52 protein-coding genes and 1 tRNA gene (2 of these 53 running past the window's edge) are annotated in these 57,671 nt (G+C 41.3%); 12 read left to right on the forward strand and 41 right to left on the reverse strand.

The annotated features are described in order from the left end of the window. The 10 genes from pseC to AB6T38_RS05945 form a co-directional block, all read right to left on the reverse strand. Positions 1-612: the 5' portion of a UDP-4-amino-4,6-dideoxy-N-acetyl-beta-L-altrosamine transaminase gene (pseC, locus tag AB6T38_RS05900; RefSeq protein WP_372546424.1), read on the reverse strand. The gene continues 552 nt to the left of window position 1, outside the view; only the first 612 of its 1,164 coding nucleotides appear in the window; the start codon lies at positions 610-612; its stop codon lies off the left edge, out of view. Between the two features lie 9 nt (positions 613-621). Further along, on the reverse strand, positions 622-1,623 hold the full coding sequence (gene pseB, locus AB6T38_RS05905) for a UDP-N-acetylglucosamine 4,6-dehydratase (inverting) (protein ID WP_372546425.1): 1,002 nt from the start codon (positions 1,621-1,623) through the stop codon (positions 622-624). A gap of 375 nt (positions 1,624-1,998) precedes the next feature. Then, positions 1,999-2,307, reverse strand: a complete 309-nt coding sequence (locus tag AB6T38_RS05910; protein ID WP_372546426.1) for a hypothetical protein — start codon at positions 2,305-2,307, stop codon at positions 1,999-2,001. Then, entirely contained in the window at positions 2,304-2,735 is a 432-nt protein-coding gene (fliS, locus tag AB6T38_RS05915; RefSeq protein WP_372546427.1) for a flagellar export chaperone FliS, read from the reverse strand. The genes AB6T38_RS05910 and fliS overlap by 4 nt, the downstream gene beginning before the upstream one ends. A gap of 13 nt (positions 2,736-2,748) precedes the next feature. After that, a complete protein-coding gene (gene fliD, locus AB6T38_RS05920; protein ID WP_372546428.1) occupies positions 2,749-4,209 on the reverse strand; it encodes a flagellar filament capping protein FliD in 1,461 nt (486 codons plus the stop codon). A 23-nt stretch (positions 4,210-4,232) separates the two neighbouring features. Beyond that, positions 4,233-4,658 (reverse strand): flagellar protein FlaG, encoded by a 426-nt coding sequence (locus AB6T38_RS05925; RefSeq protein ID WP_372546429.1) that lies wholly within the window; start codon positions 4,656-4,658, stop codon positions 4,233-4,235. 90 nt (positions 4,659-4,748) lie between these two features. Then, complete coding sequence (locus tag AB6T38_RS05930) at positions 4,749-5,573, reverse strand: flagellin (RefSeq protein ID WP_372546430.1); 825 nt, start codon at positions 5,571-5,573, stop codon at positions 4,749-4,751. A gap of 869 nt (positions 5,574-6,442) precedes the next feature. Further along, positions 6,443-7,270, reverse strand: a complete 828-nt coding sequence (locus AB6T38_RS05935; RefSeq protein ID WP_372546431.1) for a flagellin — start codon at positions 7,268-7,270, stop codon at positions 6,443-6,445. A 495-nt stretch (positions 7,271-7,765) separates the two neighbouring features. Beyond that, complete coding sequence (locus AB6T38_RS05940; RefSeq protein WP_348490999.1) at positions 7,766-8,608, reverse strand: flagellin; 843 nt, start codon at positions 8,606-8,608, stop codon at positions 7,766-7,768. Between the two features lie 363 nt (positions 8,609-8,971). Beyond that, positions 8,972-9,796, reverse strand: a complete 825-nt coding sequence (locus AB6T38_RS05945) for a flagellin (protein WP_372546432.1) — start codon at positions 9,794-9,796, stop codon at positions 8,972-8,974. A gap of 258 nt (positions 9,797-10,054) precedes the next feature. On the opposite strand from AB6T38_RS05945, the gene AB6T38_RS05950 reads away from it, so the two are divergent. Continuing rightward, on the forward strand, positions 10,055-10,984 hold the full coding sequence (locus tag AB6T38_RS05950; protein ID WP_372546433.1) for a hypothetical protein: 930 nt from the start codon (positions 10,055-10,057) through the stop codon (positions 10,982-10,984). A 7-nt stretch (positions 10,985-10,991) separates the two neighbouring features. Here the strand turns inward: AB6T38_RS05950 and flgL are convergent, their stop codons facing one another. The 13 genes from flgL to AB6T38_RS06015 all read right to left on the reverse strand — a co-directional run bounded on the left by flgL (position 10,992) and on the right by AB6T38_RS06015 (position 23,831). Then, positions 10,992-12,218 carry a flagellar hook-associated protein FlgL gene (gene flgL, locus AB6T38_RS05955; protein ID WP_372546434.1) on the reverse strand — a complete coding sequence of 409 codons (1,227 nt, stop codon included), beginning with the start codon at positions 12,216-12,218 and terminating at the stop codon, positions 10,992-10,994. Positions 12,219-12,226: 8 nt separating this feature from the next. Further along, the gene (gene flgK / locus AB6T38_RS05960) at positions 12,227-14,323 is read right to left on the reverse strand and encodes a flagellar hook-associated protein FlgK (protein WP_372546435.1); all 2,097 of its coding nucleotides are present in this window, start codon (positions 14,321-14,323) and stop codon (positions 12,227-12,229) included. Between the two features lie 24 nt (positions 14,324-14,347). Further along, positions 14,348-15,385 (reverse strand): flagellar assembly peptidoglycan hydrolase FlgJ, encoded by a 1,038-nt coding sequence (flgJ, locus tag AB6T38_RS05965; protein ID WP_372546436.1) that lies wholly within the window; start codon positions 15,383-15,385, stop codon positions 14,348-14,350. Between the two features lie 25 nt (positions 15,386-15,410). Next, positions 15,411-16,493 carry a flagellar basal body P-ring protein FlgI gene (locus tag AB6T38_RS05970; protein WP_372546625.1) on the reverse strand — a complete coding sequence of 361 codons (1,083 nt, stop codon included), beginning with the start codon at positions 16,491-16,493 and terminating at the stop codon, positions 15,411-15,413. Positions 16,494-16,534: 41 nt separating this feature from the next. Further along, positions 16,535-17,224 carry a flagellar basal body L-ring protein FlgH gene (gene flgH / locus AB6T38_RS05975; protein ID WP_372546437.1) on the reverse strand — a complete coding sequence of 230 codons (690 nt, stop codon included), beginning with the start codon at positions 17,222-17,224 and terminating at the stop codon, positions 16,535-16,537. 11 nt (positions 17,225-17,235) lie between these two features. Further along, positions 17,236-18,024: a flagellar basal-body rod protein FlgG gene (flgG, locus tag AB6T38_RS05980; RefSeq protein WP_348490985.1), complete on the reverse strand. Its 789-nt coding sequence runs from the start codon at positions 18,022-18,024 to the stop codon at positions 17,236-17,238. A 28-nt stretch (positions 18,025-18,052) separates the two neighbouring features. Next, on the reverse strand, positions 18,053-18,796 hold the full coding sequence (locus AB6T38_RS05985; RefSeq protein ID WP_372546438.1) for a flagellar basal body rod protein FlgF: 744 nt from the start codon (positions 18,794-18,796) through the stop codon (positions 18,053-18,055). Positions 18,797-18,976: 180 nt separating this feature from the next. Continuing rightward, complete coding sequence (flgE, locus tag AB6T38_RS05990; RefSeq protein WP_372546439.1) at positions 18,977-20,359, reverse strand: flagellar hook protein FlgE; 1,383 nt, start codon at positions 20,357-20,359, stop codon at positions 18,977-18,979. 39 nt (positions 20,360-20,398) lie between these two features. Continuing rightward, positions 20,399-21,085, reverse strand: a complete 687-nt coding sequence (locus tag AB6T38_RS05995; RefSeq protein ID WP_372546440.1) for a flagellar hook assembly protein FlgD — start codon at positions 21,083-21,085, stop codon at positions 20,399-20,401. 26 nt (positions 21,086-21,111) lie between these two features. Then, positions 21,112-21,534, reverse strand: a complete 423-nt coding sequence (gene flgC / locus AB6T38_RS06000) for a flagellar basal body rod protein FlgC (protein WP_348490979.1) — start codon at positions 21,532-21,534, stop codon at positions 21,112-21,114. Next, positions 21,531-21,935, reverse strand: coding sequence for a flagellar basal body rod protein FlgB (flgB, locus tag AB6T38_RS06005; RefSeq protein ID WP_372546441.1), 405 nt, complete (start codon positions 21,933-21,935; stop codon positions 21,531-21,533). The genes flgC and flgB overlap by 4 nt, the downstream gene beginning before the upstream one ends. A gap of 104 nt (positions 21,936-22,039) precedes the next feature. After that, positions 22,040-22,876, reverse strand: coding sequence for a protein-glutamate O-methyltransferase CheR (locus tag AB6T38_RS06010; RefSeq protein ID WP_372546443.1), 837 nt, complete (start codon positions 22,874-22,876; stop codon positions 22,040-22,042). Between the two features lie 28 nt (positions 22,877-22,904). Next, entirely contained in the window at positions 22,905-23,831 is a 927-nt protein-coding gene (locus AB6T38_RS06015; protein WP_372546444.1) for a chemotaxis protein CheV, read from the reverse strand. Between the two features lie 170 nt (positions 23,832-24,001). On the opposite strand from AB6T38_RS06015, the gene flgA reads away from it, so the two are divergent. The 3 genes from flgA (at position 24,002) to AB6T38_RS06030 (ending at position 25,690) form a co-directional block, all read left to right on the forward strand. Further along, positions 24,002-24,733 (forward strand): flagellar basal body P-ring formation chaperone FlgA, encoded by a 732-nt coding sequence (gene flgA, locus AB6T38_RS06020; RefSeq protein ID WP_372546445.1) that lies wholly within the window; start codon positions 24,002-24,004, stop codon positions 24,731-24,733. 150 nt (positions 24,734-24,883) lie between these two features. Continuing rightward, entirely contained in the window at positions 24,884-25,216 is a 333-nt protein-coding gene (gene flgM / locus AB6T38_RS06025) for a flagellar biosynthesis anti-sigma factor FlgM (protein ID WP_372546446.1), read from the forward strand. A 48-nt stretch (positions 25,217-25,264) separates the two neighbouring features. Then, a complete protein-coding gene (locus AB6T38_RS06030; protein WP_372546447.1) occupies positions 25,265-25,690 on the forward strand; it encodes a flagella synthesis protein FlgN in 426 nt (141 codons plus the stop codon). Positions 25,691-25,798: 108 nt separating this feature from the next. Here AB6T38_RS06030 and AB6T38_RS06035 read toward each other — a convergent pair whose 3' ends face one another. Then, positions 25,799-26,263 (reverse strand): LPP20 family lipoprotein, encoded by a 465-nt coding sequence (locus AB6T38_RS06035; RefSeq protein WP_372546448.1) that lies wholly within the window; start codon positions 26,261-26,263, stop codon positions 25,799-25,801. Between the two features lie 391 nt (positions 26,264-26,654). Here AB6T38_RS06035 and AB6T38_RS06040 point away from each other — a divergent pair, with 391 nt between their 5' ends. Continuing rightward, the gene (locus tag AB6T38_RS06040; RefSeq protein ID WP_372546449.1) at positions 26,655-27,833 is read left to right on the forward strand and encodes a flagellar assembly protein T N-terminal domain-containing protein; all 1,179 of its coding nucleotides are present in this window, start codon (positions 26,655-26,657) and stop codon (positions 27,831-27,833) included. Between the two features lie 165 nt (positions 27,834-27,998). Then, a tRNA-Arg gene (locus AB6T38_RS06045) sits at positions 27,999-28,075 on the forward strand. Between the two features lie 71 nt (positions 28,076-28,146). Here AB6T38_RS06045 and AB6T38_RS06050 read toward each other — a convergent pair. From AB6T38_RS06050 to AB6T38_RS06060, 3 genes are all read right to left on the reverse strand, one after another. Then, positions 28,147-28,596, reverse strand: a complete 450-nt coding sequence (locus tag AB6T38_RS06050; protein ID WP_372546450.1) for a response regulator — start codon at positions 28,594-28,596, stop codon at positions 28,147-28,149. Positions 28,597-28,992: 396 nt separating this feature from the next. Then, complete coding sequence (locus AB6T38_RS06055) at positions 28,993-30,819, reverse strand: cation:proton antiporter (RefSeq protein ID WP_372546451.1); 1,827 nt, start codon at positions 30,817-30,819, stop codon at positions 28,993-28,995. A gap of 421 nt (positions 30,820-31,240) precedes the next feature. After that, positions 31,241-33,124 (reverse strand): M1 family metallopeptidase, encoded by a 1,884-nt coding sequence (locus tag AB6T38_RS06060; RefSeq protein WP_372546452.1) that lies wholly within the window; start codon positions 33,122-33,124, stop codon positions 31,241-31,243. Positions 33,125-33,240: 116 nt separating this feature from the next. Between AB6T38_RS06060 and smrA the strand changes: the two genes are divergently transcribed. Further along, the gene (gene smrA, locus AB6T38_RS06065; RefSeq protein WP_372546453.1) at positions 33,241-33,825 is read left to right on the forward strand and encodes a DNA endonuclease SmrA; all 585 of its coding nucleotides are present in this window, start codon (positions 33,241-33,243) and stop codon (positions 33,823-33,825) included. A 59-nt stretch (positions 33,826-33,884) separates the two neighbouring features. Here smrA and AB6T38_RS06070 read toward each other — a convergent pair whose 3' ends face one another. Further along, positions 33,885-34,019, reverse strand: coding sequence for a hypothetical protein (locus AB6T38_RS06070; RefSeq protein ID WP_372546454.1), 135 nt, complete (start codon positions 34,017-34,019; stop codon positions 33,885-33,887). Between the two features lie 260 nt (positions 34,020-34,279). Continuing rightward, a complete protein-coding gene (purL, locus tag AB6T38_RS06075) occupies positions 34,280-38,185 on the reverse strand; it encodes a phosphoribosylformylglycinamidine synthase (protein WP_372546455.1) in 3,906 nt (1,301 codons plus the stop codon). 220 nt (positions 38,186-38,405) lie between these two features. On the opposite strand from purL, the gene mltF reads away from it, so the two are divergent. Continuing rightward, the gene (gene mltF / locus AB6T38_RS06080) at positions 38,406-39,803 is read left to right on the forward strand and encodes a membrane-bound lytic murein transglycosylase MltF (protein ID WP_348490873.1); all 1,398 of its coding nucleotides are present in this window, start codon (positions 38,406-38,408) and stop codon (positions 39,801-39,803) included. A 190-nt stretch (positions 39,804-39,993) separates the two neighbouring features. After that, positions 39,994-40,146 carry a hypothetical protein gene (locus AB6T38_RS06085; RefSeq protein ID WP_348490871.1) on the forward strand — a complete coding sequence of 51 codons (153 nt, stop codon included), beginning with the start codon at positions 39,994-39,996 and terminating at the stop codon, positions 40,144-40,146. 181 nt (positions 40,147-40,327) lie between these two features. Here the strand turns inward: AB6T38_RS06085 and tadA are convergent, their stop codons facing one another. Then, entirely contained in the window at positions 40,328-40,858 is a 531-nt protein-coding gene (tadA, locus tag AB6T38_RS06090; RefSeq protein WP_372546456.1) for a tRNA adenosine(34) deaminase TadA, read from the reverse strand. Positions 40,859-41,059: 201 nt separating this feature from the next. Here tadA and AB6T38_RS06095 point away from each other — a divergent pair, with 201 nt between their 5' ends. Then, the gene (locus AB6T38_RS06095; RefSeq protein ID WP_372546457.1) at positions 41,060-41,296 is read left to right on the forward strand and encodes a hypothetical protein; all 237 of its coding nucleotides are present in this window, start codon (positions 41,060-41,062) and stop codon (positions 41,294-41,296) included. 679 nt (positions 41,297-41,975) lie between these two features. Here the strand turns inward: AB6T38_RS06095 and guaA are convergent. Both guaA and guaB read right to left on the reverse strand, forming a co-directional pair. Further along, on the reverse strand, positions 41,976-43,553 hold the full coding sequence (gene guaA / locus AB6T38_RS06100; RefSeq protein ID WP_372546458.1) for a glutamine-hydrolyzing GMP synthase: 1,578 nt from the start codon (positions 43,551-43,553) through the stop codon (positions 41,976-41,978). Positions 43,554-43,628: 75 nt separating this feature from the next. Continuing rightward, positions 43,629-45,098: an IMP dehydrogenase gene (gene guaB, locus AB6T38_RS06105; protein ID WP_372546459.1), complete on the reverse strand. Its 1,470-nt coding sequence runs from the start codon at positions 45,096-45,098 to the stop codon at positions 43,629-43,631. A 288-nt stretch (positions 45,099-45,386) separates the two neighbouring features. Here guaB and xseA point away from each other — a divergent pair, with 288 nt between their 5' ends. Then, positions 45,387-46,730: an exodeoxyribonuclease VII large subunit gene (gene xseA, locus AB6T38_RS06110; protein ID WP_372546460.1), complete on the forward strand. Its 1,344-nt coding sequence runs from the start codon at positions 45,387-45,389 to the stop codon at positions 46,728-46,730. 72 nt (positions 46,731-46,802) lie between these two features. Here xseA and der read toward each other — a convergent pair whose 3' ends face one another. From der to ndk, 9 genes are all read right to left on the reverse strand, one after another. Beyond that, complete coding sequence (gene der, locus AB6T38_RS06115) at positions 46,803-48,248, reverse strand: ribosome biogenesis GTPase Der (protein ID WP_372546461.1); 1,446 nt, start codon at positions 48,246-48,248, stop codon at positions 46,803-46,805. A gap of 169 nt (positions 48,249-48,417) precedes the next feature. Beyond that, positions 48,418-49,656: an outer membrane protein assembly factor BamB gene (gene bamB / locus AB6T38_RS06120; RefSeq protein WP_372546626.1), complete on the reverse strand. Its 1,239-nt coding sequence runs from the start codon at positions 49,654-49,656 to the stop codon at positions 48,418-48,420. Positions 49,657-49,663: 7 nt separating this feature from the next. After that, the gene (locus tag AB6T38_RS06125; protein WP_372546462.1) at positions 49,664-50,278 is read right to left on the reverse strand and encodes a YfgM family protein; all 615 of its coding nucleotides are present in this window, start codon (positions 50,276-50,278) and stop codon (positions 49,664-49,666) included. Positions 50,279-50,322: 44 nt separating this feature from the next. Further along, the gene (hisS, locus tag AB6T38_RS06130) at positions 50,323-51,603 is read right to left on the reverse strand and encodes a histidine--tRNA ligase (protein WP_372546463.1); all 1,281 of its coding nucleotides are present in this window, start codon (positions 51,601-51,603) and stop codon (positions 50,323-50,325) included. Between the two features lie 114 nt (positions 51,604-51,717). Continuing rightward, positions 51,718-52,836 (reverse strand): flavodoxin-dependent (E)-4-hydroxy-3-methylbut-2-enyl-diphosphate synthase, encoded by a 1,119-nt coding sequence (gene ispG / locus AB6T38_RS06135; RefSeq protein ID WP_348490852.1) that lies wholly within the window; start codon positions 52,834-52,836, stop codon positions 51,718-51,720. Positions 52,837-52,850: 14 nt separating this feature from the next. Then, entirely contained in the window at positions 52,851-53,786 is a 936-nt protein-coding gene (locus AB6T38_RS06140) for a RodZ domain-containing protein (protein WP_372546464.1), read from the reverse strand. Continuing rightward, on the reverse strand, positions 53,783-55,030 hold the full coding sequence (pilW, locus tag AB6T38_RS06145; protein ID WP_372546465.1) for a type IV pilus biogenesis/stability protein PilW: 1,248 nt from the start codon (positions 55,028-55,030) through the stop codon (positions 53,783-53,785). The genes AB6T38_RS06140 and pilW overlap by 4 nt, the downstream gene beginning before the upstream one ends. Before the next feature lie 67 nt (positions 55,031-55,097). After that, positions 55,098-56,234, reverse strand: coding sequence for a bifunctional tRNA (adenosine(37)-C2)-methyltransferase TrmG/ribosomal RNA large subunit methyltransferase RlmN (locus AB6T38_RS06150; RefSeq protein ID WP_372546466.1), 1,137 nt, complete (start codon positions 56,232-56,234; stop codon positions 55,098-55,100). Positions 56,235-56,339: 105 nt separating this feature from the next. After that, complete coding sequence (gene ndk, locus AB6T38_RS06155; protein WP_303470406.1) at positions 56,340-56,771, reverse strand: nucleoside-diphosphate kinase; 432 nt, start codon at positions 56,769-56,771, stop codon at positions 56,340-56,342. A 299-nt stretch (positions 56,772-57,070) separates the two neighbouring features. On the opposite strand from ndk, the gene AB6T38_RS06160 reads away from it, so the two are divergent. Then, a protein-coding gene (locus AB6T38_RS06160) for a choice-of-anchor I family protein (protein ID WP_372546467.1) crosses the window boundary here: on the forward strand, positions 57,071-57,671 show its start. The gene runs 1,277 nt beyond the window's last position; the window shows 601 of its 1,878 coding nt (coding positions 1-601); it begins with the start codon at positions 57,071-57,073; its stop codon lies beyond the right edge, outside the window.

Below are 57,671 nucleotides of genomic sequence, written 5' to 3' on the forward strand. Positions count from 1 at the left end.
CACAGCTCCGCCTTCGGCGCTTGTAATCGACTTTACCGGATGAAAACTCAGCACGGCTAAATCAGCGTATTCGCAACTCCCTATTTTATGATGTTGATAACGGCCCCCTAATCCATGGGCTGCATCTTCGATAATTCGTACATTATATTGCTGACAAAGGGCCGCAATTTCTTGCATTTGGCAGCTCAATCCAGAGAAGTGCACAACCACGATAACTTTGGGTAATAAATTCGCTTTATTAGCAATTGCGAGTTTACGCTCAAGGGCTGCAATACTGATATTTCGCGTATCACTGTCAATATCAACAAAATCAATGCTGGCTCCACAGTACAAAGCACAATTTGCACTGGCAACAAATGAAATAGGTGAAGTCCAAACACGATCACCCTGGCCTACGCCAAGTGTTAAACAAGCCACATGTAAACCAGAAGTGGCACTGTTGACTGCCGTGGCATATTTAGCGCCAGTATAAGTTGCTAAAGCCTTTTCAAATTGAGGAACAATACTGCCTTGGGTGAGAAAGTGATTTTGTAGCACGTCAACCACGGCAGCAACATCGTCGTCATCAACAGAGTGCTTACCGTAAGGAATATTATCAACTGGGTTGCTCACTAATGGGCCTTAATCTATGGTTAATTTATCTAAGGCTTCAAGTTCTTCAACAGTTAAGAAGTGCGGGTTAGTGCCCGAATGGTATTCGAACTTATCCGCGACTGCTTGCCCTTTTTCACCCAGCTTGTTAAGCCGATAATCAACGGTCTTATCAAAAAACTTGATTGCCGGAGTAATCACATAGTGATCGTCAAACTCTAAGGAATGATGAGCCATTTCTTCTGGCACCATGACCTCATGCAGCTTTTCGCCAGGGCGAATACCGATAATATCGTAATCTCGGCTACCGCTCATGGCTTCAACTAAATCTAAAATGCGAATTGATGGAATTTTAGGAACAAAGATTTCGCCACCTTGCATGCGTTGGAAGTTCGTTATAACAAACTGCACCCCTTCATCTAAAGTAATCCAAAAGCGTGTCATTTCATCATGGGTAACCGGTAATTTGGTTTTACCTTCAGCCAGTAAATTTCGATAAAAAGGAACCACTGAGCCTCTTGAGCCAACAACATTTCCGTAACGAACCACAGCAAACCTTGGGCCTGAGGCACCAGATATGTTATTTGCAGCCACAAACAATTTATCTGATGCTAACTTCGTTGCACCATACAAATTTACAGGATTTGCCGCTTTATCTGTAGATAAAGCAATGACGCGACGCACGTCAGCTTCAATGGCAGCATCAATAACATTTTGAGCGCCATAGATGTTTGTTTTAATACATTCGTTAGGATTGTATTCAGCGGCAGGAACCTGTTTTAACGCCGCAGCATGAATTACATAATCAACGTCCTTCATTGCCGAAATTAGACGATCTTTATCTCTAACATCACCAATAAAGTAACGCATACAAGACGCATCAAATTGCTGCTGCATCTCATACTGTTTCAATTCATCGCGAGAATAAATGATGACTTTTTTAGGTTTTTCATTTTTCAATAAATGTGAAACAAAACGTTTTCCAAAAGAACCTGTTCCACCGGTTATCAATATGCTTTTATTTTCAAACATTTATTTTATCTACCTAAAACTGTTATGAAGCGATAAAACGCAACTATTTTTTAGCTTATGACTGTATGTTGGCTTATCTAAGTTTCTAATTCCACGTCTATTTGGTTTTATGCTGACAAACTCGAATTTTTGTAAACACTTGCTTTAAATGTAACCAGAATTCGTTGATTATCAATCCACAACCACTAAAAACGTCAAAGTTTTGAAACTATACCTTTATTTATTAGTATCAAGCAATTTCCATTCCCGGGGACTGGCAATGATTTAATTAACAGTAACTTAGAGAATAATAAATGCTAAAGGAATTGGTTTGTAAGAAGGCCATAACGAAAAATTTAGGGAATATCATTTGTGACGAGGAGGACTAGGGATTGGTTATTTGTATTTATCGACTATTTTTTTGCCTCGAATTAGCCCTGTTAGCTGCTTTAAAGAATCTTTGAGCTGGGCCTCAATGATAGTTGAAAGTCTTTGATTAGCTTCCAATTCACTAGTAGAAAACAATTTTTCAGTATTTTTATCAAGTGATGAAATATGCTTTGTCACTATTTCATCACGTTGGATGATAAGTTGCCGCAGCAACTTATCATCGAGTTCGTCACTGCTTAATACTGTTTCGAGTTGCTTATTAACACTATCAAGATTGTCAGGAGTGTATTGATGACTAAGATTTAATTTATTCACACGACAGCAGTACGTTTTTGCCTTTGCGCTTCATAAGCTTCTTGTTTTGCATCTTCAGGAATACTCGCCCAAGCATTTTTAATTGGTAGCATTAGATTAATCACTTCATCCATTATGTTCAAGTCATTCTGAATATTCGCATCTGTGACACGTTGAATCATATAATCATATAAATTAAATAAATTTTGACTCACTTCACTACCAATATCTAAATCTAAGGTATCTCTTAGGTTCATTAAGATTGCTGAAACTCTAGACAAGTGATCTGACTTACCTTCAAAGTCTTTGCGCTCAATACACCCTTTACCGTAAGCCATGCGATCCAACGCACCTTGCATTAACATTAAGGTAATTTTATGGGGATCGGCGGATGCCACGTCTTGTTTCAAATTGCCTTTTTTATAGGCATTAATACCTTTAAGTGCCATAATTTACTGCTCCTTATACCTGACCAAGTGATGCCATTAATGCATTACCGGTTTGATTCAATTGGGTAACGGTTTGGTCTAGGTTTAAATATTTATCACGTAAAATCTCTTCGAAACTCAACATACGAAGTTCAAATTGTTCCCGCTCGTCAGAGAGTTGATCCTTTTCATCTTTTATAGAGTTCTCTCGAGTGGCTAACAATCCACTGAAGGTGGTATATTCTTTAGTATAATCATACAAACGGGCCGCAATTCCTTCATCCTCATCGGTGAACAACGCAGCTATATCGTCAAAATTATCTTCTAGGGCTTCTGCGAGTCGCTCTTCTCCACTACCCAAACCAAACTCATCATAATCGGAAATTTCTAACTCACCATCAGAGTTAAGTTCAACACCAATGGCAAATAACCCACCAAGGGCGGAAGAACTAACATTAGAGCCGATGATACTCGATAGCCCAGAGGTGATACTACGTGCCATAAAGTCTCCGGCTAATGCGCCATCATCTTCAAGCTCAGAGGTACCATATTTGGTAAGTGTCTCAATCTCTTTGGCCAACGCATTAAAGTTATCGACAAAGTCTCTGATTTTTTTATCTAAACCTTCGGTGTCATAACCGATTTTTAAAGTAGAGGTTTGAAATTCCCCTAACGAGTCTTTTGAAGAAACCGCAGATGCCTCAAAAGAAACACTCGATATGGTATTTTCAAATTCGTTGGTGGATGACTCAACAGCGATACCATCAATGGTGGCTTGAGCATTTTGTGCACTCACTATTGGGTCTAGATAAGAAATTGATTCTGTTGAATCTGTGGTTGATACACGGTTGAGGTCGGCCAAATCATCATTATTAACAATGATTAAATCGTTCCCCTCCCCCGTAGTGGTTGAGCTGAAAACAAGCTTAGCACCGCCATCGGCAGTACCAGTATCGATGATACTGGCATTTACACCAAAGTTATCATCGGAGCTGTTAATGGCATTCGCCAATTGTTGTAAGGTTTGACCTGCTGAAACATTAATATTGAAACTATCGCCAGTACTGTCAATCTTAAATGTTAAACTACCACTACCCGATGACAAAACAGAATCAGTACTTTCATTAAATCCGCCATCCACAGCATCAGCAGTTTCTAATCTGCTACCGCTAGCTAACTGAGTAACGGCAATCTGATATTCACCTTTCACTGCACTATTAGCTGCTTCAGCGGTAAAAGGCTCAATTGATTCGTCAGGATTAGTAATAGCTGGCTCACGCCCTTGGAGTTGGTTGTCATTACGCAACTCATCTACGGCGTCTAGAAAATCACTCATTTTAGATTTTAACTGGCCAATGCCAGAAATCTCAGCATCAAGTGATTCTTCTTTTTCGTCCAAGCGAGCCTGTTTTGGCTCTCTTTCAGCTGCAATTAATTGGGTGACTAAATCATCTAAAGCCAACCCTGAGCCTACACCTAATGATTGGATTGTCATGACGAACCTCTTTAATAAAAAATTTAAGCTTGCTTGTTAAACAATACTCCTACTGCGCTGCCTACGTCAGATTGGAGATCTTTGATTTTCTCAGACAAAGCAAGAACCTCTTCAGTAGGGATTTGTCTAATTACCTCCCCTGACTCTGAATCTGTTACTTTAACAACTTGCCTTTCACTCTTTTCATCAACAGAAAACGATAGTTGACGATTAGAAGTCTGTAGAAAATCACTGATTTCGCTAACCGCACTTTCAATGTTTACAGAATCTTCATTGATTGATACGTTGTTATCGGCCTCTCTCTGATTTTCTTGATCATTTTGCGCAGATGCTGCCACCGATTTTTGTTCATTTCTGAGCTGACTTTGTTCAGATTCGTTTACAGAAACCGGGGGTGTTAATTCTTGCTGTGCAAAATTCTGGCCATACTGTGAAAAATTAACATCCATCTTTCACCTCCACTTCAAAGCAATTTGCCACTAACCCTATAAGTATAGTGGCATTATCATTGATAGACTAACTTTTAAAAGCTAATCAAATTATCCTAACAAAGACAACGCCGATTGAGGTCGTTGATTTGCTTGGCTAAGCACAGACAAAGATGCCTGTTGAACAATTTGATTTCGAGTTAGTTCAGCTGTTTCAGTTGCAAAGTCGGTGTCACGAATACGTGAACGAGCACCAGCAATATTTTCTGAAATGTTACTCAGGTTACGAATAGTTGATTGGAAGCGGTTTTGCAATGCACCCAAATCAGCTCTGACCGCACCGACAGTAGAGATAGCATTGTCAATTGAAGTCAAGGCTCCAGATGCTCCAGCAATAGTAGCAACTGACAATGAACCTATGTTCAAACCTGATGAACCGTACCCACCAGAGCGAGACAAGTTAATTGAAATAGTTTGGCCACCGTTGGCACCTACTAGAAACGCTGCCGAAAATGATCCCTTAAGGATATCTACACCAGCGAATTGTGAATCGGTAGAAATACGCGAAATTTCCGTTTTCAACGCTGAGACTTCTTTTTGCAGCGCTAAACGGTCAGCAGATGTATTGATACCATTTTGCGATTGTACGGCTAAGGTACGGATACGCTGCAAAGAAGATGTTACCTCACCTAAAGCTCCTTCAGCCGTTTGTGCTAACGAAATAGCATCGTTGGCATTACGAACGGCTTGGTTAAGACCTTCTACTTGAGTTGTAAGACGATCTGAGATTTGTAAACCGGCCGCATCATCTGCTGCTCGGTTAATACGAAAGCCTGACGACAATCTTTCAAATGATGTGCTAAGTGACTGTCCTGAATCAAACAACTGACGCTGAGCATTCAAAGACGACACATTGGTGTTTACATATAAACCCATATTTACCTCCTGAGAACTACCTATTAACTGATAAGGTAATTCGCCTCAAATTTGACCTCCAAGAAATACTCCTTGAAAGCCACCTCTCTTTTATTGAGAATCGGCACCTCTACCTATTCTCAACTTAAAATTCTTTAAAAAGAATTTCCCTCAACTAATGTTATCGACCTCACCTTGAAGATCTTTAGTTTTTTTATTAATTTATTACTAAACATAAACCATTGATAAATAACAACTTTAAAATAAAGTAAAAAATGATGAATATTTATTTTAAAAAGATAAGTAAATAGCAGGAGATAAAAGAGGTGTATAGGCTGGTTTTATATAGGAAGCCGAGTGTATGTTATTGGTGTTACCCATTTAAATGGTTTGCACTAAATATAGTGCGTTGAGTCAGAGTCACCTCAAGGAGCAAAGTTAAATGCGATTTGGTGAACTAAGGTGACCGCCAACTAAGCTATATTACTCTGTTGTTATTTATACGTGTTTAATACTTTGAATATTTCAATTTTAGACTTCGGAGATTTTTGGCACAGCGATTGCTAAGTTATCAGGTATAAACGTGAGACAAATAAAAAAAGCCATTTTTTTGGCAATAAGAATAAAAAAAGGCCAGATCAAATGACCTGGCCAACTTGCTCACGTTAGGAGTACGAGCAAATACTGTTTCTGTCCGGCTGGCAGGGTTAGAGAATGAATACTGGCCTCTCAACCAAACTTCTACACTCTCAGTCCTGTTAGTCGGCTTTTTATTCAGGTGGTGCCGACACCACCGCCATCCTTGGCCTATCTAGACACATTTCCAATGTGCCTCTGGGTTGGCCTCTCATTTCCTACCCTCAGAAATTGAGTTCTCTGTTTTTTTAATATTACCCTAGTAACTGCAACGCTGCCTGGGGCCTTTGATTGGCTTGAGATAACACCGTCAAATTGGCTTGCTGTAAAATTTGAGAACGGGTAAGGCTTGCCGTTTCTGTGGCAAAATCTGTATCTCTAATACGGGATCTTGCCGCTGATACGTTCTCAGATATATTACTTAAATTACGAATTGTCGATTGAAAGCGATTTTGTATTGCCCCTAAATCAGCCCGTTTAGCATCAATAATGGAAATCGCTTGGCTTACTCTAGTTAACGCCGCTGAAGCCTGAGCTTCAGATGCCACCGAAATATTGTAACCAGCGAATAAGCCTGAAGTGCCGAACCCGCCGGGGCGAGAAATATTAACACTGATAGTTTGGCCAGCGTTAGCGCCAACTAGAAACTTAGCTGAATAAAAACCATCCAATAGATTTACCCCACCAAACTGACTATAGCTGGCAATACGGCTTATCTCGGTTTTTAATGCCGACACTTCTTTTTGTAAGGCTAAGCGATCCGCAGAATTATTGATGCCATTTTGCGATTGAACTGCCAAAACTCTAATCCGTTGCAACGCGACTGTGGTTTCGGCTAATGCCCCTTCAGCAGTTTGCGCTAAGGATATGCCATCATTTGCATTTCTGACGGCCATGTCCAAGCCTAAAATTTGCGTGGTTAGACGATTAGATATTTGCAAACCTGCCGCATCGTCCTTTGCGCTATTAATACGGAAACCTGACGACAAACGTTCAAAAGCGGTACTTAAATCGTTGTTAGTGGTAATTAATTGCCGCTTGGCATTAATTGAAGAAATATTTGTGTTCACAAATAAAGTCATTATCCACACTCCTAAACTTTAATTAACCTATTGTTTATTAGAAGTTTTACTTTAAAAAAGTGTCGATAACTCAGTACAATATAATTTTGGCACACAAAATGCTAAAATCATACTGTCAGTCATTACCATGGCTGACAGTTTTGCCAAGCAATTAAGGTTGACAAAACTGTATAAAAGCAAGAGCGAAAGCTCTGGTCGACGGGCGGGATTGATGGCCTATACCTCAATACCTCCTCACTACCTCCTGGCATCTTTTCTGCCCAGTCGACTGCCCATTAAAAAAGCCTAAGGCTATATAATGGAGTGAGAATTCGCCCGCGCCTTTATACAGCGTGAGTTATCTAGTTGTCTTAGTAAAACGTATCTTCTTCGGTCGGTTGCAGCCTGCCCCCACAATTTGCAATCCGACCGTTTTCTTCTTTCTAATCAATCTTCAATGTTGCAGCCTGCCCCTGTTGCTTGCTCAGCATCATATTTCATGATTTCTCTCTCTTATTATTGCAACAATTGCAAAGCAGCTTGTGGACGTTGATTCGCTTGTCCCAACACGGTAATACTGGCTTGTTGAATTATCTGCCAGCGGGTTAATTCAGCTGTTTCAGCCGCAAAGTCTGTATCGCGGATACGAGATCTCGCCGCAGAAACATTTTCTGAAATGTTACTTAAGTTTCTGATTGTAGATTGGAAACGGTTTTGTATTGCACCTAAATCAGCACGTTTAGCATCAATTATAGAAATTGCGCCTAATACTGCCGCCATGGCACGAGAAGCCTGTGCTTCAGTGGCAACTGAAATTAAATTTGCTTCAATGCTTTGAGAGCCAAACAGACCGGACGTACCGTATCCACCTGGTCTAGAAATATTGACGCTGATAGTTTGACCTGGGTTAGCACCGACTAAGAATGCTGAAGAGTAATCCCCACCAAGAATATTGACACCACCAAACTGCGATGTTGCGGCAATACGACTGATTTCTTGTTTTAACGCATCAACTTCTTTTTGTAGCGCTAACCGGTCGGCAGAACCATTAATACCATTTTGAGATTGCACTGCCAGTACACGAATACGTTGCAATGCGGAAGTAGTTTCAGCCAAAGCACCTTCTGCTGTTTGCGCAAGAGAGATACCATCGTTGGCATTTCTTACAGCCATATTTAGGCCGAGAATTTGTGTCGTAAGACGATTGGAAATTTGTAGTCCAGCGGCATCATCTTTCGCGTTGTTTATGCGAAAACCAGAGGACAAGCGTTCAAACGCAGTACTTAGATTATTGTTCGACGTGAATAGCTGACGACTAGCATTCAACGACGACACATTAGTGTTGACGTATAAAGACATTTTTTTCTCCTAACGATTTAAGCAATCCGCCAAACCTATTATTATTATTAGTGGTTTTTGCGGTGATTCTAAGTGCGCTATTATTAGTTTTATTACGTCACTTATTTGGGCGTGTACTTATTATTTTTTATTTTGTACATCACTCTTGAAATCTTTATCGAACAGGATCGAGAAATTCTTTAGACTATTTTCTAACTAAATATTAATTCCTATATTTTTCAAACGTTTAGGTTGAGAAAAAAGCCGACTAAATTAGCCGGCGAAGCGCTCTTACGTTAGGAGGGAAAGAGCGCACTCTCTACGTTTTGGGCCATTAAATACAGATTCACTACCTCCTGGCTTTAATTTCCCAATCGTATTCTATTAACCTAGAAGCTGAAGCGCTGATTGTGGACGCTGATTAGCCTGAGACAAAACAGTTAAACTGGCTTGCTGGATAATCTGGTTACGTGTCAATTCAGCGGTTTCAGTTGCGAAATCTGTATCACGAATACGTGAACGAGCGCCTGAAACGTTTTCAGAAATGTTACTTAAGTTTCTGATTGTAGATTGAAAACGGTTTTGCAGGGCACCTAAATCGGCACGTACAGCTCCAACAGTAGAAATTGCAGCGGTAATTTCTGTTAACGCGGCAGATGCAGTTGCAATGCTAGCAACTGAAGTACCAGCAATACCTAGCCCTGAAGCGCCAAAACCACTGGTTCTAGACAAATTAACAGAGATAGTTTGGCCACCATTAGCACCTACTAGGAATGCCGCTGAAAACGCGCCATTTAGGATGTCAACACCGGCAAACTGTGAAGTTTGCGCTATACGTGAAATTTCAGTTTTAAGAGCTGATACTTCTTTCTGAAGCGCTAAACGGTCAGCAGAGGTGTTGATACCATTTTGTGATTGAACAGCTAAAGTACGGATACGTTGAAGTGAGTTTGTTACTTCGCCTAACGCACCTTCAGCGGTTTGCGCTAAAGAAATCGCATCATTTGCATTTCGTACAGCTTGGTTAAGACCTTGAACCTGGGTGGTTAAACGGTCGGTGATTTGCAAACCAGCAGCATCATCCGCTGCACGGTTTATACGGAAACCAGAAGACAAACGCTCAAAAGACGTGCCTAAACGGTTAGATGAATCAAATAATTGACGTTGCGCATTCAAAGACGAAACGTTGGTGTTAACGTATAATCCCATGGGATATCTCCTACACTCTCAGTCCAGCGTTTCGCTGGCAACCGATAAAAATCGGTGGTTAAAAAACACATTCAAGAACATCAATCTTAGTCAAAACTAGATCGGTGTTACTGGCTCTCTCAGATAAGGTATCGACGGATTAAAAAATCCCTTTAACTAAATTTTGCCGTTTTTTATTAAAACGGCAAAAAATTTCCGCTTTGCAATATGTAATTATTTGAGATTCAATAGATTTTTCGACAAAAATAAATTTTAAAAATGATGATTAATTGGACTAATTCGATTTGGAAAACCTCGAAACACAGCGCATTTACTGATCTGTGTGCCTTTGCAGGCAAACTATTTGTTAGTTTTAGAGAGGCCTCTGATCATATGAGTAAGGATGGCGATATACGCATTGTCATTTGCGACTTAGATGGTAAAAAAATTAACGGCGTAAGTCTTAAAATGGCGAACTGTGATTTGCGAGATCCCAAATTAACCGTCATGCCCGATGGTAAATTGCTGATGAACGCCTACGCCCGCTGTTACGATAACAAAGGAAAATGGTTGCATAGCCGTTCACTATGTTGGTTTTCCCAAGATGGGTTAAGCTGGTCCTCGCATCATTGGTTTGCAGAAAAAAACTGGTGGGTTTGGCGTATTCGTTGGCAAGATGGACAAGCCTATGGGTTTGCCTACAAACGAGCTCAACAACAACTTAATCTGTATAAAGGTAATCCGTTACGCACTTTTGATTGTTTTAAAACTGACGCACTTAGTTTAGCCAGCCATGGCCTCGGTTATCCTAATGAAAGTGATTTGTGTTTTAGCCAAAACGGCAATGCATATGCTGTGGTTCGCAGAGATGCAGACACTTTTACTGCTCAATGGGGAGTTGCAAAACCACCTTACAGTGCTTGGCAATGGTATGATTTAAAACAGTACATTGGTGCGCCTGTGATTTTGCAATTCGATGCAAAGACGATTTTAATTTGTGGCAGAGCTTGGCTGGCTGGAAAATTCAAAACTGCACTTTGGAAAATTGACATAGAAACGAAAAAGTTAACACTACAGATTGTGTTACCTTCAGATGGCGATTGCAGCTATGCAGGGATGATAAAAAGTGAGCAAGGAATATATATTAGTTATTACTCTAGTCACATTGACAACCAAAGTCACATATATTTAGCCCATCTCGATCTCTAATATAAAATTAGATGTAATCGAACAGAGTTAGCCCAGTTACTCTTGAAAAAGTGGCTTGGGCAGCTTGCAAAGCAGTTTCTTGTTTACTTAATTCAGATATTGCTTCGGCATAATCCACATCTTCAATATTTGCTCGGGCAGTTTTATTGGCTATTTCAAGATCCAAATTTGATTCGTAAACCGACTCTGCGACATTCAAACGGCCACCCAAAGATGAGGTTGCATTGGCTAAAGATTGAGAGCCGTTATCTATACCAACCAATGCGTCGGCAATTGCCTCACTAAGTTCTTTATCACTTAAATCACCAGCATTAAGGGCCAAATAAAAGTTATTTAACGTTTCAGCTATATTGTTTTTTTCTGGCTTGTTTAGTTCAAAATCGAAGGTATCCCCTACACCCCCTTCAACGTTAAATTCAATACCGTTGAAAACGAAAGGTTCACCAGAGGTAAAATTGACCGTGTCAATGGTTTCTCCAGTACCTACATTATCAATCTGAACTTGGTTACCAGCAATAATAGTCGCTTGAAACTGATTATTAGCCGGGGTGACTGCATCGTAATTATTTTCATGAAACTTGTCGAAAGCAGCCTGTTCAGTAATAACGGATGAAATTGATTCTAGTCCGCTGTCTCCTGAAACCGTAAAATTGAGTCTGGCTAAAACATTTTCAAATACAGTCTTTCCAGAACTATTCGCTTGAATATTGAGTGCATCTGATACTTGGATTTCCTTCACACCATCATCACCAGAAAAAGTATATTTTTCGCCTGTTGCTGATGGATTATAGGTAAACGCTTCGGTTTGCGATTGATATCCAGCAAAAATATATTCGCCGTTGGAGTTTTGCGTATTCATCAAACTAAATACTTCGTCTCGAATGGCGCCTATCTCTATTCCGATGGCTTCTAAGTCAGACTCGTCGTAAACACCATTGCCTGATTGAATCATTAATTGACGCGCTTTATCCAGCGCATTGTTAATATTACTAAGAACAACCTCTTCTTGCTGCAATGAATTGGTCAGTAAATCATTATTACGCTTATATTGAGTAATTTTGTCGAGATCTTCTGTGAGCCTAACAACTTGTGCAGCCCCCACAGGATCATCCGAGGGGCGCAACAACTTTTTCCCCGACGAGAGTTGTTGTTGAACATCAGACAAGGTTCCCTGATTTTGCGTGATTGTATTAATACTGCGGTCATACAACTGATTTGTGGATATTCTTGCCATAGTACAATTTACCTTGTAGCACTATAAATGGTGTCAAATAATTCGCTTGCGGTAGTCAATATTCTAGCCGCCGCCGCATAGGTCTGTTGGAAGCGGATTAAATTTGCCGCTTCTTCATCTAAATTGACCCCAGAAACTGACTGAAACCAATCGCTGGACTGAGTCTGCATAGCTTGAGCAGCCTGCATGGATATATTTGCCGAGGCCGTCTTGGCACCAATATCACTAACAATATTGGCGTAGGACTCGTGGAATGTAATCAAATTTCCACCACCATTATTATTTTGCTGCATGATATCCATATCTTGTAAGCCGGCTAACTTTAGTCCATTACGGTTATCATCCACACCATCGGTATTATATGCAATCGTAAACTGGTCACCTGCAACAGGCGATCCTTGTAAACTAAAATCATAGCCAGGAAAATCGGCCAACCCTGGGAATGGCCAACCGCCATCACTTGCCGCTTGTTCCATTATATTATTGTAGTCGGTAACTCCAGAGACCACGACCAATGACACACCCGCTTCATCGAAAATTTCAAATTCGGATTCACTATTAAACACAAGACTCGCAGGGCTACCTGCAACAAAACCACCACTGCCATCAAAAGCGGACGCCATGGGATCGGTCAAAGTACTATCAACAAAGGTATTGGTAACTGAGGATGCCGTTAACTTTGCATCCCCTAAATTATCCAAATTACTCTCGACACGAAATGGTGAGGCTAAAGCAATATCTTCGGGGCGTGTCATGATAACTTCGATTGATTGTGCGGTACTTTTAGTGGGTTGAAATAAGTATCTATCCCCTACAGCGTAACTGTCGCCATTGGGGATCTCTATTTCAAGCCCCCCCAGTACTTCAGTAAATGTACCCGCTTGTGCTTCGATACCCGTATAGGTTTGCGATAATGTATTTCCATCAATATCAGTTACATATGAACCATCTGGATTGACTAAGGTGACGCTAATATCCACAGTGTCTGGACTGCCTGGCGTCGTCCCAGTGATTTCCACTAGATAATCAGCCGCAGTAATTTTGCTCGCGCCATCTTCAGTCATTCTAGCGTTCATTGTTAACGATAAATCAGAGTTGGCCGAATAATTTAACCCCTGAAATTCGGGGTTAGAAAAGATGTTACCACCAAGTTGTTCATCATAGTCCATTCCCAAACGATTCTGCTGATTGATAGCGCTGGTTAAGGCCATGGAAATTTGCCCTAGCTCCCGTTGACCTTCAGCTAAAATCTCATCCCGATAACGAAATAAGCCGCCCAATTGACCACCTAAGTTTTGCTCAGGAAGTTTGAGTGTCGTGGGTTTTCCAGTACTAGCTAAATACAAATTTCGATAGTCTGGATCAGGATCACCACTAAGTTGGAACAAATTAAACGAGCCATCTTCCAGCACTAAGGATTCACCAGAGGTGAGGTTTACCATCACAGAACCGTCACCGTTACCGTTATCTCGGGTTTCAATGGACATAATCTCGGCTAATTGCAAAATGGCGTTATCCCGCTGATTTTTGAGCACGCCAGGCTCATCAAATAAGTTGTTACCTTCGGCAATGCGGATATTTTTATTCAGGTCTGCGATAGTTTCGATTAATTGATTAGCAGTATCAATGGAAGATTCTAACTCTAAATTAAGCTCTTTTTCTTTGTTGTCCATAAATTGCGACAACGTACTGACTTGTCCCACAAGTGCATTGGCTTCACCTAACACTAACTGTCTGGCAGCCATATTGGTAGGCTCATCGGTGGCAGTCTGTAGCGAACTGAAAAAGCGACTCATACTACTTGAAACACTGTTTGCTTCACTAGCAAAAATATCATCTAGCACACTTGAACGTTGAAAATAAGTTTCAAACTCACTAGCCTGTGTGGTGTCTCGGCGCAGTTGGTTTTGCGCAAAGGTATCTAAAACCCGTTCGGTAGTGCCGCGACCAACGCCACCAACTAATTGGCTTTCAAACGAGGTTTGCTCTCTAACATAACCTTCCGAATTAACGTTAGCGATATTATTACTGGTGGTGGCAAGCAATTGATTACTGGCTCTGACCCCACTGGTCGCGATAGTGTATAAATCGGCAGCTCTGATCATATTTTTAACTCCCGCGAAAAACTGTTATTGCCCATTTTGTTTTCCAAATGCTAGTGTGGATAACGCTGACTTGAACGTATCACTATTTAATACCGACAATATTTTATTGGCATATTGAGGATCGGTAGCGTATCCAGCAGTTTGTAAGGCACTGAAATAGGCTTTAGGGTCATTCACGTTTTCTAATGCTTGTTGGTATCTTGGGTTGTCAGATACAAAAGAAACATAATCTTTTAAGCCATCGGCAAAAGAGTCATAAGTTCTAAATTGAGCCTTTTGCTGTTTAGCTACACCTTGGTCAAATTCAACGGTATTGATTGCCGTGGTTTCACCTTGCCAGCGATTATCGGCCTTAATCCCAAATAAATTGTGGGTGTTTTGACCATTGCCAGTATGGATCATATATTGCCCCCAACCAGTTTCTACAGCGGCCTGGGCCAATAAAGCTTTTGGATCTATGCCTATTTTTTCGGCAATTTTTTCTGCATGAGGCAACAAAGTTTGCATAAACTCAGACGGTGATGCGAAAGCACTTTGTTTGGTAGCATTTTGCTTAGGAGCGTCTTGCATTAGCTCCTTTTGCATGGATGAGCTTTGTTGCGATGTGATTTGGTTAGATTGTAAAGCGCTTTGGTCACTATTGACGGGGGCATATTCTTTGGCACTTTGACGAACCAAGTTAAACAAATTTGCGTTATCGCGAACGGCACTGGCCGGCATAAAACCGTTTTCACCTGGGCTAAGTTGCTGAACGATCAATTCAGCAATCCCTACTCCGCCTCGAGATGACAAATCCACGGCTAATTGTTGATCATGCATGTCACGATAAAACTTAACTTGCTGAGAATTGAACGGACTGTCTTTATCAGCCAAAGCATCTTGAGCTTTACGCATTGATTTGAGCATCATTTGTACAAATATCGCTTCAAATTGTTTAGCCGCTTCATCTAATGCTTGTTTATCACCACTTTGAGCAGCCTGACGCAAAGTATCGATGCCCTTAAAATCATGGACATTGCGCGACATTTCAAGTTGTTGATCAATGTGGTTGTTCATTTCCATAATAAATTCACAGATTCACAAGCATTTAAATAACAATAAGCTCGCCTTGTAAGGCGCCTGCTTGTTGTAAAGCTTCAAGTATCGCCATTAAGTCACCGGGGGCTGCCCCTACTTCATTAACTGCGCGAACTAACTCATCTAAACTCACTCCAGGGTCAAATTTAAACATACGGCTATCATCTAAACTGACGTCAACTATTGATTGATTAGTGACCGCCGTTTGTCCCTGCGCAAGTGCATTGGGTTGCGAAACCGTCTGATATTCAGAAATAGTAACAGTGAGCCCACCATGGGTAATCGCTGCGGGTAATAAACGCACATCTTTACCGATCACAATAGTGCCGGTTCGACTGTTAATAATAACTTTGGCTGGCGCATCAGCAGGCGTAAAGGTGAAGTTTTCTAAGGTGGCAACGAAACTCACTCGCTGGCCCACATCCCTTGGCGCTGAGACTCTCACCGATGCAGCATCAATGGGAGTTGCAATCATGTAGCCCATTTCAGGATCAGCACCTAAGCGCTGATTAATGGTGTCCGCCAAAGATTTGGCGGTGGAAAAATCAGGATAATTTAAATTCAGGGTTAAAAAATCATTTTGCATCAGACCACTGGGTACCGCTCTTTCAACTAGCGCGCCATTCACAATGCGTCCTACGGTAGGTGTATTGGAAACGATTTTAGAGCCATCTGCGCCTTCTGCGCCAAAACCACTCACCACTAAACTGCCTTGGGCTACTGCATAAACTTTTCCATCTAAGCCTTTCAGAAAGGTTTGTAATAAAGTGCCACCACGTAAACTGGCCGCTTCACCCACAGAGGAAACAGTGACATCAATAGTTTGTCCCGGCTTCATAAACGCAGGGAGTTCTGCGTGAACCGCCACAGCCGCCACGTTTTTGATTTTTGGTTTAACCGTTGAAGACAAGCTAATCCCAAAATTACTTAACATAGTCCGGAAGCTTTGTTCGGTAAATGGGCTTTGCTCACCCGTTCCAGGTAAACCGACAACTAAGCCATACCCCACTAATTGGTTACTCCGAACCCCTTGTATGGAAGCTAAATCTTTGATCCTTTGTGCTTGAGCAAAAGGACTCATCAAAGTCAGCATTACCACATAAATTAGTGATGATTTTAACCGTGAATTTTTCATTAAAATGGCCACCACTGTGAGGAAAAGAACTTATTTAACCAACCTTGTTTTTGCGCATTGGCAAAGGTGCCTGTGCCACTGTATTGAATTCGAGCATTGGCAATTTTGGTTGAAACGATTTCATTGGTGGGGCTAATATCCGCTGGGCGAACGACCCCCGTTAAGCGAATGTATTCGTCACCATTATTCAGGGTTAACCACTTCTCACCGCGAACGACTAAGTTTTGATTGGGCAAAACTTGTATGACAGTGACAGAAATATTACCACTTAAATTATTACTTTGGTTCGCCTGAGCATCGCCGGTGAAGTCATTACCAGCACCAACACCCAATTGGATACTTTGACCACCGATATTAACCGCTTCACCACCTAAGCCGATAATACTGTCAACACTCACATCGGTTTCTTTTGACGTTGTCGTACCTGCAGATTTAGTGGCACTGGTATTTTCTTGGAGATTCACCGTAATAATATCTCCGATACGTCGCGCCTTAACGTCAGAATAAATACTATTTGCCATATCGGCCTGAAAAATAGCCCCGTCTTCACTTAATTTCTGGCGTGGCATATCAGGAATGACTGGTGCGTAACTTGGATCATTAGGAGAAGGACCAGCAATAGGAGCACTTACGCAACCCGTAAGAATCAATGCTGTCATAGTAAAAAGAAAATAAGTTAACCTAGTCATAATTAAGCCTACTATAGTTGCTGAATCACTTGACCTAACATTTGGTCAACAGATGAAATTACTTTGGAATTCATTTCATACAATCTCTGACTTTCAATTAAGTTAACCAATTCTTCAGTCACGTTTACATTTGAAGTCTCTAACGCCCCTTGAACTACAGTGCCTATGCCTTCAAGCCCTGGCACGCCTTGGATCGGAGCTCCGCTTACAGCAGTTTCAACATACAAATTTTGGCCAATGGGTTGTAAACCCGTTGGATTAATAAAATTCGATAAACTGAGTTGCCCCAATACGGTTGGATCTGCTTGACCACGAATAGAAGCTGAAATTTCACCATCTTGAGAAATGGTTATTTGCTGAGCATCTTCTGGGATCGTAATGTTCGGTTGTAATAAGAAGCCTGCACCAGGCGTAACAATTTGTCCTTGATCATCTAAGGTAAACTGCCCGTTTCGGGTATATGCAATAGTGCCGTCAGGTTGTAGAATCTCGAAAAACCCTTGCCCCTGAATTGACATATCTAAGGCATTATCAGTGGTCAACATATTGCCCTGGGTATGAGATTTTTGGGTAGCAACAACTTTACTACCTGCTCCTAACATTAATCCCGATGGCAACTCAGTATCCGCAGAAGAGCGGCCCCCTGGTTGATTAATATTTTGATAGAGTAAATCTTCAAAGATCGCTCTATCCTTTTTAAAACCCACTGTACTGGCGTTAGCCAAGTTATTAGATATGACCGATACATCTGTTTGAGCTGCATCAAGTCCTGTTTTACTTATCCAAAGTGCTGGGTGCATAATTCACCTCCGCTATTAATGTTTAGATCTAAATTATTCTGAGTAATTGATTGCCGCGCATATCTAAGGTGTCGGCCTTTTTCATCATCTTCACTTGTAACTCGTAGTGACGCTGTAGGCTGATCATATTTACCATCTCGTCAATAGCATTTACGTTACTACCTTCTACCATTCCGGTTCGAAGTCGCACGTTTATATCTTCGTTGGCTTCTTGACCATTTTTGAGACGAAATAAACCATCTTCACCACGTTTCATATCCGCAACGTTGGGATTTACTAACTTTAACCTACCGACTTCTTCCAGTACTGTTTCAGGGGCTCCCTGTGGACGAACTGAAATGGTCCCATCGTTAGCAATATTGATATTGGAAAGTGGAATAGGCAAAAATATGCCACCAGCATCCCCTAACACTGAATTTCCACTGGCATCTTCAAGACCGCCATCTGGCCCCAATTGCAGACTACCTGCTCGGGTATAAGCTTCGTTGCCCTGGGCATCAATTACGCTAAGCCAACCATCACCTTGAATCGCTACGTCTAATTCGCGATCGGTTTGGATCATTGCGCCCCCCTCATAATTATTGAAGGGGGATTCTGTCATTGAAAATATCCGAGTCGGCAAACCTTCGCCGTATGCCGGCATCGCTCTCGCATTTTCCAACATGGCTTTAAAACCGTTGGTCTGCGCATTCGCTAAATTGTTGGCGCGCACGGCCGTGCCCAATAGGTCTTGGCTAGCTCCGCTGGCTGAAATATAGAGTAATTTATCCATGACAACTTATTGACTCTGGTTAACGTAACCTAAAGGATTGCAATAAAGATGCCATCGGAACGAAAAATAGGAATTAAACGAGATTGATTTCTAAGATGTAAATAGTTAGTGAATATCTAGTTGAAAATAAACAAAAAAATACCGCTCTTATTGGAGCGGTATTGTATAACTCAAACCAACTTATCGGATATTCAAGATAGTTTGGTTAAGTTGGTTATTTACCTCAAGGGCCCGTGAGTTAGCTTGGAAGTTACGTTGAGCAATAATCATATCAATCAACTCCGTGGTTAAATTCACGTTAGCTTGTTCAAGTGCTGAAGAATTCACATCTCCAAAGGTACCTGTAGTGGCTTCACCAGCAAGGGCTTCTCCAGATAAAATACTCTCTTTCCATTGGGTACTACTTTGTTGCGTTAATCCTTGTTCGTTAGCAAAACGAGCTAAGGCAACACGAACAACAGGTTCTGAGGTACCATTTGAGAAAGTAGCACGAACCAATCCATCTGGACCGATATCAATTCCGGTAAGTCGACCAACTGCAAGTCCATCTTGTTCTAATGAAGTTACTTCAAAAGAAGACGCAAACTGAGTCGGTTCATCTGCCGTTGCGCTACCAACTTCAAGTGCGAAGTTGGTTGTAATCGTCTGAGTTGCATCAGAACCGTTTATCAACGGCGGGTTACCTAACTGAACAGTCGTCACATCGCCGGTGGCAACAGGGGTACCATCACCATTTTGAATACCAATAAAATCACCGCCGCTACTAAACTGCATTCTAAACCCAGAAACCGCATCAGCTCCTAAGGAAACTGAACCTGCAATGTTATTAGGATCTGTACCAGCTACGTTTTCAGTGTCACCTGCGGTATCAATAGCAGTATCATCAACATAATTAACTACTACCCATTCATTGGTTGCTGCAGAGTCTTTCATAAAATAATACGTCATCACATGACTATCACCAAGAGAATCATAAACGGTAATAGATGTAGCTGCGTTATAGGTAAGTGGATCATCAGGATCAAAAAGTGTTATATCTTTAGCATCATCACCTGCTGGTAAATTAAAGCGAGGTGAAACTTCGGTGGTTTGTTGTGGTGAGCCTGAAGAGTCTGGAATTCTCACTGGAATAGTTGTACTCAACGCCACAGATGAAGAGGTACCGTCAGCGTTGACCGGGAAACCCATTAAGTTATCACCGTTGGAATTAACCACAAAGTTATCTTGATCAAGCTTGAATTGCCCTGCTCGAGTAAATGAAAAATCACGAGAGGTTATTTCAGGAGTAGTGGCAAAAAAACCATTTCCAGTAATCGCCAGGTCCAGTGCAGTATTGGTAAACTGAAGACTACCTTGAGAAAATTGCTGAGCAACATCTTGGGTTAAGACACCGTCGCCCACTTTTGTATTACCGGCTGCCAATAGCGACGAAGCATAAACGTCACCGAATTCGGCACGAGATTCTTTAAAACCGACAGTATTTACGTTTGCAATGTTATTTGCAGTGACATCTAGATCTTTCTGAGCAGCTGAAACACCGCTTAATGCTATGTTAAAAGACATCGTTTATTCTCTCCTAAACTAAAGGGCTAACATTTTTAATTAACCACCGATTTGAATGACATCACTCAAATTGACACTTGTTTCGCCATCCAAATTTAAAATGACACCTTGATTGTTACTTGCAAAGCTGACGCTATCCACATGTCTGTTGACTGCGGTGGGTAAAGTTATTGATTCCCCGTTTTGCGTACCTTGTGCATAAACTGCATAATTGCCAGCTGGCAAATCATTGCCGTTTGCATCTTTACCATCCCATGTAAACTCAATATTTCCAGCTGACTGCGTACCCGCATCTATAGTTTTAATCAACTCACCGGATGCAGACTCAATGGTAATTTGTAAATCTTGAGTAGTTTGATCGGTAATCACCACGCCCGTCACCCCGGTACTGGTATCACTCAAGTGCCCTACATTCCCTTGCAATAAAACATCTTGGCCTATAAGGCTTGATGCTTGCAGCGCTTGGTTTGAGGACATGCTAGAAGCAAACTCAGTAAATTTTGTATTCAATGAATCTATTCCTTCAGAAATACTGAAGCTAGTCATTTGCGACACCATCTGATCATTGTCCACAGGTTTAGTGGGATCTTGATTCGCCAACTGCTCGGTTAGTAGAGAGAAAAAGTCTTCCTGACTTAACCTTTCATTACTGCCATCATCAATTGGCACGGTTTCTTCTTGTACATACAGGTTAGCGTCTAATCCTGTTGTTTTTGATATTTCCACGTTAATTTCCTCACTAAATCAGTGATTTATTGACCCTGACCAAGTTGCAACACACGTCTAAATATACGTTTTGTAGTGTCTGCCAACTGAACATTGGTTTCATACGATTTTGATGCTGACATCATGTCTGCCATTTCCTCAACCACATTCACATTTGGCTTATAAATATAGCCATTGCTGTCTGCCATTGGATGGCCTGGGCTGTATTCAATCTGTAGTGGTTTTTGACTTTCAACTATGCCAAGTACTTGCACGCCTGAGCCTTGTGACTGTGCTTCTGTCGCTCGTTGCATCTCAGCTGCGAAAACTGGATGGCGAGCCTTGTAAGTAGCGTCATAACTACTGCTAACGCTATTTGCGTTGGCAATATTACTGGCAGTTGTATTTAACCGTACACTTTCTGCACTCATGCCAGTGCTAGCAATGTCCATAACCCTAAATAAACTCATCCGCCTTGCCCTCCAGCTAATGCTTTCTTCATACCTTTAATCTTGCCATTCAAAAATTGTATACTTGCTTGATATCGCATCCCGTTTTCCAAAAAAGCATTACGTTCAGCTTGTACTTCTACGGTATTACCGTCGCCGGTATCGGGCTGCAATGGAACTCGAAACTCAATACTTGCTTGAGATTGCATCGCCCCTTCAAAATGCTTTTCGTGAGTACGAGTCATATTTTGCTGACGATCTTGATTGGCCGATTGCATGGCCTTTTGAAAATCAACGCCACGCGCTTTGTAACCAGGAGTATTAGCGTTTGCTAAGTTACCTGAAATTACTTCCATGGAATCGGTTCTAACCTGCATTGCTCGGCTATGAAACCCGGTTAATTTATCAAGACTAATTGCCATACTGTTCTCAACTTAAAACTCGCTTGAGAAAAATTTTGCAAGGGCTATGCCAAGACAATTACCTAGAATCGTAAGTGACGGGAAAGAAAACGCAAGATGTTGTATTAAATGCTTTTTTTAATATAGAAGATACCTGGATTATTACGTTCCAAGCTAAACAATTGGTTTAAACCTGCTATGGATTCTGATGCTCCAAGAAATAAAGCTCCATCGTTTTGCAGGCAAGCGGCAATTTGTTGCAGTATTTTCCGCTTATTGTCTAACGAAAAATAAATCAGCACATTTCGACAGAAAACCACGTCAAAACGTCCCAAGGCAGAATAGCTGTTTAACAGGTTCTGAGGTCGGAAGTTCACCATAGAAACAATCTCTTTATTCAATTGCATATGGTTTTTGTCTGCTGCCTTAAAAAACCGATTTTTACGCTCTTCAGCTAACCCTCTACTAATTGAAATACTATCAAACTTACCTGTTTTAGCTCTTTCGAGCATTTGGGTTGATATGTCTGTAGCAACTATCTCCACTCCAAAAGGAAACGCCCTTGGGTGTTTCCTTTTGTATTCATGAATGCACATCGCTATGGAATAGGGCTCTTGCCCAGAAGAACAGGCTGCGCTCCAAATTCTTACTTTGCGGTTAGCATTAGCAAACTGGCTTAGCAATGTTTGGTTTAGAATTTCAAAGGGGTACTTGTCACGAAACCATAAGGTTTCGTTAGTAGTCATTGCATCAACCACCTTTTCACGCATTTTGCTGGAATGGCTTTTATAGATGATATTAAGGAGTTCAGAAATACTCGTTAGGTTTTCCTGACGAACTAATGGACCAAGACGACTATAAACCAGATAGTCTTTTTGCTCATTTAATACAATACCGCACTGACGCTCTAAAAAATGAGCAAACTCTGAAAGCTCATAAGGCGTTAATTGATCTAATTTCAAATATTAACTTCCGTCGTATAGTAACGCTTTATTTGTTAAACCACTTTTTTACAGCAGAAGCTAATTCATCGGGGTGGAATTTAGCGATAAAATCATCTGCCCCCACCTTTTGTACCATTGCTTGATTAAAAACACCGCTTAAGGATGTATGCAAAACGACTTTAAGTTTACTCAGTTCCGGAGTGTGTTTAATCTCTGCTGTTAGGGTATAGCCATCCATTTCAGGCATTTCTATATCAGACACTAATACCCCTACTTTATCGGTAACATCGCCGGTTTCAGCTGCAATTTCTTTTAGTCGATTAAGGGCTTCAAGTCCGTTTTTAGCCACTTCAATATTCAAACCCAATGCCGTAAGCGCTTTTTTAACTTGACTCCTCGCTACCGCTGAATCATCTGCAACAAAAATGATTTTATCATTTGCAGGAGAATCCGACATATTTAAACCGGCAGCTAAACCTTCACTCACTTCAGTTTTTAAAGGTGATATTTCATTAAGAATTTTTTCGACGTCAAGAATTTCAATAAGCTCATCATCAACTTCGGTTACAGCCGTCAAATAGCTGGCTTTTCCGGTGCCTTGGGGAGGAGGCATAATAGCGTCCCAATTGGTATTAATAATACGTTCAACGGAACCCACTAAAAAACCCTGCACAGAACGATTGTATTCGGCAATAATAATAAAGGCACTATTGATATTTTCTATTTTTTTACCACCGGTTGCCATGCTTAGATCAATCACGGATATTGTTTGACCTCGAACATGAGCCACACCTCTAATAAGTGGGTTTTGTCTGGGTATTGACGTTAATTGCGGGCATTGCAGTACCTCACGAACTTTGAACACATTAATGCCAAATCGTTGTCTACGGTTTAACCTGAATAATAATAACTCAAGCCGGTTTTGACCAACTATTTGCGTGCGTTGATTAACTGAGTCAAGAATTCCCGACATATACCACCCCAATAAAGTTTAAAATAGGCACAATTGTTGCGTTATCCCTATCAGAAAAAGCAAGTTTGACTAATAGTAGCGCCAAAACAGTTTTTTGTGACTGAATTTTGACGCTTATCTTTGTTTGCTTAATGAATTAATAAGCATAGACAAAACGGTGGCAACTGAACATGAAAATATCGACAAAACATACAACGACTAAATTACTTAGTGTTATTTTCATTGTTACTTTGGCTCTGGATAATGCATTTGCTACACAGTCTAGTGATATTGATACATCCAAACAACAACTAAGTAATGCGGTGGAAAATTACGTAAAAACTGAGTTGAAACAATATACACAAGTAAGTGATGATAATTTAACCATAAAAGCAATGCCCTTGGATAAGCGAATCGTCATCCCTCACTGCCCTGTGCCATTCACCATTTCTGCAAGTAAAGAAGCTTTGGCGCAAAGTAATATAACAGTTAGAGCTAGTTGTGAAGAAACCAACTGGTACCTTTATATGATGGTAAAAGCTACACGTGTTCAGCCTGTGGTCGTACTTACAACCTCGGTCAGCCCCGGTACGGTTTTAAATGAAGATGATGTCAGAGTTGTAATGTTAGATAAAAACCTTATACGCACCAGCACTTTTTCCCATATAAATACGGTTGTAGGGGCACGTATGAAGAAGCGTAGTCGTCCTGGTCAACCCGTGGTTCCCGGTCAACTGTGTTTTGTGTGCAAAGGAGATAGTATTCTGATTACTGCTAATACCGGTGGAGTCAGTATAAAAACCAAGGGAATTGCTCAACAAGATGGCAATTTGGGCGATACCATTGCAGTCAAGAACAGTAAATCGAAAAGAGTCGTACATGCACAGGTTATAAATACCCATCAAGTAGTTGTGCAGATATAATATATTTAGCGTAAACTGTCGATAATTACAGCGTAATAGCGACTGTTTGAACTTATCTGAAAAATATTTAGTTTATTTCCAAATTTCACTAAAGATCGTAAAGTTACGGCCGATAAGATAAGTGAGGAAAATTAGGTATTCGAGGTCATTATGGCAATTAACAATGTAAACAGTGGAAATCAAAAGCCACAACTTGAGAATCAGAGGTTGAATCAACAACAATCTCAGAATCAAGCGACTGCACAATCTGCAGCGCAACAATCAAAGTCTGTGGCAGTTCCAAGGCAGGATTCTGTATCCTTGACCCAATCTGCACAGCAGCTTAGCCAAGTGCAAAAAAAATCAACTGACACTCCGGTTAATCAGGAAAAGGTCGACAAATTGAAAAAAGCCATCCAGAATGGTGAGTATCGCGTTAATCCTGATGTTTTAGCGCAAAAAATTAGCAAACTCGAAGCTCAAGTATTTGGCATTAAAGATTAGAATTTAATGCCAGATTGGTTTAGCTTCTCACAATAAAAGTAAAGCTAAATGAATAACCTAATTACCCTCCTAGAAAAGCAAAAACAACAACTTGACTCACTGACAGTGTTACTTGAGTCTGAACTTCATTTGATCGGCACCAGAGATGCTGAATCGTTAACCTCAGTGATTAATGACAAATCTGCATTATTAGAAGCCATTGCCGTTACCGACAAAACCATCGAACAACAAGTTGAAAAACATCCTGATTGGGCAACTGAACAAGAGATTAAAGATTTGTTTGATAAAATTAATCAGTCTTTATCTCAATGCAAATTCAGAACAGAGATCAATCAAAAAGCGGTAGAACAAGGTCAGTTGCGTCTACAACATCTGCGCAGCTTATTATTAGAGTCCCGTGCAAAAGAAACAATGACATACGACAAAAGCGGCAAACCCAAAGGCGGCTCATCTGGCAAGAGTGTAACGGCTTAAATTCTTTCTTTGAATTAGCTAAGACGACAGCCCTTAATTTATCCAACCAAATGAAACTAACCTGATTGGGTTAGTTTATCCTTTGAATGAGCTCACAGAGGGTTAAGCTCAATAGTAGCGGACTTTTTTGACTTGCTTCGGTTTAGCCGTACTCAAATATAAATCATGCACTAAACTAAAATCGAGTTCCAATTCAGTGGCGTATGAGTCATTTCCAATGGGATAACTTTTAACGACTCGGGCACCGCGAATAACACCTTGGACACTGGCCATCAATTGTGTATCTGTAAGCACTAAATTAGCTAATGACTGCTCACCGTCAATTTTTTGTCCATACACTTGTTCGGTCAATTCGCGATACGCATCCAGTTTCGATGCTTTAACCGCCATTAGGACTTTAGCTGATCTATCACTTCCACGTTGAGCGTCTATTGGTGCGTACCCAATGGAACGGATCACAGGATACGTCTCTGGTTCGATGGTCTCCCACTCTACCTGCTTATCGATAAGGTTTTGACATCCTACGACTCCGAGCATGCACCCTACAACTACAATGGTATAAAGTAATTTCATATCTTTTCTCAGTAATTATTTAACTATACTTTTTAGCTAAATCGCTTCATGGCTAGTATTCAAACTCAATAAATACCGTTATCAAGTTCATTCTCAATTCTTTATTCTCTGCTCTCTGATATCTTTTGTAGCAATTTTTGTTCCTTTAGAACACAAATTTACAATCAAATAAAAAGAATAATAATTGAAGTCCAATATAGCCGAGATTCTGACTAGGCAGCTTAACAAAATAGGTACAAAAGATGCATAATTAAGGGTACATAAACGCGTAGTGAAGCATAAAGATACTGCAAATTGCCATGACTATTGAGAGTTCATAGTTTAGTAATGACTAAGCAAGGTATCACCTGCTAAGCGTTTTAATTTTAAGTTCTTATTGGATAATTTGTGAATGAAATCAGCACATCGTCAACTTTTCTCTGTTAAGTTAATCACATTCTTTTGTGTATTATCCTCAGTACTATTCTCTGGTTTATCCTCGGCTGCCTGGTTCGAGTCTAGCGGCCAAGCGGCAATAAGAAACGGCAATATAGAGTTGGCGCGGCAAAATGCGACCCAAGATGCAATTAAACAAGTTTTGTTATTTGCTGGGGCATCAGTTCACAGCGTACAAAAGATGGCAAACGGGGTTTTGCAAAATGATGACTTAACCATTCGCGCCAGCGGTGAAGTAAATAGTATTGAGCTCATAGATGAAGTGTTGAGGGACGGCTACCTTACTGTGTCTTTGCGGGCAGATATATTTGCCAATAAGAATGTATGTCAATCATCAGAATACCCTAAAAGCATTGTCACTACTTGGCATCCCATCAACAATAGAGAGCAAGCAACTACCGGCAATATTTTTGAGATTGGTACTATTTTACCAGAAATACTGCAACAAAATTTCGAAGACTTCGCGCAGCAGTCGAGCATTCAAACTATTCTACCTTTCTATTATGCTCAGCAGCCTATTACCTTGATAAATGATGCGATGACGTTGGCAAAGCAGTCAAACGCTCAATATGTATTAACCGCCACGGTTAAAGACATCAGTGTAACTAACCCTAAAACACCTAAGTGGCAGCTATGGAGTAACGATTTACCATCTAGAAACTTTAGTTACCAAGTCACCCTTTTAGACGGCTATACAGGCTCATTGATGTGGCAGAAATCCTATAACGCCGCCGCACCATGGGATTTTGATACTCACCAAAGTGTAGACATCAACAGCAACCAGTTGTGGCAAAGCCCGTTTGGAACAGCAGTATCAGCGGTTATGCAGGATATTGCCATCAATGTCGATGAAAAGCTCGCCTGTGCCCCTACCTACGGACGTATTATTCAAGTCAGTGGCGAACAACTCACTTTGGATGTTGGTAGCAATCAAGGCATCCTCAAAGGTGATGAGTTCACACTTTTTCAGTTACAACAGATACTTGATCCACAAGGAAAAACCTTTACTCAGTTCAACCTACACCCAACCCCAGTTAAAATTGTTAGTGTTTCCCCTGACTCAGCAGTTGCGGTCTCAAAAGACGGAAGTTTATTAGCGAATATTCAAGCCAATGATTTTGTTTCAAAACTCTAAGTTGTACTTGAGGTTGGATGTACGGCAATGAAAGGCTCGCGGTGAAATTAGAAAGGGTTATTTGATATTGCGTAAATCAATTTATCCTTAAAAACTGAAGCCTTCATACTTGTTTTTACACAGGCTCTTTTAGTATAGTCTTGGCCCCTTTAAAATTTCACAAATGTCTCCTTAGCTCAGCTGGATAGAGCGACCCCCTCCTAAGGGGTAGGCCAGAGGTTCGAATCCTCTAGGAGACGCCATAGAACTAGGACATTACAATTGTGGGCTTTAACCTTACTTGAAGGTTTTTATTGAAGCTTAAAAAGCGGGGTTAATCGACGATAATTTGCGCTTGGCAGAACCAGAAATTAATAAGGTCTTTCATTAGTACCACCAAATCGAAGTAGTTGTTTGGTTTGGTTAAATACGCATTGCTGCCTAGAAAATAACACTCTTTGATGTCGATTTCTGAATCCGAAGTAGTAAATATTATCACTGGAATATGTTTGAGTTTCGGGTCTCGTTTAATCTCTTCCAAAGCCTCTCTTCCTGATTTACGAGGCATATTTAAATCTAGCAGTATCAAACTTGGTAAAACTTCAGCGCTGTTAAGTAAAGAAATAAGCTCTTCGCCATCTTGAGCGAACTTAATTTTTTCCATTGCCAGTTTATTTTCAGTTAGGGCATCACGGATCAATTCTTGATCATCTAAGTCATCTTCAGCGACTAGAATATGATTAACCGCCCGAAGATTTTTAGTAACTAAACTCATATCATTCATGATTGAAACCCGGTTCCTTGACTAAGGTCTTTATAATAGTTTTTCACCGTGAATATACCACAAGCTAGTGTTGGTTAATAACGATAAAACCCACCAGCATATAGAGGATATAAAAGACTGGGTTGTTAATAATTACCGACGTGAATCTAGCGCACCCTGTCCTTTTTTAAGGCAGTTGCATTTGCTAAGACACATACGCCCCAACTAAGACACAAAACTTGAAGATAGCCTTGCGACTCAGTTGAAGTAACAACTATAGATAGTAGTCTTAGAGCCTGTTTAAGCGCGTTACCACAACCTTAAACAGGCAAATTTAAACCTCAATAACAACCTGCGGAGTCTCGGTTAGCCACTTAATTTAAACGTCATAATTGTTTAATGACCACTCCATCTAGGTTATTTATCTTCGTTAGATTTAGTGACTAATTCAGAATCCGTTTCCTTTGGAATGACTAAACTCATTATTCGCCACCCAGCTTTGGGATCAACAGACTTTTTGTTAGTCAGCATTCGCAGTTTATTATGACTATCAAATGCACATAGCACTAACACATTCCCTTCATATTCTTGTAAATAATCGTCCATTGAAAAACTCTCGGTTAATTGAGTGGTTTTAATTTTAGCCCCTTTTGCCACCCAACTTGCGAGCTTTCCATAGGTGATCCCATCATCGAATAATCCCAGTTTTTTTGCGTAGGATTCAGATATTTGATGGCTAGGTCTTTGCTGTTGTTCATTATTGCTCAAACCTAAAACTGTACCTTTACCCAACTCATCTTCAAAATGAAATGTCACCATGGGATTGAGTTGGCGATAAGGTGACATCACCAGCACTCGACCAAATAGGGATAAATCTAATGTTCGTGATGCATGTTCTGACATTGGATTGCCGAAGTAAGTGGGAATGTTTTCCATTCTAGCGGAGCGGATGGCATCCCAGTTAGTGTCAGCCACACAAACATTTATATCGTTGTCCATTAACTCTTTGGCAAACATCCGGCAAAACGCACCACCACCAAATATCAGATAACCATTTGGTTTAGGAGCACGAATTCCGAGCCATTGAGCTACATGAACTGCAGTAAGACTTTGCACCACTACGGTAGAAATAATCACTAAAAAGACCAGGGGTACCAATATTTCTATTTGTGCATAATCAAGGGCTTCTAACTTCAATGAAAATAATGCAGATACTGCAGCTGCGACTATGCCCCTTGGTGCTACCCAACTCAAAAACGCTTGTTCTCGCCAGTTAAGGCCTGTTTTTAGGGACGAAACCATAACCGAAATGGGTCTGACGATAAACATAATCGCCAATAAAACAATAATTGCTCCCCAGCCGACATGTAACAGTGAATCCAACTGAATTCGAGAGGCTAATAAAATGAATAAACCAGAGATCAATAATACACTTAAGGTTTCTTTAAACTCTAAAATGTCATCAACATCCACATCTCGCATATTTGCCAGCCACATGCCCATAATTGTGACAGTAAGCAAGCCTGACTCATGAGCTATCATATTCGAACCGGCAAATGCGCCTAACATTAAGGTTAACACTGCGGTGTTGCGCAAATAATGAGGAATAATATTTCGTCGCAGGGCGAGGCCGAGTAAATACCCCATAATTGCGCCAACGCCCAAGCCGATACTCACTGTGAGACTAAATGCCCACAAAGTGTGACTTAATGCATCTTGCGTAGAAATTATATATTCATAAACCAATACAGCTAACAATGCGCCTATAGGATCAATAATGATACCTTCCCATCTAAGAATGTTAGCCAATTTGTTGCTTGGCCGCACGGTGCGAAGCATGGGGACAATTACCGTTGGCCCGGTCACCGTCACAATGGCACCAAACAAAAAGGCCATTTCCCAAGACATATCTAACACAAGGTGAGTGATCACAGCGACTAAACACCAAGTCAAAATAGCCCCTGATGTACACAAATTACGAACCATGGAACCATGACCACGTAAATCTTCAAAGCGAAGTGTTAAAGCCCCTTCGAACAGAATAATTGCGACAGAAAGTGACACTACGGGAAATAACAAGTCACCAAATATTTGGTCAGCATTTATGATACCGGTCGCAGGACCAACAATAATACCCACGAGAAGAAGCGGTAAGATTGCAGGTAATTTTATGCGATAGGCAAAATATTGACAAAAGATGGATAATAATCCAACCAAAACTAATCCAGCAGTAATATCAATCAAATACATTCCTTAATTTGTTAGTTACAGTTTTCAATAGTTTTCGCTACTGCATGAAAAAGCAGTATTGAGTAATTGAATCATAAATGGAGACTAAACCCTGTTTTACATTATTCAACAGCTTTCACATAGGCAGTAATTCACTTTTATACAGGTTACTAAGCTTCGATACAATCAAACTTGTCGGCATTTTAGTTACGTCAACTCAGGTAAAAAAGTTTACACACATCCGTGAATTCTAATTACAAATTACCTTGCAAAACTTGACGGCTAAGTACATTGGAAAAACACCTCATTTAAAATAACCTTTTTAATCTGCTCTTTTAAACTATGAGCAAATTGCGGTACCTCCCCCCTTTAAAGGGATCAAAAAAGGGAGCTGGTTAAGCTCCCTTTCTAATTGAAAGTTTAATCGTAAACTCTGTTATTCCACAAACTTTTCGTTAACATGTACGGTAAGTGGATGATAACCAGGTTTCGCCTCGTCAAAAGCACGTTTTGCAAAAGCTTTACCTTCTGGTGTTTTCGCCAACTCTTTGTAAAGTGGTTTCACTAATTTATTACGACCTATTCCAACCAAGTAACTATAGAGTCTGTCGTAAGCAGGTTTATATTCATTTTTTACCGCGATTAATAACCAGCTATGAGCAATTTCATTGTTCTTACTGGCTGTGAGTTGAAACGCAGTGTCCAGCTCATCTAATTGTTTTTCACTTAGATCATCTGGCATATTGTTTAAGAAATACAACCATTGATGGACAGTCCAACCTTGGGTATCCACCTGCTCTGCTGTTACACTTCCTGCTAACCAAGCATTGCGAGCGTTATCAACCTTACTAAATGCATCTGATTCAGGTACAGGTGCGCCATCAGGAATTCCAGGTTCGAAAATCCATTGATGAACCCTTTCTTTGTCTAGTACATCTGCATAGGTCGTCAATAACGTTTTATCAAGGTAGCTAATAAATTGATCAGTTGTGATGCTTTTGAAGGCAAAATGGTTGAAATACTCAAGTAGAAATTGATCAAAGTTATCACGACCTATTTTTTGCTCTATCTCACGAAGAAATAATGCGCCCTTTTCATACGGGATATTTGAAAATACATCGTCGGGATTACGTCCACGCAAATCAATCGCCAAAATTTCATCGTTATCGGGTAACGAGGCAATATCAGCTTGTAAATCTTGGTATCCCAATACCGCTTCCATATTGTAGCGGTCAGTGCCGTAGATCATTTCCATAATGCGATAGGTTAAATAGGTAGTGAAACCTTCATTTAACCACAGGTCACGCCAAGTAGCGTTTGTCACTGTGTTACCAGACCAACTGTGAGCCAATTCATGGGCAATCAGTGAAACTAAACTCTTGTCTCCAGCAATAACCGTTGGAGTTATGAATGAAAGGCGCGGATTTTCCATTCCACCAAATGGAAATGATGGTGGTAAAATCAATAAGTCATAACGATCCCAACTGTACGGACCATAAGTCTTCTCTGTTGCTTCTAACATACTTTCAGTATCTTCAAACTCTTTGGCGGCCGCATCCAGAATAGATGGCTCAGCGTAAACTCCAGTACGTTCCCCCATAGCCTTAAAGTGCAGATCACCAATGGCCAACGCTATCAAATAAGAAGGAATGGGTTGAGGCATATTAAATTCATATACACCATCACGCTCAGTGTCTGGGTCATTGGCAGCACTCATCACCGCAAGTAGCTCTTTAGGGGTACGAATGGTTGCGGTATAAGTCACTCTCACCTGTGGTGAATCTTGCAGTGGAATAAAGCTACGAGCATGCACAGCTTGGGCTTGGGTGAACAAAAACGGATATTGTTTACCGGCTGTTTGTTCTGGTGTTAACCACTGCGCGCCAGAGGCATCTTCTGCAGTGTGATAACGAATAGTTACCTGATTGCCTTGTGCTGGCAAGCTAATATACAAAGCGGACCCTAAGTTTGCATCTTCTTCTTGCAGTTCAAAATCAACTGGCGTATTGCCTGCCGTCACCTCTAAAATGCTTAAACCGCGGGTATCCAAAATCAAGGTTTTCCCTTGCTCATCGATTTTTTGATAGGTCAGGGTTGCCGTACCAATTAGCTGATGTTTGTCAAAGTCAGCGGTTAGGTCTAAATCGATATGTGACACTTTCACAACGTCGGGATTAGCAAAAGAATGATAATCTTTAGCATTGTCTATTTGCGTTTGTTTTGGTGTTTGTTGTACTTTGGTTTCAGAAGGTTGTTCTGGGTTAGAACAGGCCAGCAATGTGGTTAGCCATAAAAACGCAAGATAGCGAATACTTATCATATATTTTCCTAGTGAAATTTTTCGCTAATTGTGACATAAAACGAGTTAGAACCGAAATCAAAGGCCGCAAATTATCTGCAGGTTAACTAAACGCATATTTTTCAAAAGGGGTTGAGATGTCTAGACAAAATAACGAAGAAATTTCGACGTTTATGGATGCTATGCAAGATGTCAAACCACTGCCTAAGCAAGATAAAGTCGTATCCTTAAAAGCAAAGCCAACCCTCGCTCAAAGCTTGAAACGCGAGGCATTGCAACGAGATTTAAATTTAGCCCAGAATTATTTAAGCACCGAGCACGTAGAGCCTCTGGATCCCTATGATCACCTTGTTTACAAAAAGCCTGGTGTGCAGGAAGGTGTATTCAAAAATTTACGTTTGGGAAAATATAAAATCGATTCGGTGCTGAATTTACAGCAGTACAAATTTGAACAAGCGCGACAAACATTGTTTGAGAGCATCATCCAATCTCAGCAAAAAGGAATTCGAACATTATTGATTAAACACGGAATAGGCTTGAACAGCCAACCGTTTCCAGCGTTTTTAAAAAGTTACGTGTATAAGTGGTTGCAACAAATGCCACAGGTTTTAGCATTCCATACCGCGCAAAAATACCATGGCGGTTCAGCATCCGTGTATGTGCTCCTGAAAAAGAGTGAAACAGACAAAGTTACTAATCGAGAATTACATCGTAAAAAATAACAAGATTGTCGCGCCAAAATTTTGTGCAAACGCCCTTACAAAAGGCTTTTGTATAAATTTTAGATTTGTGAATGTTTAATTTCAGCAGAAATAGTTTGTGAACTTGCGGGGGTGCTTACTACAGCTAAAACTACAAGGAAAAGTACGGTGGCAAAAACACCAGTTAAACCAAACCCTTTTGACGAACGATTCATTTTATTTCTCTTATTATTATTTTAATAATTGTAATTGTTGTCGGTAAGTTTATGTAAAGTCCATTTGGTAAAAAGATCATCTCTGATAACTATACCTAGAATAGACTTTAGTCTAAACCCGTTTTTTCTAATTGACAAGGGTTTATTTAATTAAATCAAGGATCTAACGAACCATCATCATAAACAAAAAAAGCGCCCAAAAAATTAGGCGCTTTTATTTTCAACTTTTTAAGATTATTTATCAGCCAGCTTTTGGGTAATTAACCCGCAAACACCCGTGCATTTCTAAACATTCTCATCCAAGGACCATCTTCCTGCCAGTCATCTGCTTGCCAAGAGTTTGCCACCGCTCTAAATACCCGCTCAGGATGCGGCATCATAATAGTGGCGCGACCATCGCTGGAGGTAAGCCCTGAAATGCCGTCTGGTGAACCATTCGGGTTAGCTGGATACTGCTGAGTAACATTGCCCCAGTTATCCACATATTTCAGTGCAACATGCTGATTATTTTGAACTTGTCTAAGATGACCAGTATGTTTGAACTCCGCCCTTCCCTCACCATGGGATACCGCTATGGGTAAACGTGATCCTTGCATGCCAGCAAAGAAAATAGATTTACTTTCTTGCACTTCTAACATGGAAACCCGTGCTTCAAAACGTTCCGATTGGTTAGTCACAAAGTGTGGCCATAAATCGGCACCTGGTATCAGTGACTTTAAGTTTGAAAGCATTTGGCAACCGTTACAAACCCCTAAACTAAAGGTGTCGTCACGATGGAAAAATTGTTCAAATTGATCACGGGCATAGTTATTAAACAGAATGGACTTAGCCCAGCCCTCACCTGCACCTAACACATCACCGTAGGAGAAACCGCCACAGGCAACTAATCCGGCAAACTGATCTAACGCGAGGTTCTGACCGATAATATCACTCATATGCACATCGATGGCATTAAAGCCGGCTCGATTAAACGCTGCAGCCATTTCGTTTTGTGAATTAACTCCTTGCTCACGTAAAATCGCGATTTGTGGCTTAAGCCCTTTGGAAATATATGGAGCAGCAACATCTTCATTAATGTCGTAACTCAATTCACAATGCAAACCTGGATCTTGTGGATTACCTTTGGCTGCCCATTCTTGGTCAACACATTCAGGGTTATCCCGTAAACGCTGCATTTTATCTGTGGTTTCAGCCCAAATTAAACGATAGTAGCCGCGCTCTTGAGAAATGACCTTCTGTTGTTGATGACTAATTTCAATTCTATCTGATTGGTTGAGCGTGCCGATCTGATGGGTCACCTCTGTAAGTCCATGCTGACTAAGCACTTGGTTCACTTTCTCCAAGTCGGCTTTCGTCACCTGAACCACTGCACCTAGTTCTTCGTTGAACAATACAGACTGTGCATTGCCGTTCAGGCTATCTAATTCAACATCGATACCTGTGTGTCCAGCAAAAGCCATTTCAACTAATGTGGTGAATAAACCACCATCAGACCTGTCGTGATAAGCCAATAGTAAATTCTGATGAACTAAAGATTGTATAGCCTCAAAAAAACCTTTGAGTAACGTAGGCTTTGAAACATCTGGGGCTTGACTACCCAACTGGCTGTATACCTGAGCTAAACAAGAACCGCCAATGCGATTACGTCCTTCACCCAAATCTAGACATAATAAAACCGATTCACCTTTGTCGCTGCGTAACTGCGGCGTCAAGGTATTACGAATATCTTTGACCGCACCAAATGCGGTAATAATTAACGATAACGGTGAGGTTACCGATTTATCTTGCTGTCCTTCGGCTTGCTCTTCTTGCCATTGGGATTTCATCGACATGGAATCTTTACCGACGGGTATGGTCAAGCCGAGTACTGGACAAAGCTCTTCACCTACAGCTTTAACCGCTTCGTACAAACCGGCATCTTCACCTGGGTGTCCTGCTGCTGCCATCCAGTTAGCCGACAATTTGATACGATTTAATGAACCTATATCTGCCGCGGCAATATTGGTTAAGGACTCGCCAACAGCCATGCGCGCCGAAGCGCCGTGATTCAATAAAGCAATAGGAGTGCGTTCACCCACAGCCATAGCTTCACCTTGGTAACTATCGAAGGATGATGCGGTAACAGCAACATCGGCCACTGGTATTTGCCACGGACCTACCATTTGGTCGCGATTAACTAAACCGGTAACACTACGATCACCAATGGTGATCAAAAAGGTTTTTTCTGCCACTGTAGGTAAACGTAAAAGACGTTCTGCCGCTTCGTTAATGTCGACAGAGTCAGCCTTAAAATCATCGCCAACTGAGGTTTTAGATGCCACGTCGCGATGCATTTTGGGTGGTTTACCTAACAACACATCAAGGGGTAGATCTATAGGTAGGTCGTTAAAGTGTTCGTCGTGTAATGCTAAATGTGGTTCTTCAGTGGCTTCACCAACAACTGCAAAAGGCGCTCTTTCACGGCGACAAATAGATTCAAATAGGGGCAACTTATCTGGCGCTACAGATAACACATAACGTTCTTGAGATTCGTTACACCAAATTTCATGGGGGGCCATGCCTGGCTCGTCATTAGGCACATTTCTAAGCTCAAATTTACCACCACGGCCGCCATCATTAACAAGTTCAGGGAAGGCATTTGATAATCCACCCGCGCCCACATCATGAATAAACTGAATGGGATTGTCGTCACCCAACTGCCAACAGCGATCTATCACTTCCTGACAACGTCTTTCCATTTCTGGATTACCCCGTTGCACAGAAGCAAAATCTAAATCTTCATTAGACTCACCGGATGTCATTGACGACGCAGCGCCGCCGCCTAATCCGATGTTCATTGCTGGTCCACCTAAAGCAATTAACTTAGCACCTACGGTAATCTCACCCTTTTGGGTATGAGATTGACGAATATTTCCAAGTCCACCAGCCAACATAATAGGTTTATGGTAACCACGAACTTCCATGCCATTAAAGCTATTCACCTGTTGCTCATAGGTACGGAAATAGCCGAGAATATTAGGGCGACCAAATTCGTTATTAAATGCCGCTCCACCTAATGGACCTTGTTGCATAATTTCTAGCGCATTAACAATTCGCTCTGGTTTACCGTAGGCGGTTTCCCAAGGCAACGCATAGCCTGGAATATTAAGATTTGAAACACTAAAACCCACCAGCCCAGCTTTAGGCTTTGAGCCTCTGCCGGTAGCACCTTCATCACGGATCTCACCACCAGAACCTGTTGCCGCACCAGAAAAAGGAGAGATAGCGGTTGGGTGATTGTGGGTTTCTACCTTCATCAAAATATCGATATTTTCATGATGATATTCGTATTCATGGGATTCTGGGTTAGGGAAGAAACGACCGGCTTTCCACCCCTCCATTACAGCGGCGTTGTCACTATAAGCCGAATGCACATAATCTGGATTTAACTCAAAGGTATTTTTAATCATTTTGAACAATGACTTAGGCTGTTCAGCACCATCAATTGTCCAATCGGCATTGAAAATTTTATGTCGGCAATGCTCTGAGTTGGCTTGGGCAAACATGTACAGTTCAATATCGTTTGGATTGCGACCTAAACGCTGGAAATTTTCCACCAAATAATCAATTTCATCATCTGCTAGCGCCAACCCCATTTCTACATTGGCAACACTTAAGGCTTCTCTTCCACCTTTAATCACATCCACACTGCTGTATGGCTTGGGAGACTCTTCCACGAACAACGTTTTTACCTGATCAAAATCAGACATTACCGCTTCGGTCATACGATCATGTAAGATTTGTTGTAACTCGGCATGTTGAGATTGACTTAGCTGTGCAGCAAATTTTAAATAATATGCACAGCCTCGCTCTATTCGTTTCACCTCGCTTAATCCACAATTATGCGCAATATCAGTTGCTTTAGAGGACCAAGGTGAAATAGTTCCTGGTCTTGGTACTACCAAAATCAGCTCACCTTCTGGCTCATGAGCTGGAATTGCCGGGCCGTAAGTAAGTAATTGAGATAACACTTGATTCTGCTGCGAGGTTATTTCCGATTCAATTTGCGCAAAATGTACATATTCAGCGTAAATTTCAGTAATGGGAAGTTGAGCAGAAGTAAAACGTTGAAGTAATTTTTCAACACGAAAATCAGATAACGCAGGAGCACCACGAAGGACGAGCATAGGGCTATTACCAAAGTTACTGGAACTTGACCATTTAGTCTGGCTAAGCTCACGATTTTTAGGAAGTTTTGAGGCGCGAATTATAGTGTAAAACCAATCGATTTATAAGCATCAATCTACTCGATTTGAAAGTTTTTAATGGTCAATTGCATTATTCCTCTAGATGAATTCAAACAATTTCGTCACAATGGCCTAATTAAGCCACTTTTAAAGGGAATCTGTGAAGAAGACAGTTTTACGGTTTTTATTACTGAATCTATTACTCGTACTCAGTGCATGTGAAAAACCGCAACAATCCAGCACCTTAGCCCGCATCTTAGATCAAGGTGTACTCAAAGTTGGAACCAATTATGGTTTGACAACCTATTACAATGGTCCTGTTGGACCTGAGGGCTTTGAGTATGAATTAGCTAGCGGTTTCGCTAACTATCTTGGCGTGCGTCTGGAAGTCTTCCCCTACTACACCTTGAATGAACTATTTCCTCAGCTTGCTAATCATCACTTAGATTTAATCGCGGCAGGGATTAGTGTCACCAATGATCGTGCAGATTTATTCCGTTTTGGTCCAGCGTATCAAAATATCAGCCAAAAAGTCGTGTTTAAACAAGGGAATGAACGCCCTCGAAGCGCTACAGATTTAACCGAAGAAATGTTAGTTATTGCTGGAAGTAGCCATGCTGAAACATTGCGTGAATTCAAACCATTTCATCCACAACTAGTTTGGCGGGAAACGGACGACAAAGACGCAGAAGAACTGATGGAAATGGTGCTAAGCGACGAACTTGCCTACACCATAGTAGACTCGAATATTTTAGCAGTGCTACGCAGAAGACACCCTGAGCTGAGCATTGGTTTTACAATCAGTAAAGAACAAGGGGTAGCCTGGGCATTAGATAAAAGCCAAGATGACTCTTTGTTGGCAGCGTTGATTGAATACTTTGGTTTAATTCAATCTAATGGCACTTTGGCGGCATTGGAAGACAAATACTTTGGTCATGTTCGACAATTTAACTATGTGGATACTCGTGAGTTTATCCGCTCTGCACGAAGCAATTTACCCAATTTTAGACAATGGTTTGAACAACATGCGCAAAGTTTAGATTGGCGTTTGTTAGCTGCTATGAGCTACCAGGAAAGCCATTGGAATCCAAACGCCAAATCACCAACCGGTGTACGTGGCATGATGATGTTAACCTTAGCCACAGCAGAAGATCTGGGTATTGAATCACGCCTGGATCCCGAACAAAGTATTCGCGGAGGTGCGGAATATTTTGCCAACTTATTAACGCGAATCCCCGCTCGCATTCAAGAACCGGATCGAATTTGGTTTGCATTAGCTGCATACAATATAGGACTAGGTCACTTAGAAGATGCTCGGGTACTCACTCAAAAACAAGGTGGCAATCCTGACATGTGGATAGACGTAAAGAAACGTTTGCCGCAATTACGTCAGAAAAAATATTATAAAACTACCCGTTACGGATATGCACGGGGCGACGAAGCTGTAACTTATGTTGACAACATAAGGCGTTATTATGATACATTAGTCTGGCTAGACGGGCAGGATGCCGAGACCCTCGATGAAGCTGAAGACGCAGCTCAAGCGCAAGAAAATTAAACCATCCGAAGTTTTCGCTGTTTATTGACTTGTCATAAAGCAGTCACATTTGCATGCCAAGCTAACCACCTGTACATGATTCATTTGTTTCAATTGAAATAAATTTGAAACTAATGGCGAGGTTAGCTGTCTAGATTAGTTAACCCGTTTTAATAATTGAAATAGGAGAAAAATCCTTTAAGGAGTTACCATGAGAAAAAGAAATACATTTACCAAAAAGATGAAGACCAATAACAGTAGCAGAAGAAGATTACTGTTGAAAAAAGTACATCAAAAAGTGTTAGATAGACGTCAAAATTTCCAACAGTTTGACTTACAAGAGTCCTTTGCTGAAGCTAGTTAAATAAAGCTTCAGCTAAACGGCGGTGTTGGTTTAGCTTGATTTTAAATCGATTAAATATCTCACAAACGACTGTCCACTTATAAATCCACATTCATTTTCGTCACTTTGTTTATTCCCCTATCCACAATGACAAACCTCACAACCAATGATTGGATCTAGTGTTCAGCATATTTACTAGAGATCACTTTAAACTACTGCCGCTTTTGGCTATTTGTTTAAGGGCTTTTTTCTGCTCTCGTCGCATCTTAAAAAAGTCCGATATTTTGCTGGCACACTGTTCAGCCAAAACATCCCCTTGCACCTCAATTTGATGATTTAGTCTTTCATCGTTTAAAAGGTTCATTAAACTACCAGCGAAGCCTGTTTTATAATCCTTTGCGCCAAAAACTAAACGTTTGATCCGAGAATGAACAAGCAAACCTGCACACATTGGGCAAGGCTCTAAGGTGACATAAAGAGTGCAGTCCAACATGCGATAGTTATTTAGCGACTTCCCCCCTTCCCGAATGGCTATCATTTCAGCATGAGCTGAGGGATCATTTAGACTAATCGATTGATTCCAACCTTGGGAAACTACTTTATTATCTTTGACCAACACCGCACCTACGGGTACTTCGCCAATTTTCCAAGCATTGTCGGCTAACGATAGTGCATAGTTCATCCAATACTCATCTTGTAATTGAATTTCCCTTGCGGAATTTGGCGTTGTCATTTTTTGGTCACACAAAACATTGGTTAATTTGCTCAAAAAGTTGTTTTTTTAACTAATATAAATTCTTATCAAAAGTCAGTAAAAACCATAACTAATTGATATTAAACAAAAATAAAAGTTGGTTAAGAATATGCAAAACAAGATTATAACGGCAAAACATACTAATACGCTAACACTATGCCAGTCAAAGGAGACTACGCTATGAATTTAACCGCCATCGCCATTATCGCAATCATTTGCTGGACCATTATTAAGCTAACAGGGAAAGATAAAAAAGACCTGAAACAAGTGTCTGCACCTGAACCTGAAAATGACGCACTAAAACAGCGAGTTGCCGCAATGCAGGAAAGAATTGCAGTACTCGAAGCCATTGTCACTGATGAAAAATATGTGCTCAAGCGTGAGTTTGACAACTTGGCACGTAACAAAGCGGCGTAACCCCCCAAAAAGGCGATAGGAATATCGCCTTTTTTGTAGCTTTCAGCTTAGTTACGACTCTCTGTCTACAGTCAACATAAATCAGAGACTTACCGATGGACTCAAAACTCAAGCGCGCAGGAGCACTTTACTAAGCGGTTAACCAGACAATCTGCGTACATTAGTTTCGTGATCATGAAAGCATATTCAGTCATTGCGGACTCTCCTTAGCTATCGGCTTTGGCCGTTGAAACAGCGCTAAGAGAGAGAATCGGTTCAACCTTAGCCTTGTTAAATGCGATAGGGTTTGCTTGGACCATTCCATCCATAGCCTTTACTACAGCGCTGTGACAAGTGTTGTGGGTAGTATGGTGGTTCTCCCGGGCCAGTTGTAGGGCTTTGGCAATGCACAGACTAGGTCGACAACGGTAATGTGTAAAACGTCAGGCGCGAATGTTCATGGAGAAAATAAAATTTCGACCTCTCCCACAGCGTAAATATGCTTAACCTGCTCAATACTTCTCTGGGCCTATTGGTCTGCTACGGCTAGAGTGGACTAACTGAACTCAATAACGAGCTCGATAACTAGCTCAATAATCAGGTTTGTCTCTTAGACAAACAAAAAGCCCAGCGCGAACGCTGGGCTTTGAGGTTTATTCTGGTAGTGCTAACTATTGTCAGATGTAACTGACCCTAGCTTTTATTCCCATTCAATGGTTGCAGGGGGTTTACCTGAAATATCGTAAACCACACGAGAAATGCCATCAATTTCGTTAATAATACGATTAGAAACCTTACCTAAAAACTCATAAGGTAAATGCGCCCAATGGGCAGTCATAAAATCAATAGTTTCAACTGCACGCAATGAGACTACCCAATCATACTTTCGAGCATCGCCCATTACACCGACGGAGCGTACCGGTAAAAATACGGTAAAGGCCTGACTGACTTTGTGATACAAATCGGCGTTATGAAGCTCTTCAATAAAGATAGCATCTGCTCGGCGTAGTAAATCACAATACTCTTTTTTCACTTCGCCTAACACTCGTACCCCTAGACCTGGACCAGGGAAAGGATGACGATATAACATGTCGTAAGGTAAGCCTAGCTCTAGACCAATTTTACGTACTTCATCTTTAAATAATTCACGCAGAGGTTCCACTAGCCCCATTTCCATGTCATCGGGTAAACCGCCCACATTATGGTGCGACTTGATAACATGCGCTTTACCGGTTGCTGAGCCTGCAGATTCGATGACGTCAGGATAAATGGTGCCTTGAGCAAGCCACTTTGCATTGCTTAGTTTTTTCGATTCTTCATCGAACACTGCAACAAACTCACGACCAATAATTTTCCGTTTCGCTTCCGGATCGTCTTCCCCTTCAAGAGCAGCTAAAAAGCGGCGTTCAGCATCAACTTTGATAATGTTAAGACCAAAGTGATCACCAAACATTTCCATTACCTGCTCACCTTCATTGAGACGTAACAAACCGTTATCAACAAACACACAGGTGAGGTTTTTACCAATGGCTTGATGCAACAACATTGCCGTAACCGAGGAGTCAACACCACCGGACAAACCAAGAATAACTTGGTCATCGCCTACTTTTCGTTTTATACGTTCAACGGCATCTTCAATAATACTCGCCGCAGTCCATAACTTTTGGCAACCACATATATCCATCACAAAGTGGGATAAAATACGCATACCCTGACGAGTATGGGTTACTTCAGGGTGAAATTGCACACCGTAAAATTGACGAGATACATCAAACATTGCCGCATGAGGACAACTTGGAGTTTGTGCTCCAGTGACAAAACCTTCAGGTATTTCTAACACCTTGTCACCATGGCTCATCCAAACATCCAACAAACCATTGCCATTACTGCCAATATGGTCTTCGATATTTGCTAACAACGGAATATTGTCAATCACTTCAACTTGGGCATAACCAAATTCACGTTTATCTGAACCTAGCACCTTTCCACCCAATTGGGCCGCCATGGTTTGCATACCGTAACAAATACCAAATACAGGGACACCGGCCTCAAATACATACTCAGGTGCGCGAGGCGAATTAGCTTCAGTAACGGACTCTGGACCACCAGATAGAATAATTCCATTAGGATTAAACTCTCTAATTTGCTCTTCGCTTACGTCCCACGCCCAAAGCTCACAATATACGCCGATTTCTCGGACGCGGCGGGCAATAAGTTGGGTGTATTGAGAACCAAAATCAAGAATTAAAATACGTTGATCATGAATATTAGTGGTCATGGAAAGTCTCGTGTTAATAATATAAAAGCAGGTATTGGCAGAAAGCCAATACCTAAGATTGAACGAATCGTTAGCTTAACCTAAGCGGTAATTAGGTGCTTCTTTAGTGATGCTAACATCATGCACATGGGATTCACCCATACCTGCAGCTGTTACCTTCACAAACTGTGGTTTAGTGCGCAAAATATCAATGGTAGCACTACCAGTAAGTCCCATTGCTGAGCGCAAGCCACCCATTTGTTGATGGATAATAGTGGAAATTGGGCCTTTGTAAGCAACACGACCTTCAATCCCCTCTGGCACCATTTTTTCTTCCGATTTAGTATCTTGGAAATAACGGTCAGAAGAACCATGACTTTGATTCATTGCGCCAAGTGAGCCCATACCGCGGTAAGACTTATAATAACGTCCTTGGTACAACTCTACTTCCCCTGGCGCTTCTTCAGTTCCAGCCAGCATACTACCCACCATGACACAACTTGCGCCTGCCACTAATGCTTTCGCAATATCCCCAGAAAAACGAATACCACCGTCAGCAATTACCGGAATATCTCTTCCCTCAAGGGCTTCTACAGCGTCTGCAACGGCAGTGATTTGCGGAACACCACAACCGGTAACAATACGTGTAGTACATATTGAACCAGGTCCGATACCTACTTTCACCGCATTAACGCCTGCGTCAGCTAAGGCTAATGCACCATCAGCCGTTGCCACATTTCCGGCAATAATTTGTAAATCAGGAAATGTTTTACGAGTGGTTGCGACACGATCAAGCACACCTTGTGAATGACCATGAGATGTATCAATCAATAACACATCCACACCAGCTTCGACTAAGGCTTGAATACGGTCTTCAGTACCTGGTCCTACGCCAACGGCTGCACCGACTCGTAAACGACCTAACTCGTCTTTACACGCATTCGGTTTATTTTCTGCTTTTTGGAAATCTTTAACCGTGATCATGCCTTTGAGTTTGAATGCATCATCTACAACCAGAATTTTTTCAACTCGGTGTTCATGCATCAACTCTAAAACTTCATCAGATGCAGCACCTTCAGGCACTGTTACTAAGCGTTCTTTGGGTGTCATTACGCTAGACACTGGTTGATCAAGTTTATTTTCGAAACGTAAGTCACGGCCAGTTACAATGCCGATAAGGTTATTATCGTCATCTACCACTGGAAAACCTGAGAAACCATGATGTTTACTCAGTGTATTGATTTCACCTAGAGTGGCTTGTGAACTTACCGTTACAGGGTCAGATACCACACCACTTTCGTACTTCTTAACGGCACGAACATGGTTGGCCTGCTCTTCAATGGCCATATTTTTGTGGATGAATCCCATTCCGCCTTCTTGAGCAAGAGCAATAGCTAACCGTGCCTCAGAAACTGTATCCATGGCGGCAGAGATTAATGGGATATTCAATGATACACTGCTGGTTAATCTGGTGCGCAGATCGGCAGTGTGAGGTAACACAGTGGAGTGCCCAGGAACTAAGAGTACATCATCAAAAGTCAGGGCTTCTTTAGCAATCCTCAACATGCAATTACACCTATATTTAGCGGGTTTTAATTGCGGCGTGATTGTAGCGGTTTTGCGTTATCAGGTAAACTGAATTTGTAGTAAAATTTCAAAAGTTTTTGCGGTTAATCTGGTTAACGTACAGATTTATTTGCATTATCTCCCATTCTACTCAAAATAGTGCCATTAAAACGTAGTAAAAATAGGTGCAAAACTTTACTGTTGTGTTTATTTTTTGTGAAGCTCAATGCTTAAGAATATTATAAGTGGCTGGAGTCAAAGCAATTCAGCATTATCGTTAAGGATTTTATGCCAAACCAATCTAATCCCTCCAAAAATATATTTACTGTTAGCCAATTAAATCGACTTGCGCGCTCTGTGTTAGAGTCTCAAATTGGTCAAATTTGGTTGTCTGCAGAGATATCAAATTTTGTCGCAGCTGCGTCTGGGCATTGGTACTTCACCCTCAAAGATGCTCGTTCTCAAGTAAAAGCAGCGATGTTTCGCGGTGCAAATTCACGGATTAAAGTACGTCCTAAAGAGGGTGACAAAATATTGGTTCGTGCTTCAGTGGGTTTATACGAAGCCCGTGGAGATTATCAGATTATTGTTGATTTCATGGAGCCTGAAGGCGAAGGGCAATTAAAACAACAATTTGAAATGCTTAAAGTCAAACTGGCCGCAGAAGGTCTATTTTCTACTGAACACAAAAAATCATTGCCTGAGACCATTCAACGTGTGGGGGTCATCACCTCTGCCACAGGGGCGGCACTGCACGACATATTAACCGTATTAAAGCGCCGTAACCCTCTAATTTCAGTAATTGTTTACCCGTCACAAGTACAAGGGGAGTTAGCCCCATTTCAGCTGTGCCAAGCCATAGACAAAGCTGTTTTACGTAATGAAGTAGACGTTCTAGTGATAGGTCGTGGGGGTGGCTCTTTAGAGGATTTATGGTGCTTTAACGATGAGACGGTCGCTCGTCGACTCTTTTCATGTGGGATCCCAACCATTAGTGCCGTAGGTCATGAAGTGGATGTAACCATCGCTGACTTTGTTGCCGATGTGCGCGCTCCCACTCCTTCAGCGGCGGCTGAGTTGGTCAGTACAGACATGTTAGAAGTGCTGCAAAGCATACAAAGCTTAAAGTCTCGATTGCATCGAAGCATGGTCGGCCAAACTCAATTTCACAAGCACAGATCGCAAATCGTTAGCCAGCAGTTAAAAGCCCTGCATCCAGAAAATCGAATCAAGCAACAAACACAACACTTAGATCAGATGCAAATATTACTAACCCACCGTATGAAACGCAGGTTAGAAGAAAGCGCAAACAGTTTGAATGGCATAAGCCAACGATTGCAGAATCGTTCACCTATAGATAGGTTGGAAAGGTTAACGGAAACGAACCAGAATCTGATTAAACAATTGAAAAAGTCCACAACCAACCTGTTGGTGAATAAACAACTTCAATTAGCCAAAGCGTCTGAGCTGCTTGATAGTGTCAGCCCGCTTTCAACCCTATCCCGCGGCTATAGCATTACCTATAAAGACAATGAAATTGTCAAAAGCAGTGCGCAATTGCAACCAAATGATGAGATTACCACTCAGTTTCATGATGGTTCAGTTAGTAGCAAAGTCACAGGTAAAAACTAGCAGGGGAAAAGTAACAGTCACAGACAGTGCTTTTTGACTATCTGTGACTGACAAATTCAACTATTGAAGCCATTAAGGCTTTTTGTGATGGGTCATTAATCGTTTACGTTTGCGCTGTTGTGATAGGGTAAGTTTGTTGGTTTTACCTTCAAATGGATTAGCGCCCTCTTTGAACTCGACCCGGATTGGTGTTCCCATGGTTTGGAGTGATTTACGATAGTAATTCATCATATAGCGTTTGTAGGCTGATGGTAAATCTTCAACTTGGTTACCGTGAATAATGATCACCGGTGGGTTATACCCTCCAGCATGGGCATATTTCATTTTCACTCTGCGACCACGAACCATAGGCGGCTGATGATCTTCTTGAGCCATTTCCATAATGCGGGTCAGCATAGAAGTGTTGATACGTTTAGTTGCAGATGCATAAGCTTCTTGCACAGATTCGAATAAGTGCCCTACTCCAGTGCCATGTAACGCAGAGATAAAGTGAACTCTGGCAAAGTCGACAAAACCTAAACGACGGTCTAATTCTCGTTTAATATCATCCTTAACATCTTTTGATAAACCATCCCACTTATTTACCGCTATCACCAACGAGCGCCCTGCATTGAGTACAAAGCCAAGTAAGCTCAAGTCTTGATCCGCAATACCTTCTCTGGCATCGATACACAATAAAACAACATTAGCCTCTTCAATGGCTTGTAAGGTTTTAATAATGGAGAACTTTTCTACCGCATCAGACACTTTTTTACGCTTTCTAACCCCGGCAGTATCAATCAATACATATTCGCGATCGTCTCGTTCCATTGGAATGAAAATACTGTCTCGGGTCGTACCTGGCATATCAAATACCACAACCCGTTCTTCACCTAAAATGCGGTTAGTTAATGTGGACTTACCCACGTTAGGTTTGCCGACAATTGCCAGTTTAATGGGTAAGCTTTGTAAACGAAGTAATTCAGCTTCGGCATTTTCCCCATCATCATCGCGAGCAACTTCGGGGATGTGCATATCAGGATACAGCTTTTCAATGGGCTTTAACGACTTTTCAAGGAGTTGAGTAACCCCTCGACCGTGAGCCGCTGCTACTTGTGAAACATCACCTAACCCTAAAGAATAGAACTCTGCAGTTTCACTGTCACCGTCAATGCCATCCACTTTGTTAGCGACCACATAAACGGTTTTTTCTTGTTTACGCAAATGATTAGCAATACCAATATCGGCAGGCGTCAAACCGGCTCTAGCATCCACCAAAAACAACACCACATGAGCTTCATCTATGGCTAACAATGATTGCTCGGCCATCTCTGCATCAATACCCTGCTCATCACCACTTATACCGCCGGTATCTACCACTATAAACTGTAAGCCTTCATATTTGGCTTGACCATATTTTCGGTCACGAGTTAATCCTGGATAGTCAGCAACCAAGGCATCTCGACTATTAGTTAGTCGATTAAATAAAGTAGATTTTCCCACGTTAGGGCGACCAACGAGAGCGATGACAGGTAACATATTTTCATTCCAATAAAAAAGTTACGGCTCAAGTATCTAAATTAGATAGTTGAGCCGTTATTAGTTTGTACTTAGGCTATGAAGTCCAGTATCTTGCTAGCAACCTATTCCTTGCTAGTTAATATCTGTGAACTTACACAATCGATGAAGTCAAATCAACAAAAGTTAATTAGATTATAGGGACTTCAATGGCAACTAGTTCACCATCTCTGGTCTGGGTATAAATTTTATCGCCAAAAGCAACTGGGGCGACATAAATCCCTTCATCTACATCATCACCACCTACATCCATACGCGACACTATAGTGCCATCGGTTTTATCTAACCAATGTAAATAACCATACTTATCGCCTACTACCATGTATTTGCCGATAGGTTCAGGTGATGTAAGATTGCGTTTTTTAAGGCTGCCTTGACTCCACAACTCAACGCCGTTGCGTCTGTCGATGGCATAGATATTACTATTCTTATCAGTCACAAACAGGCTATTGCCATCAATCCCTAAACGTCTGTAGGAATTATATTCACGTTTCCAAATAATTCGTCCACTGCGCAACTCAACTGCAGCTAAGGTTCCATCAAAGGAAATAATATAAACGTTCGGCCCAACAACTAAGGGTTGGCTATCGATATCAACGATACGTTCCAACTCCGTTGCACCTGAAGGAGCTGAGATGGTTTGTTCCCAAGCAGTTTGACCACTACCTAGAATGTTCACAACCAACTTGCCAGTAGCAGTACCAACTAACGCACCACCATTTACAGCGACAGGGGCAGAAATACCTCTTAAACTCAATGCTGGCACATCAGATTCAAACATCCACATTTGTTCGCCAGTATTTGCATCTAGCGCAAAAAGAGTACCTGAACCGGTATTAACCAACACTACGTTTTCATCAACGGCGGGAGAAGCAATAATTTCACCACGAACTTGGGTAACCCATTTGGTTTCACCAGTGTTTGCATCTAACGCATAAACTTCGCCGTTTTCAGAGCCCAAAAATACAGTTTCATATATAACTGTGAGACCGCCGGAAATTTTAGCCGTGACACCATCAGACCATAAATTAGTGATAAAACTGTACCAGCTATCGTTAGGATACTCGGCAAAATCACGTTTCCAAACCTGCTTACCTGATTCTAGATCGAAAGCTGCAACGGTACCTTGTCGACTTGCTGCAAAGACTTTGTCATAGGCAACCGCTGGACGTAATCTTGAATAGAATTTATCGATTCCTCCAGCAAGATCTTTTGACCAAAGCTGGGTAGCAGTAAACTTAGCATCAATTGGTTTTAGGGTGCGAATTTCAATTTCTTCGTCGTCCATGAACCAGCCAGAAATAGTTGAACAACCTGCTAGTGTCATTACACTTACGAATGTAATCACTTTAATCCAACTTAAACCCATACTGATACTACCCATTTATAACAACCGCTAAATTATCTAACTTCATTTTAACAGGCTGATTACCGGCATTCGCTTCTAACGATGCGGTATAAGCTTCTTTGGCAGCGTCAAAATTAGATTGGTTGAAGTAAACATCACCTTTAATTTCTTCTACTTGAGCAATGAAGGCGGGTTGAGTCACTAAATCTAGGCTTGCTAAAGCTTGATCGAATTGATTTAACGAATTCTGTACTCTTGCCAAGCGCAAATTAGCAACGCTTTTTAGTGCTGCGTCTTGAGCGTTATTTGCTGCAAATTTTAAATGGTCGACAGCTTTTTCTAATTCACCACTTTCAACGGCTAATTTAGCCAGCTGCAATGCGGTTAAAATAGAGTATCCACCTTCGTTACTTTCAACAAAAGCTTCTGCTTTTTGCGTATTTTCAGAAGTTAACGTAGTGCTTAATTGTTCGTAAGATAATGATGCCGCTTCTTTTGCTGCAATTTGAGTATCGTTGTAATATCTCCAACCATACAAACCACCTACACCTAATACTACGCCAACCGCAATCGCCAAGCCATTCTCACGCCAAAAACGCTTAATCGCTTCGACTTGTTGTTCTTCTGTTGCAAACTCTTCCATTTAATTTTCCTCGTACAAGCTGTAATAGGTAATTGTACTTTATCTTATTTTGTAAAATATTGAGCTAAAACTGTGTCCAATTCAGCACTGGCTACTGTTACCTGCGGAATGTCTTCACGAAGATATTTAACCATTACTTTATGTTCATTCATTTCGTTTTCACCAATCACTAACACTATTGGTGCACCGCTCTTATCAGCGCGTTTCATCTGTTTTTTTAAGTTTCCGCCACCACAATGTAATTGCACTCGAAGCTGTGGAGAGGAATCTCTCAATTGCTCAGACAATTTCATGGCGTAAAGTTCCGTAGAATCACCAAGTGCGGTCACATAAATATCAACGGGATCAGGAACATCTGAGGTTAATTCTAATGTTTGTAACATCAAAACTAGTCGCTCAATGCCCATTGCGAAGCCTACAGCCGAACTAGGTTTACCACCTAGTTGCTCAATTAAACCATCGTAACGACCTCCAGCACAGACTGTACCTTGTGCACCTAGACTGTCAGTAACCCACTCAAAAACGGTACGGTTATAATAATCTAAACCGCGAACCAAACGAGGGTTAATTCGATAATCAATTCCCATATCCGTTAACTTCGAGCACAGGGTCTCAAAATGCACTTTAGACTCATCATCCAAATACTCTAGTAAGGTTGGCGCATCTTTGATAGCCGCCTGAACATCAGGATTTTTGCTGTCTAGTACTCGCAGTGGATTTGACTCCAAACGGCGTAAACTATCCTCATCTAACTGAGATTTACGTGCCGTTAAGTACTCGACTAGGGCATCACGGTAATTGGCTCTGGCTTGATTCGAACCTAATGAATTTAATTCCAAAGTAACTTGGTCACTGATTCCGAAGGCTTTCCAAAGGCGAGCACTCAGCAGAATCACTTCAACATCAATATCTGGGCCTTCAAGTCCAAAGGTCTCAATACCAAATTGATGAAACTGACGGTAACGTCCCTTTTGCGGGCGCTCGTGTCGGAACATGGGCCCCATATACCAAATACGTTGCTGTTGGTTGTAGATAAGACCATGTTGATTGCCCGCACGAACACAACTTGCGGTGTTTTCTGGACGAAGAGTTAAGCTGTCACCATTGCGATCTTCAAAAGTGTACATCTCTTTTTCAACGATATCAGTTACTTCACCGATGGAGCGCTTGAATAAGTCGGTACTTTCCACAATGGGAGTGCGCAACTCTTGATAGCCGTATGAGCTAACAACACTGCGAATTTTATTTTCTACCCATTGCCAAATACCTGAATCAGCGGGTAAGCAATCATTCATCCCGCGAACTGCTTGAATTTGTTTTGTCACTAAATACGTACTCTGAAATTCGATTCTGTATTGGCTCTCAATTTGCCAATACCCTAATAAAAAAGCCCCGTATTATAGGGGCTTTGATAGTGGTGTTACAAGTGCTAAAAATATTTAACCTACCTGCTTCACATCAATTTTTCGACTGGCGTCAAGTTGAGACGCCTTTGCTCTAATTCGTTTCTCTAATTGATCAACTAAATCATCATTTGATAAGCGTTCTTTTTGACGTTGTCCATCCAAATAAAAACCACTCATGTTACGGGCACCTGTTAGCCCTAAATCGGACACTTCCGCTTCACCAGGGCCATTTACTACACAACCAATAATTGATACATCCATGGGCGTTAAAATATCTTCCACTCTTTGCTCGAGGGCATTTACCGTAGCAATCACATCAAACTCTTGGCGTGAGCAACTTGGACAAGCAATAAAGTTTATGCCCCTAGAACGGATCCTCAGGGACTTCAAGATATCGAAACCAACTTTTATTTCTTCTATAGGATCTGCCGCCAGTGAGATACGAATGGTATCACCAATTCCCTCGGCTAATAACATCCCCAAACCAACTGAGCTTTTCACCGCCCCAGAACGGAATCCGCCCGCCTCGGTGATCCCTAAATGCAAAGGTTGATCAATCTTTTTCGCTAACTCGCGATATGCACCAACGGCCAAAAATACATCTGAGGCTTTTACACTGACTTTAAACTGGTCAAAGTTCAGCTTGTCTAAAATATCCACATGACGCATGGCAGACTCGACCAGTGCTTCTGGTGTTGGTTCTCCATATTTTTCTTGCAACTCTTTTTCCAAAGAGCCGCCATTTACACCAATACGAATAGGAATATTCTTATCTCTAGCGCAATCGACCACGGAACGAACACGCTCCATACTACCGATATTACCAGGATTAATACGTAAGCAATCTACTCCGTATTCAGCCACTTTTAAGGCAATACGATAATCAAAATGAATGTCGGCAATCAGCGGCACATTCACTTGTTCTTTGATGAGTTTAAATGCTTCAGCCGCATCCATGGTAGGAACCGATACTCTAACAATTTCGCCGCCCACTGCAACAATACGATTAATTTGTGCAACTGTGGCATCAACATCTGTGGTGTGTGTATTAGTCATTGATTGCACCGCAATAGGTGCACCGTCTCCAATGGGAACATTGCCAACGTTAATACGGGTCGATTTACGACGTTTTATGGGAGATTCAGAAAACATATAAGTACCTTAACCTATGAAGCAAATGGCAATGAGAATTTAGCTGACTTGCCCGCTTCAAAACGCGACATATCAACTAACACGCCATCATAACGAATCTGTACAACACTTGGCGCACCTAATGTAACCTCGAAAGGCGCAACCCCAGAAACAGTCATCACCCGACCTTGCTTTTTAACACCATACGCAATGGCTTCACCCGTCGCATCTTTAAGGTTCATCCAGCAATTGTCAGAAAATTCAAATACCAATTCTATTTGGTTAGCCGGATTTTGCGGCTCGTCCGTTGCTATTTCAACATCAGTTTGTTGCGCAAGTTCAGCCACAACAGAATCATCTTCGTTGATTTCATTTTGCTCAGAGGCATTATCAACTTCTTCGCTAATTTGAGCACTAATGATCAAATCATCGGCTGTAGGTTCTTCAGAAAGATCAGTCTCTAAGCCATTATCGGGCAGGTTATCTTCAGTTGTTATATCTGTCGCCACTTGTTCTGCAATTGGCTCTGCAAGCTGATTAGTTTCGGTATTTGTATTATCAGTAGAGTCTTGCTGTAACCACCAAATCACGACTAAGGCTAATAGCGCAGCGATAATACCGTAAGTAATTAACATTAATCGGTCGTCACTGGCTTGTTTAGCTACGCGCTTTGAAAAGCTTTGTAATTTAGCGGGTTCTTTTTCTATTTCAGTTTGAGATGCAAACGCTTCAACAATAACCTGTTCATCCACATTTACTTGTTTTGCATATAACTTCAAATACCCCTTAATAAATGTCATGGAGATTTTGGGGTCGTATTCATCTGATTCAATTGATTCAATAATATTCACTTTTAGGTGTAATTTATTGGCAATATCCAAAGATTTTAGCCCTAACTTGTCCCGCGCTTCCTTTAGAATCGCACCAGGTCCTTTCACGTTTACGGGTTGTTCTTGCTGTTCTACTGTCATTTAATTTCTGCCGCTTGGGGGTCAATCACTATCAACTTTTTTCCTACGTATATAGATGCGCCATCAGAAAGGTTATTCCAATCAATCAGGCGCTGCATTTTGACATTATACTTCAAAGAAATACGATATAAATTTTCGCCTTTGCTTACAATATGGAATTTCTGCACCGTGTCTTTGTTAGTCTCTAAAGACTCTTGTTGTTCTAGTTGTGCTACAACCTCTTGTTCCGACTCGACTTGCTTGCTTTTTTTGAGGTCATCTTGGACCTGAGAATCGTCAACCTGATAATCTTCCACTACGGGGTCTGGTTTGCTTTGCTCCACCATGGTGGTTGCTTTTAACGTCTGTGTTTGAGAGTCAACTTCCACGTTTTGATTAGTGTTTAGTTGCTCTGAAAGCGCATCCTGATTGCGATTAACTTCTGTTTTGCTGGTCTCAGGAGTCAATTTTTTAGCGACCTTTTTTGGGGCTACTAAATTGGCTAAGTTTTGTCTATTTTGGATATATTTTACCGTATTAGGGTGAGCTGGGTACATACCAATTAACATGTCACCATACCCTTTGGCTACGTCATCATTATTTAACGCCTGTTCGATAATAATCGACATCCACAAAGTATCAGGGGTGACTCTAGAGGTTTTCTCCAAGCGACGTAAATTTAGTTTAGCCTCTTCCCATTGTTGTTGTTGCATTTGCAATTCAACTAATAACTTTAACGTTTTAGCACGGGAAGGTTGATGGTTTAATGAGCTTTGTAAATAAGTAAGAGCATCGTCTATTTCTCCTTGGCTCTGACTACACAAAGCTAGGTTTTCGTACGTTTCTGCAGTGGAAATATAGTTTGTGCTATTAACGGCTTTCAGAAAATAGGTTTTGGCTTCTTCGTACTGGCCATTTTCACATAAAAATGCACCGTAGGAGTTTGCAATATCTGGGTTTCTAGGATCAAACCCTAAGGCTTTTTGGTAGGCCTCATCAGCTAAGTCATTTTCACCCACCTGCTGATAATAATAGGCCATACTAAAATGCGCATCAGCAAGACGAGGGGCAAATTTTAGGGCTTTATCTAAATTAAACTTAGCTTGGCTGAAGTTGCCATTTTGCAGGTAGGTTAAACCCAATGAAATTCTATTTTTTGCCGCAGCGATTGGATCAAAATCATCACTTGCTTTAAAACCTTCTGGCAAAGGCTCGCTTACACAAGCGGAGAGAAATATCATTGCGATAATCAAAAAACTACGCATATAACTCACTTACGTTAGGGATTATGTAGATTGACCTATGCTAACTGCTTGTTAAGTACTAATCCAACTAGTTAGCCATTTTTACTGAAATTTGTTGACCTTTTTGCTGTTTTTTCAACATGCGCTTAGTACGATCAACAACGTCTCCGACTAATTGGCCACAAGCGGCGTCGATATCATCACCACGAGTGCGGCGAACCACCACAGTTATGCCGTATTCCATCAACACTTTAGCAAAACGATCAATTCGAGAATTACTTGAGCAAGTATAAGGCGACCCAGGGTAAGGATTAAAGGGTATAAGGTTAATTTTACATGGGGTTTCTTTCAGCACTTTAGCTAACAAGTGAGCTTGGTCAGTACTGTCGTTAATGCCATTTAGCATGACATACTCCACGGTAACTTTACCTTGGTTCGCATTCGACTTCGCCAAATAACGTCTCACACCCGCTAAAAACTCTTCAATGGGATACTTCTTATTAACCGGTACTATTTCGTCTCGCAAATCATTGGTTGGCGCATGTAGGGATATGGCTAATGCCACATCAATCATATCACCTAATTTATCAAGTGCTGGAACGACGCCGGAAGTACTTAATGTCACCCTACGTTTAGATAGACCAAAACCAAGATCATCTAACATAATTTCCATTGCTGGTACCACATGTTTTAAATTCAACAGTGGCTCACCCATGCCCATCATCACCACATTAGTAATAGGCCGTTTAGCCGTATCTTTGGATAAACCTATGGTGATCGCTACCCGCCAAACTTGTCCGATAATCTCAGCCACGGTCAAGTTACGGTTGAAACCTTGTTGAGCGGTGGAACAAAATGTACATTCTAACGCACAGCCCACTTGGGAAGATACGCATAAAGTTGCACGGTCACCATCAGGTATCCAAACCGTTTCAACTTCCTGGCCGCCTTCTAATTTTAACGCGAACTTAATAGTGCCATCAGTGGCATTTTGCTGGTAAGCAATTTCTGGTGCGCGTATTTCACAGCGTGAAATCAATTTCGCCCGCAAGGACTTATTCAGGTTCGTCATTTTTTCAAAATCTGTTTCACCTTGCTGATAAATCCATTTCATCATTTGATCGGCACGAAATGGTTTCTCGCCCATGGACGCAAAAAACTCTCGCATACCTTGACGATTAAAATCTAACAAATTGGTTTTAGCCACTTGATGGACTACAGACATAAAACAAATAACCTCAATTTAAACTAACTAGATTGTACATTTTATAAGCTAACTTTACTACGACAAAAGGGGAGCAAAGCTCCCCTTTTGAATAAAGCGATTAGCTTATCGAGTGCGTGGGCAGATTTCTTCGTCAGAGAAGAAGTATGCAATTTCGCGAGCAGCTGATTCTGTAGCGTCAGAACCGTGAACTGCATTTTCATCGATAGAAGCAGCATAGTCAGCACGTAAAGTACCAGCTAATGCTTCTGCTGGGTTAGTTGCACCCATGATTTCACGATGGCGTAAAACTGCGTTCTCACCTTCTAAAACCTGAACCATAACTGGGCCAGATGTCATGAAAGATACCAAAGCATTAAAGAAAGGACGCTCACTATGTTCAGCGTAAAAACCTTCTGCTTGTTCTTTGCTTAAGTGAACCATTTTTGAAGCAACGATGCGTAAACCCGCTGACTCGAAACGATTATAGATCGCACCGATAACATTTTTTGCTACAGCGTCTGGTTTAATGATTGAAAAAGTACGTTCTAAGGCCATTGACAGGTCTCCGATTACATATAAAAAAGTATTTGCTAAAATTTCCGCGCGGATTATATGAAACTTTGCCCTCAATGACTAATTTATCTGACAATTTGACTAAATATTTTTATTTGAGCTGTAACAAAAGATCAACAGTGCTGCAAAAAACCATCTAAAAAGCCTTACAAAACAGAACTATTTGACCAATCCAGCGGCAAATCGTCACAATTACTTCACACAAATGTCGCAAATGTTTAATTTCCAACTCTTAAGGTAATCGGCTGATTTTAAACACAGATGTCTAACTTGGAATAATAATGAAAGATCAGCTAAAAAAAGTAAAACTAGGTCTAGTTGCATTGGCGGTAGTAACCGCTTTAGGTGGATGTACTCTTGATGGGGAAGATGGTCAAGATGGCGCAATAGGTGCCCAAGGTACCGCTGGTATAGATGGCACTGATGGTCTAGACGGTCAAAGCTTACCCCGAGAATTAGCCATTGAAGTAGTTGGCAGATTTTCAGCTGGCGGCGAAGAGATATACGGTAAGAGTGCGGCAGAAATTGTGCAATTCCATGCAAGTTCTCAATCCGCCTTTGCCATTAATGCCGCACTAAACCAAGTTGAAGTGATATCCCTAGGTAGTTTGCCGACCGCGGCTGTAGGCAATCCGATTACAGATAGCAGTTTAACCTCACAGGCTTTTACCTTCCCTAGTAGTGTCACCGTTAAAGATACTGACGGGGTTGAGCAAACCATCGCACTTGGTGTAGCGAACTCTGTTGCCATCAACGGCGATATGTTGGCTCTTGCAGTAGAAGGTGAATCTAAAACAGATAACGGTGCGGTATTGTTTTATAGCTTAGATGCCCTAGGCCAGGCTAGCTTTATCAAAGCCGTTCTAGCAGGCGCGCTGCCGG

The sequence above is a fragment of the Aliiglaciecola sp. SL4 genome, from assembly GCF_041538045.1.
Taxonomy (GTDB): Bacteria; Pseudomonadota; Gammaproteobacteria; order Enterobacterales; family Alteromonadaceae; genus Aliiglaciecola.

Coding starts and splice junctions, on each gene's coding strand:
- pseB (WP_372546425.1), bottom strand. CDS start 1,623: ATGTTTGAAAATAAAAGCATATTGATAACCGGTGGAACAGGTTCTTTT.
- fliS (WP_372546427.1), bottom strand. CDS start 2,735: ATGGCACTTAAAGGTATTAATGCCTATAAAAAAGGCAATTTGAAACAA.
- fliD (WP_372546428.1), bottom strand. CDS start 4,209: ATGACAATCCAATCATTAGGTGTAGGCTCAGGGTTGGCTTTAGATGAT.
- AB6T38_RS05925 (WP_372546429.1), bottom strand. CDS start 4,658: ATGGATGTTAATTTTTCACAGTATGGCCAGAATTTTGCACAGCAAGAA.
- AB6T38_RS05930 (WP_372546430.1), bottom strand. CDS start 5,573: ATGGGTTTATATGTAAACACCAATGTGTCGTCTTTGAATGCTCAGCGT.
- AB6T38_RS05935 (WP_372546431.1), bottom strand. CDS start 7,270: ATGACTTTATTTGTGAACACAAATATTTCTTCAATTAATGCCAAGCGG.
- AB6T38_RS05940 (WP_348490999.1), bottom strand. CDS start 8,608: ATGTCTTTATACGTCAACACTAATGTGTCGTCGTTGAATGCTAGTCGT.
- AB6T38_RS05945 (WP_372546432.1), bottom strand. CDS start 9,796: ATGGGATTATACGTTAACACCAACGTTTCGTCTTTGAATGCGCAACGT.
- AB6T38_RS05950 (WP_372546433.1), top strand. CDS start 10,055: ATGATGATTAATTGGACTAATTCGATTTGGAAAACCTCGAAACACAGC.
- flgL (WP_372546434.1), bottom strand. CDS start 12,218: ATGGCAAGAATATCCACAAATCAGTTGTATGACCGCAGTATTAATACA.
- flgK (WP_372546435.1), bottom strand. CDS start 14,323: ATGATCAGAGCTGCCGATTTATACACTATCGCGACCAGTGGGGTCAGA.
- flgJ (WP_372546436.1), bottom strand. CDS start 15,385: ATGGAAATGAACAACCACATTGATCAACAACTTGAAATGTCGCGCAAT.
- AB6T38_RS05970 (WP_372546625.1), bottom strand. CDS start 16,493: ATGCTGACTTTGATGAGTCCTTTTGCTCAAGCACAAAGGATCAAAGAT.
- flgH (WP_372546437.1), bottom strand. CDS start 17,224: ATGACTAGGTTAACTTATTTTCTTTTTACTATGACAGCATTGATTCTT.
- flgG (WP_348490985.1), bottom strand. CDS start 18,024: ATGCACCCAGCACTTTGGATAAGTAAAACAGGACTTGATGCAGCTCAA.
- AB6T38_RS05985 (WP_372546438.1), bottom strand. CDS start 18,796: ATGGATAAATTACTCTATATTTCAGCCAGCGGAGCTAGCCAAGACCTA.
- flgE (WP_372546439.1), bottom strand. CDS start 20,359: ATGTCTTTTAACATAGCATTAAGCGGTGTTTCAGCTGCTCAGAAAGAT.
- flgC (WP_348490979.1), bottom strand. CDS start 21,534: ATGAGTTTATTTAGGGTTATGGACATTGCTAGCACTGGCATGAGTGCA.
- flgB (WP_372546441.1), bottom strand. CDS start 21,935: ATGGCAATTAGTCTTGATAAATTAACCGGGTTTCATAGCCGAGCAATG.
- AB6T38_RS06015 (WP_372546444.1), bottom strand. CDS start 23,831: ATGTCGGGAATTCTTGACTCAGTTAATCAACGCACGCAAATAGTTGGT.
- flgA (WP_372546445.1), top strand. CDS start 24,002: ATGAAAATATCGACAAAACATACAACGACTAAATTACTTAGTGTTATT.
- flgM (WP_372546446.1), top strand. CDS start 24,884: ATGGCAATTAACAATGTAAACAGTGGAAATCAAAAGCCACAACTTGAG.
- AB6T38_RS06030 (WP_372546447.1), top strand. CDS start 25,265: ATGAATAACCTAATTACCCTCCTAGAAAAGCAAAAACAACAACTTGAC.
- AB6T38_RS06035 (WP_372546448.1), bottom strand. CDS start 26,263: ATGAAATTACTTTATACCATTGTAGTTGTAGGGTGCATGCTCGGAGTC.
- AB6T38_RS06040 (WP_372546449.1), top strand. CDS start 26,655: ATGAAATCAGCACATCGTCAACTTTTCTCTGTTAAGTTAATCACATTC.
- AB6T38_RS06050 (WP_372546450.1), bottom strand. CDS start 28,596: ATGAATGATATGAGTTTAGTTACTAAAAATCTTCGGGCGGTTAATCAT.
- AB6T38_RS06060 (WP_372546452.1), bottom strand. CDS start 33,124: ATGATAAGTATTCGCTATCTTGCGTTTTTATGGCTAACCACATTGCTG.
- smrA (WP_372546453.1), top strand. CDS start 33,241: ATGTCTAGACAAAATAACGAAGAAATTTCGACGTTTATGGATGCTATG.
- AB6T38_RS06070 (WP_372546454.1), bottom strand. CDS start 34,019: ATGAATCGTTCGTCAAAAGGGTTTGGTTTAACTGGTGTTTTTGCCACC.
- purL (WP_372546455.1), bottom strand. CDS start 38,185: ATGCTCGTCCTTCGTGGTGCTCCTGCGTTATCTGATTTTCGTGTTGAA.
- AB6T38_RS06085 (WP_348490871.1), top strand. CDS start 39,994: ATGAGAAAAAGAAATACATTTACCAAAAAGATGAAGACCAATAACAGT.
- tadA (WP_372546456.1), bottom strand. CDS start 40,858: ATGACAACGCCAAATTCCGCAAGGGAAATTCAATTACAAGATGAGTAT.
- AB6T38_RS06095 (WP_372546457.1), top strand. CDS start 41,060: ATGAATTTAACCGCCATCGCCATTATCGCAATCATTTGCTGGACCATT.
- guaA (WP_372546458.1), bottom strand. CDS start 43,553: ATGACCACTAATATTCATGATCAACGTATTTTAATTCTTGATTTTGGT.
- guaB (WP_372546459.1), bottom strand. CDS start 45,098: ATGTTGAGGATTGCTAAAGAAGCCCTGACTTTTGATGATGTACTCTTA.
- xseA (WP_372546460.1), top strand. CDS start 45,387: ATGCCAAACCAATCTAATCCCTCCAAAAATATATTTACTGTTAGCCAA.
- der (WP_372546461.1), bottom strand. CDS start 48,248: ATGTTACCTGTCATCGCTCTCGTTGGTCGCCCTAACGTGGGAAAATCT.
- bamB (WP_372546626.1), bottom strand. CDS start 49,656: ATGGGTTTAAGTTGGATTAAAGTGATTACATTCGTAAGTGTAATGACA.
- AB6T38_RS06125 (WP_372546462.1), bottom strand. CDS start 50,278: ATGGAAGAGTTTGCAACAGAAGAACAACAAGTCGAAGCGATTAAGCGT.
- ispG (WP_348490852.1), bottom strand. CDS start 52,836: ATGTTTTCTGAATCTCCCATAAAACGTCGTAAATCGACCCGTATTAAC.
- AB6T38_RS06140 (WP_372546464.1), bottom strand. CDS start 53,786: ATGACAGTAGAACAGCAAGAACAACCCGTAAACGTGAAAGGACCTGGT.
- pilW (WP_372546465.1), bottom strand. CDS start 55,030: ATGCGTAGTTTTTTGATTATCGCAATGATATTTCTCTCCGCTTGTGTA.
- AB6T38_RS06150 (WP_372546466.1), bottom strand. CDS start 56,234: ATGTCTGTAGTCCATCAAGTGGCTAAAACCAATTTGTTAGATTTTAAT.
- ndk (WP_303470406.1), bottom strand. CDS start 56,771: ATGGCCTTAGAACGTACTTTTTCAATCATTAAACCAGACGCTGTAGCA.